We start from the raw sequence: 56,532 nt of genomic DNA, 5'->3' as shown, positions 1-56,532 counted from the left end.
GGGACACGGTTTCAGGGCGATGGCACGCACAATCTTGGACGAAGTGCTGCACCTGCCTGCGGCGATCATCGAGGCGCAGCTCGCGCACGCCGTGAAGGACCCGCTCGGGCGCGCATACAACCGCACTGCCCACCTTCCCAAACGTCGCGAAATGATGCAGCGCTGGGCCGACTACCTTGACCGGCTCAAGGCAGGAGCGAACGTCATCGAGATCAACTCGGCCCGCGCGTAGCATCGGGTTATCCACAAGGGACTGCCCTCTTCGCAAGCCAGCGTTGTGGCGCGCCGCGACAAAAATTGGGCCCAATTTTTTGGTCCCGAGTGTAGCAATTTGCTATAGTTCGTTCACTGCGCTGGTCAAGCGGATCTCTCTGCTGAATTTTTCGAGGCGCGGATATCACCTGTGGATAACTGCCTTCGGCAGTTTTTTTCACGTCCAAATTTTGCCGTTCGCGCCTCCGCATAGCTTCGTAAGCAGGTTATCCACAGGTGCGATCGTGCCAAGGAACGAACTATGAAGGTTGTTGCCAGCAAAACAGATGGCAAGCTGCTCGCCCGACTTGCGGCAGCGGCAAAGAAGCCATTGACTCCGGCGGACATTGAACAGCAGCGCGTGTCGTTCGTCTACAGCGTCATGGGGCAGCGCGAAGGTATGACTCGCGAGAAGGTTGAGCATTTGCTGAAGCAGCACGCTGCTGTCTGAAAGTATGATCCTCTGGGAACTGGCTCAGAACGAGAGGAACGAGCATTACACGCAGCTAGAAGTTGCCAACACCGCCCGCCAATTCTCCTTCCTGCTCTCTTTGATAGAGGTCGCGACGGCCACCCAGCAACAATGGCTCTCTGAAAGAGTCATCAAGGCACTGAACTACCATGCTATCGCCTGCCTGCATGACTATGCGGGGGAGTACAGGCCATGCGTGGTCGAGTTGGGGAAGGATGAGGGCGACCATCATCCTCCGATGCCTCATTCGGTGCCGGCGCAGATGGAACACTTCGTCCACTATGTCAACTCAAGGTGGACCAAATTTGATGCGCCCAAGCTTGCCGCCTTTGTTCTATGGCGCCTTAATCATATTCACCCATTCGTAAATGGGAACGGGCGGACTGCGCGCGCCGCTGCATACTTCGTAGCCTGTTTGAAGCTCGGCGGAGCGTTGCCAGGCAAGAAGACACTCCCTGAGCTGCTGTGCGACAACAGGGACGATTACGTAGCTGCATTAAAGGTAGCAGATCGCTCTCAAGCCAAGGGCGCACGCCCCGACATTGGGCCGCTTACAACGCTCATCAGTCGATTGCTCGAAGAGCAGATTGAGACCGTAAATAGCTGACGCAACGTCGTTCGCGATCATGCGCTGTGGACGGCCGCGCGCCTCAGCTTCTGGCGGGCAGCCACGTCCAGGTTGGACGGCGGCATCGCGGAAGCACGCTCCCTGACTGTGACTCATGCCTTAGAGGGGCGCCGGTCATCTATGTCCCTCGAAGCCCCGCCCTTGCAGGCGGGGGCTTGGTTACAAAATCTGTCACCAGGCCGATGTGGGCCAGATGAGCAGGGCTAAGATTGCGAGCCAGATGGCCCACTTCCACAACCGACTCATGCTTGCGTCTCCAACGTGCCCGGCCTGATAGGCCGGCGCCACATGTCAGGCGTTCAAAACCAGACATGCCGCGGAGAAATGCCGAAGGGAAAGTGGAATGGCGCAGCGCGCACCGTGCGGCAACCGTAGCGCAAAGTTCGATGTCAACATTTATCACCCGCCGGTTACCTTGCTGATTTGCTGTTCGCATGTTCAAACCCGATACCCGATCGGATCCGCCAACCAGAGATGCACCTCCTCGTTCCGCCAGACGGAACAGACTTTGGTCAGTTGAATTAGCTGCGGCGCGCGGCTCGCACCCGTGCGCCCGGCGTAAGGTGGCCACTGACGAAAATTGCGCCAACATCCGGGCAGCGGCTTGGATCTGTGGGGCGACGTGGGCAACCTTACGTGATATAGCACTGGGAACAGCACGATAGCGGTTGCCCTATCAATGCATCTACGCTGACTAGCGTGTTACGGCCCGCTTTGCCAGCTGACTTCGATGTCAGTCGTCGCGCGCGGATACATCACCCGTCTGCGCAATCTTCGTCAGGACACGCTTCTGGTAGGCATACCAAGACGCAAGGCACTCCTTGTCGTGGCAGTTCTTCTCGCGGAAGTTCCATTGTTTACGAACCCGCTCGGTGAACGCGGCCTTGTCCACAACCGCATCCTTCGCCTGCTGATACGCTACGGCCAGATCACGATCAGAGGCAGCAAGGTCCGGATCGTGGCAAATGAGGTACTCAGGGATGGACTTCGCCTTACCGCAGTCGAAACTCGTTTGTTGTAATGCACCCGCTCCCGCGGGTGATGTCGACGCTGATACTTGAACGGGCGCAGCTTGCGGTGCGGTATCTGGCGACGGCGCAGCAGACGGAACATTAGCCGGTTCCGTATTGTTCGCATACTGCGACATGGTCGGCAACTGCTGCCCATACGGAGACAACTGGCCGGCCATGGCATCTTCCAGCATCGCGCCAATCATCGAGTTCGGCACGACTCGAAGCGTTTCCGTTTTCACCACCGAGTCACCCGCCATGATTTCTGATTTCGCGAAGTTACACGGCGCCTGGCATGTGATGCGGCTTGTCACGTTCGGATTATCGTCGTTCAGAACCAGCAGAACGTACGTTCCGTTGCGAAGCCCTACGTAGCGCATCATCACAAGGGATTTGACGGCCTTGCCACTCCGAATGTCATCCTCACTCAACGCAGGCTCATACCCATAGGTGCCATCTTGGTTGAGCGCGTAGTTGTGCCTCGGCGGAGCAGGAACCGTTTGCACTGCCGGTGCAGTAGAAGTTGGCGAAACACTTGGGGCGGAGCTAGCTTGAGGTGGTGACGGATTTGAACTAGCCACCGCCCCTCCAGAACCCTTGTCGCAGGCAGAAAGGAGGGCCGCAGCCATTGCAGCAACCCCTGCCGCAAGAACGATCTTCTTCATTGGTCTCTCGCTACTTGTGGGAATCGAATTTTTCTAATGAGGCCGCGATCTAGCTCGTCCGAATTCTGATCGCCGGTATATCGCCATCATACCCAAGGGCCGGTGTCGACAGGAGCGATCGACGTTTCCAGTTGCGCATGATCGAGAACAACGGGCTCCAAAATCTCCGTTTGGCCCCCGACCGCTATCACACTCACGCCCCGCCTTCGACCTGCGTTACGGCAGGCGCGCCCGTCACGTAAATGACTGTAACAACCAACGTGTCGGAATGCGCGCTGGCCCACTATGCTGATTCTGATGGCGGACGTCTCGCTCGCCGCCTTCCACTTCCACCGCACCGCTCGAATCCCGTAAGGAGCCCGTCGATGCGATTGCCTGAATGGGTGCTGTTCCTGCGTACCTGGCTGCGCAACCCGCGTCGGGTCGGCGCACTCGCGCCGTCGAGCCCGGCGCTCGCCGCACTGATCACCGCGCAGATCCCGCATGACAACGCGTCCGTGATCGAGCTTGGCGCAGGCACCGGCGTGTTCACCCGCGCGCTGCTGGCACGCGGCGTGAACAGCGACCGGCTGGTGCTGGTCGAGGCCGATCCTGCGTTCGCCGCCGCGCTGCGGCGCCAGTTCCCCGCGCTGCGCGTGATGCAGATGGACGCAACCCGGCTCGCGATGACGGACGGCTTCTTCGGCACCGAGCGAGCCCACGCGATCGTCAGCGGATTGCCGCTCGTCGCGATGCCTGTCGAACAGGCGGTCGCGATCGTGCAAGGCGCATTCGCGCACCATTTGGCCGCCAGCGGCGCGTTCTATCAATTCACGTATGCGCCGCGCTGCCCGATCCACGCGCGACATCTCGAAGCGATCGGGATCCGTGCCGCACGGGTCGGCATCGCATGGATGAACTTTCCACCTGCCGTCGTGTACCGCTTCGAACGCCGGATCGACGGGGCCGTCCATTCGCGGCCAGGCGCATGGCAACCGACCGCCTCCTCGCAAGGAGGCCCGCTGTCCGCCGGCACAGCGCGTGTCCGTGCGGAACGGCGCGAATTGCCCGCCGCGCAAACGGCGGACGGCGCCACGGCGGCCCGGGGCCGCTGACGCCTTGTCCTGCCGGAACCTGCGTATGGGGCGAGAATTCGCAATCGCGGCGCCGGCTACTCGCGATCGTCGATTCGGCGCGAGGCGCGACTGATCGTCGCAGCTGCCGCACCGCCGGCCGCTTAGCTATCGCTTGACCGCCGCTTAGGTGCCGCTCGACTGCCTTCGCTGCCCTTCGTTGCTCTTAGCTGCCGCGATACAGCGACTTCATTTCCTCGGCAGTTGCCGGGCGCACGCCGGCCGCACGCAAACCGGAAGCCGATGCACCTTGCGCTTGCGCGCCATAGCCGCTGACGTCGACACCTTGTGCCTGCGTGACGGCGTTTTGCTGCTGTTCGGCGATACGCGCAGTCGCGGCCTGGATCGCCGCCGGATAATGCGGATCTTCACCGCGTGCGGTGTTGTAGCCTGCCTGCTGGAGCTGAACCAGTTCGGCACGCACTTGCGCACGAGTGATCTGCGAACCCGACTGCGCGAACGACGCGACCGGGGCAACGAGTGCGGCTGCAACGACAACGGCTTGAACGAGCGACTTCATGATGACCTACCTCCAGATTTGTCCGTTTTCGCGATGAACGCCTCGTTCATCGCTGACACCTGAAGTTTATGTAGGCAGTTGCTTAAGAATAAGGCAGGTTTCGGGAACACATACTTCCTGGACACGGGTTAACCACTAGATCACGCCAATCCGATCGAAATCGTCGCCCGAAATGCGCAAGCCCCACGAAGCGGCATGCTTCGCGGGGCTTGCAATCGATGCTCTCTTGTACAGTCAGTCCGTCCGGCAAGCTGCGCAACACCCCGGTCAGGTTCCGTCATGCCTGCGCGGCGCCGCGCACATCCTGACGCGTTACCCGTATTACCCGTGCATTACTCGCCATCCATCGGACATTTCAGGTTGCAGCCGTTCGGATCGCCCAAGTCGCCCTTGCGGCGCAGCGCGGACTTCTTGCTCGTCTGGTATTTCTTCGACGGCGCCGACGCCGCGAACGGCATTTGCGGATGCTCGTTCAGGCGAAACTGGTCGCTCAGGATCCCGCCGGGCACACCCGGCGAATTCTGTGCGAACGCGAACGGCGAAACGGCGACGAGCAGGCCCGCGGTCAACGCTGCCGCGGCGAGGGGAACGGAAAATTTCATGGCGGGACGACGCCTGAGCGGCGTGCTTGTTGGAACGTTGATCAAGCGGCAAGCGTAGCGCAAATCCCCCGCCGCTGCAGCGCGGTTCGATCGCGCACCCGTTACCTTGCGTTGCCGTCGCGCGCGGCACCGGCGTCATCGCCGGCGAGCCCCGCCGCGACGCTCGTCAGCGTGCCGCACGCGGCCGGATCGTAGCCGTCGAGACGGGCGACCCGCTCGATGAAGCGCGCGTCGCGCAGCAATGCGAGCACGCCCGCGAGCGGCCGTTCGTCGAGCCGCGCGCGCTCGCACGCGAAGTAGTAATCCTCGTCGACGACCGGGATGAAATCGAGCCCGAAATGATGCGCGGCCGGCTCGACGCCGAAGCCGAGATCGGCCATCCCGCTCGCGACGAACGCTGCGATCGCCGAATGGGTCAGCTCCGCCGACGCATAGCCGTTGATGCGCTCCGGATCGACGCCGATGTCGCGCAGCGCGAGATCGAGCAGCATGCGCGTGCCCGAGCCCGGCTGCCGGTTGACGAACCGGATGTCGTCGCGCGCGAGGTCGGACAGCCCGCTGACCCGTTTCGGGTTGCCGCGCGGCAAGAACAAGCCTTGCTGGCGACGCGTCAGGTGAATCAGCACGTGACGCGTATCGTCGAGCCACGGCTGGTAGATCTGTGCGCACTGTCCACGAAACGCGCCGCGCGGCAGATGAAACCCTGCCAGTTCGCACTCGCCGCGCGCAAGCGCCTGCACGGCCTCGACGCTCTCGCGATACTTGATGTCGACCGACGCGTGCGCTTCGACGAGCGCCGACACGAGCGCCGCGACCGCGTAGCCGTGCGACGCATGGATGCGCACCGCGCCATCTCGCTGCGCGAGCCGCCGGTTCAGGTCGCTCGCGACTTCCGCCGCCAGTGCGCGCAGGTTCCCGTCGAGACGGCTGCGCGCGAGGCGCTGCGCATCGACGACTGCCTGCCCGAGTTCTGACAGCGTCGAGCCCTTGCCCCGGGCGGTCTCGATCAGCGCACCGCCGACGCAGGCCTCCAGCGCGCGCAGCAGCCCCCACGCATGCCGGTAAGACAGTCCCTTCACCTGCGCGGCCTGCGCGATGCTGCCCGTCCGCGCGACGAGTTCGAGCAGCGGCGCCACGTCCGACAGGCTCGCCGTCACGCCGTTGCTGTCGCGTACGAGCAGATACGCGTCGCATTCGACCCGAATCATTTATGCACTCCGTTTTCCTATTGCGACCATCCTGCGTTCCGCTTATCGTTGGCCAAAATCCATCAAAACGAAGTCGGGATGCGCGAAATATGAAACATCAGCGCATATGAGACTTTGGAGGAGCATAGCAGATGTCCCCTAATTCCGAAGCGCCTGATGCGCTCGTCGAGCGGCACGCGCACGCCGGCCGGTCGCTCGTCGCGATCCTGCACGCGATCCAGGACGATGCCGGCTACGTGCCGCCGGGCTGCGTGGCGCCGCTCGCGAAGGCGTTGAATCTGTCGCGCGCCGAGGTGCACGGCGTGCTCACCTATTACCACCACTTCCGCACCGCGCCGCCCGCGCGCGTGACGATCCAGATGTGCCGCGCGGAAGCATGCCGCAGCATGGGCTGCGAGTCGCTCGCGGCCCACGCGGAAGCACGCACCGGCTGCCGGTTCGACGACGCGCACGGTGCTGCAGTGCACACGGGTGCAACGGATCGTGTGCCGCCGGGCGACGTCGCGCTCGAATCGGTCTACTGCCTCGGGCTCTGCGCGCAGTCGCCATCGCTGACGATCAATGGCGTGCTGCACGCGAAGGTCACGGCGGAGAAATTCGACGCGCTGCTTGCCGACGCGGTCGTCCACGCGAAGGAGACAGCAGCATGAACAGCCCCCAAGCTCACATCCGTTCGCAGCCTCACGCGGCGGAAGCTGCCCCCGGTGGAGCGGCCCGGCGGGAGGCCGCGCCGACCCGCATCTACGTCCCGCGCGACTCATCCGCGCTGGCGCTCGGCGCCGACGCGCTCGCTGCCGCGATCGTCGCCGAGGCCGAACGGCGCGGCGTTGCGATCGAGCTCGTCCGCAACGGCTCGCGCGGCCTGCTGTGGCTCGAGCCGCTCGTCGAGGTCGGCACCGCTGCGGGCCGCGTCGGCTATGCGAATCTGTCGGCCACCGACGTGCCCGCGCTGTTCGACGCCGGCTGGCTCGACGGCGGCGCGCACCCGAGCAGCGTCGGACTCGTCGACGCGTTGCCGTATCTCGCGCGCCAGCAGCGGCTCACGTTCGCGCGCATCGGCCTGACCGACCCGCTGTCGATCGACGACTACCTGCTGCACGACGGCCTCGCCGGCCTGAAGAACGCGCTCGCGCTCGACGGCGATGCCGCGTGCGAAGCGCTGATCGAATCGGGCCTGCGCGGCCGCGGCGGCGCGGCATTTCCGGCCGGCATCAAATGGCGCACGGTCCGGCACGCGCGCGCGAAGCAGAAGTACATCGTCTGCAATGCAGACGAAGGCGACTCGGGTACGTTCTCCGATCGGCTGATCATGGAAAGCGACCCGTACTGCCTGATCGAAGGGATGATCATCGCCGGCATCGTGACCGGCGCGACGATCGGCTACATCTACGTACGCAGCGAATATCCGCACGCGATCGCGACGCTCGAGGCGGCGATCGCGCGGGCGCGCGATGCCGGCTGGCTCGGCGCGAGCGTGCTCGGTTCCGCGCACGCGTTCGAGCTGCATGTCGCAAAAGGCGCGGGCTCGTACGTATGCGGCGAGGAAACCGCGCTGCTCGAATCGCTCGAAGGCAAGCGCGGCGTCGTGCGCGCGAAGCCGCCGCTGCCCGCGCTTGCGGGCCTGTACGGCCAGCCGACGGTCATCAACAACGTGATCACGCTGGCGACCGCGCCGGTGATCTTCTCGCGCGGCGCCGCGTTCTATCGCGATTTCGGGATGGGCCGCTCGCGCGGCACGCTGCCATTCCAGCTCGCCGGCAACATCCGGCACGGCGGCCTCGTCGAGCTCGCGTTCGGCGTCACGCTGCGCGAACTGCTGTTCGACTTCGGCGGCGGCACCGCGAGCGGCCGGCCCGCACGCGCGGCGCAGGTCGGCGGCCCGCTCGGCACCTACCTGCCCGAACATCAGTGGGACGTGCCGCTCGATTACGAGGCCTACACGGCGATCGGCGCGGTGGTCGGCCACGGCGGGATCGTGCTGCACGACGACACGTCGAACCTCGCCGAGCTCGCCGAATACGCAATGAAGTTCTGCGCGATCGAATCGTGCGGCAAATGCACGCCGTGCCGGATCGGCTCGACGCGCGGCGTCGAGACGATCGCGCGGATCCGCCAGGGCGACACGTCGGAACGCCAGGTCACGCTGCTGCGCGACCTGTGCGACACGATGCTCGCCGGCTCGCTGTGCGCGATGGGCGGGATGACGCCATACCCGGTGCTGTCCGCGCTCGATCACTTCCCCGAAGATTTCGGACTCGCCGCCGGCCAGGATGCCGCGCCGGGTCCGGCCCAGGCCGCGGCCTGACCACGAAGGAGCCTCGCATGTCCCTCGACACGACCAACGCCCGCCAGGGCGGCTGCGGCTCAGGCCAGTGCGCGTGCAAGAGCGCCGCGCAGGCGCGCGCACGCGACCCGTTCGACGACACCGACTACGGCACGCCGCTGCGCCACGCCGACACCGACGTCACGCTCGAGATCGACGGCCAGCCGGTGACGGTGCCGGCCGGCACGTCGGTGATGCGTGCCGCAATCGAAGCCGGCGTCAACGTCCCGAAACTGTGCGCGACCGATTCGCTCGAGCCGTTCGGCTCGTGCCGCCTGTGCCTCGTCGAGATCGAAGGCCGGCGCGGCTATCCCGCGTCGTGCACGACGCCCGCCGAAGCGGGCATGAAGGTGCGCACGCAATCCGACCGGCTGCAGGCGCTGCGCCGCAACGTGATGGAGCTGTACATCTCCGACCACCCGCTCGACTGCCTGACCTGCCCCGCCAACGGCGACTGCGAGCTGCAGGACATGGCCGGCGTCGTCGGGCTGCGCGAGGTGCGCTACGGCTTCGAAGGCGCGAACCATCTGCATGACCGGAAGGACGAGTCGAATCCGTACTTCACGTACGACCCGTCGAAGTGCATCGTCTGCAACCGCTGCGTGCGCGCGTGCGAGGAAACGCAAGGCACGTTCGCGCTGACGATCGCCGCGCGGGGCTTCGAATCGCGCGTCGCGGCCGGCGAAAGCGAATCGTTCATGGCATCCGAGTGCGTGTCGTGCGGCGCATGCGTCGCTGCATGCCCGACCGCGACGCTGCAGGAAAAGTCGGTCGTGCAGCTCGGCCAGGCGGAGCACGCTGTCGTGACGACCTGCGCATACTGCGGCGTCGGCTGCTCGTTCAAGGCGGAAATGAAGGGCACGCAGGTCGTGCGCATGACACCGCACAAAAACGGGCAGGCAAACGAAGGCCACGCGTGCGTGAAGGGCCGCTTCGCGTGGGGCTATGCGACGCACAAGGACCGCATCACGAAGCCGATGATCCGCGAAAGGATCACCGATCCGTGGCGCGAAGTGAGCTGGGAAGAAGCGCTCACGTATGCGGCAACGCAGTTCCGCCGGCTGCAGGCGACGTACGGCCGCGACTCGATCGGCGGCATCACGTCGTCGCGCTGCACGAACGAGGAAACTTATCTCGTCCAGAAGCTCGTGCGCGCGGCGTTCGGCAACAACAACGTCGACACCTGCGCGCGCGTGTGCCACTCGCCGACCGGCTATGGCCTGAAGACGACGCTCGGCGAATCGGCCGGCACGCAGACTTTCGCGTCGGTCGGCAAGGCCGACGTGATCGTCGTGATCGGCGCGAACCCGACCGACGGCCACCCCGTGTTCGGCTCGCGGCTGAAGCGCCGCGTGCGCGAAGGCGCGAAGCTGATCGTCGTCGATCCGCGCCGCATCGACGTGGTCGACGGTCCGCACGTGAAGGCGTCGCATCACCTGCAGCTGCGCCCCGGCACCAACGTCGCGATCGTCAATGCGCTCGCGCACGTAATCGTCACCGAAGGGCTCGTCAACGACGCGTTCGTCGCCGAGCGCTGCGAAACGCGTGCGTTCGAGCAGTGGCGCGAGTTCGTCGCGCGCGACGAGAATTCGCCGGAAGCGACTGCGGACGTGACCGGCGTACCGGCCGAACAGGTGCGCGCCGCCGCACGGCTGTACGCAACGGGCGGCAATGCGGCGATCTACTACGGGCTCGGGGTGACCGAGCATGCGCAAGGCTCGACGATGGTGATGGGCATCGCGAACCTCGCGATGGCGACCGGCAACATCGGCCGCGAAGGCGTCGGCGTCAATCCGCTGCGCGGCCAGAACAACGTGCAGGGCTCGTGCGACATGGGTTCGTTCCCGCACGAGCTGCCCGGCTACCGCCACATCGGCGACACGAGCGTGCGCACGCAGTTCGAGCAAGCGTGGTCGGCGACGCTGCAGCCGGAACCGGGCCTGCGCATTCCGAACATGTTCGATGCGGCGCTCGACGGCAGCTTCAAGGGGCTGTACTGCCAGGGCGAGGACATCGTGCAGTCGGACCCGAACACGCAGCACGTCGCGGCCGCGCTGTCGTCGATGGAATGCATCGTCGTGCAGGACATCTTCCTGAACGAGACGGCGAAGTACGCACACGTGTTCCTGCCCGGCTCGTCGTTCCTCGAGAAGGACGGCACGTTCACGAACGCGGAGCGCCGCATCTCGCGCGTGCGCAAGGTGATGCCGCCGCTCGCCGGCTACGCGGACTGGGAAGTGACGCTGATGCTGTCCCGCGCACTCGGCTACGAGATGGATTACGCGCATCCGTCGGAGATCATGGACGAGATCGCGCGGCTCACGCCGACCTTCACGGGCGTGTCGTATGCGAAGCTCGACGCGCTCGGCAGCATCCAGTGGCCGTGCAACGAGGAGGCGCCGGAGGGTACGCCAACGATGCACATCGATGCGTTCGTACGCGGCAAGGGCCGGTTCGTGATCACGCAGTTCATTCCGACGCCGGAAAAGGTCACGCAACGCTATCCGCTGATCCTGACGACGGGCCGCATCCTGTCGCAATACAACGTCGGCGCGCAGACGCGCCGCACCGACAACGTGCAGTGGCACGAGGAGGATCGGCTCGAGATCCATCCGCACGATGCGCAGGACCGCGGGATCCGCAGCGGCGACTGGGTCGGCATCGAATCCCGTGCCGGCCAGACCGTGCTGCGCGCGCTCGTGACCGAACGGATGCAGCCGGGCGTCGTGTATACGACATTCCACTTCCCCGAATCAGGCGCGAACGTGATCACGACCGACAGCTCGGACTGGGCGACGAACTGCCCCGAGTACAAGGTGACGGCGGTGCAGGTGATGCCGGTCGCGCAACCGTCCGACTGGCAGCGCGCGTACGCGCGCTTCAACGCCGAGCAGCTCGACCTGCTCGAACGCCGAGCGGCCAGATCGGCTGCGCCCTCGGCCGTGACGACAGGCAAGTGAGGACTCGATGGACACCGGACACCTTATCCACATGGCCAACCGGATCGGCGAGTTCTTCGCGTCGATGCCCGATCGCGACGAGGCGCTGGCCGGCATCGCCGACCATATCCGGCGCTTCTGGGAACCGCGGATGCGCCGCGCGCTGCTAGCGGCGTTCGACGACCCGGCCGGCGCTGCCGCACAGGACGCCGCGCCGATCGTGCGGGACGCGATCGCCGCCTATCGCGACACCCTTGCGCCCGCCGCCGCGCCGGCCTGATCGCCGCCTGGCGCCTGTTCACGCTAATAACGGGCCCTAGGCAGACCGCGACACGCCAGCGAACCAGCTTTCGCAGTGCCGCAGCAACGCGTTCGCGTCGGATGCCGGGCGCCCGCGCGCCGCGATATAGCCGTCGGGCCGCAGCAGATAGAAAGCCGGCCGCGACCGGCCGTAGGCTTCCGCGAGCCCCGCCGCGCCGTCGCCTTCGGTATCGGTGACACGCCAGACGCGCACCGCGCCCGGCATGATCCGCTCGATCGATTGCACGAGCGCCTGCACTTCGGCCGCGGCGGGCGGCGGCGTCTCGCCCGCGTCGTCGGGCGGCGGATCCTCGAGCAGCAGCAGCGTAAAGCCGGCCGGCTCGTGCAGGTCGAAGAGCCTCGCGATACCCGGCGCCTGCCCGAGCGGCCCGTCGACCACATGCACGAGCGCATCGGGCGCCCGCTCGCCCGCGCGCGGGCCGCCGTCGAGCACGCGCTCGAGCGTGAGCGGGCTCTTCCGGTATTGCACCCCCAGTTCGCTGACCGTTCGCCGCACCGCGTCGCGCATCGGCCCGAACGACGACAGCAGCGGCACGACGTGATCGCGCAGCAGCTTCATCGGCCCGCGATCGGCCTCGACGATTTGCGTCAGGAAGCTCGTCTGCCGGAGCACATCGCGCTCGATCGGATGACGTTCCGCGTGATACGTGTCGAGCAAGCGCTCGGGCGCGCCCGCGCCCAGCACCCGTGCGAGCTTCCAGCCGAGATTGAAGGCTTCCTGGATGCCGGTGTTCATCCCCTGCGCACCCGCCGGGCTGTGCACGTGCGCGGCGTCGCCCGCGAAGAACACGCGGCCGAGCCGCAACCGCTCGACCATCCGGCTGTGCAGCCGGAAGTAGGACGACCACGTGAGATCGCTCAGCACGATCGACGTTCCGACGCGCGCGCGCACAAGCTCCTGGCATTGCGCCAGCGACGGACCACGCTCGTCGGGTGGCGCCCCGCTCTCGGGCGGCCGGTCCGCCACCAGCCGGAAGCGCCCGTCGCCCATCGGGAACAGGCCCGCAATCCCGTCCGCCTTCGTGAACAGATGAATCTCGTCGTCCGGCCAGTCGGGAATTGCGGCAAGATCCGCGAGCAGGAACGTCTGCTCGAACGGCCGGCCGACGAAGCCGACGCCGAGCAGGTGGCGCACCGTGCTGTGCGCGCCGTCCGCGGCGATCAGGTACGACGGCGCGAACCGCTCGTCGTTGCCCCGTGCGTCGCGGATCGTGACGTCGAGCGACGTGCCGCCCGTGTTGTCCGTGCCGCCCGTGTTGCATGCGGTCAGCGTCCGGCCGCGCTCGACCGTCACGCCGAGGCCGGCGAGATGTTCGGCGAGCAGCCGCTCGGTGACGCTCTGGTCGAGAAACAGCAGATACGGATAGCGCGTCTGCAGCGGATCGAAATCGAGCCGGGCGATCACGCGGCCTTCCGCGTGCAACGCCGCCGCGTGCGCGCGATGGCCGCTTGCGAGGAACGGTTCGACCGCGCGATGCTGCTCCAGCAATTCGAGCGTACGCGCCTGGATGCCGATCGCGCGCGAATACGGCGCAGGCGCCTCGGCCTTGTCGATGATGCGCACCGGCACACGCGCCCGCGCAAGGCTCATCGCGGCGGCAAGGCCGGTCGGCCCCGCTCCGACGATCAGCACAGGCGGGATATCGAGCAGTTCGTCGACCATGAGAACCTCGATGACTTGCGACCCTGCCAAGTCTACGCCGCTCCGCCTGACGGGACCATATGCCGGACGGCCGACTGGGGTCGCGGCCGCGGGTATGGGAAAATGCGCGTTTTCCGCTAGTTTTCGCGTCATGGATTCCGCCTTCGACCGAGCGTACGCCGCGCACCGCGCGGGCCGGCTCGCCGACGCCGAGCACGGCTATCGCGCCGCGCTCGCCGCCAATCCCGCCGACGCCGACGCGCTGCATCTGTTCGGCGTGTTGCGGCATCAGCAGGGCCAACACGCCGAAGCAGCCGATCTCGTCGGCCGCGCGGTCGCGTTGCGTCCGGGCGATGCCGCGCTGCAGCTCAATCTCGGCAATGCGCTGAAGGCGCTCGGCCGCATGGACGAAGCGATCGACCGCTTCCGCAATGCGCTGACGCTCGCGCCCGAATTTCCGCTCGCACACTACAACCTCGGCAACGCGTATGCGGCACTGCAGCGTCACGAGGATGCGATCGATGCATTCGAGCGCGCGCTGCGGCTCACGCCGGACGACGCGTCGATCCACAACAATCTCGGCAATGCGCTGAACGCGCTCGGCCGCCACGACGACGCGCTCGCCGCGTTCCATCGCGCGCTCGAACTGCGTCCCGGCCACCCGGGCGCACACAACAACCTCGCGATGGCGCTGTCCGCGATGGACCGCGCCGACGACGCGATCACGCATTTCCGCGCGGCCATCGACGCGCAGCCGCGCTTCGTCGCCGCGCATTTCAACCTCGGCAACACGCTCGACGCGGTCGGCCGCCACGCGGAAGCCGCCGCCGCGTTCGAGGCCGCACTCGCGATGCATCCGCCGTTCCCGCTCGCGCTGTACGGCCTCGCGAACGCACTGTGCGCGCAGGCACGGCATCGCGATGCGCTGCCCTACTACGAGCGCGCGGTCGGCCTCGATCCGTCGTTCAGCCTCGCGTGGCTGAACCTCGGCAACGCCCATCACGCGCTCGGCGCACACGAGATGGCATTGCGCGCGTTCGACCAGGCGCTGCGCGTCACGCCCGATCTCACGCTCGCGCAATTGCATCGTGCGGTCACGCTGCTGACGCTCGGCGATTTCACGCGCGGCCTGCCCGCCTACGAAGCGCGCCACGACACGCCCGGCGCAACGCCGCTCGGCGCGCTGCCGCGCTGGCAAGGCGAGCCGATCGCGTCGCGCACGCTGCTGATCCGCGCGGAACAGGGGTTCGGCGACACGCTGCAGTTCGTCCGTTTCGTGCCGCTCGCCCGCACGCGCTGCGCGCACGTCGTGCTCGAGGTGCAGCCGGAGCTCGTCACGCTGCTCGCGCCAATCGCCGCACACTGGCGCGTGACGCTCGTCGCGCAAGGCGCCGCGAAGGCGCCCGCAGCGGACGTCGCATGCACGCTGCTGAGCCTGCCGTTCGCGCTCGGGCTACAGCCTGCCGACATCCTGTCGGGAACGCGCTATCTCGGCGCACCGGACCTCGCCCGCCGGCGCTTCCGCGGCTCGCTAGGCGGACAGTCGAAGCGCAAGTTCGGGATCGCATGGTCGGGGCGCCGGCTGGCGCAGGACAACCGCTCGATAACGCTCGCCGCGCTCGAGCCGCTGTTCGCGCTGCCGGACATCGACTGGATCGTGCTGCAGCCTGCGGTGGACGACGCCGAGCGCGCCTGCATCGATGCGCATCCGCGTATCCATCACCTCGGCGGCCGGCTGACCGACTTCGCCGAAACGGCGGCGGTAATCGAACGGCTCGATGGCGTCGTCTCGATCGATACCTCGGTCGCACACCTCACCGGCGCGCTCGGCAAGCCGCTGTGGCTGATGCTGCCGTTCGCGGCGGACTGGCGCTGGTTCACCAGTGCCGACTGTCCGTGGTATCCCCAGGCGCGGCTCGTGCGGCAGCCGGCCACCGGACAATGGGACGCCGTCGTGCGCGTCGTGGCCGACGCACTGCGCGACGCCTGACCATCCGATACAAAAGGGAGCGGCATCCGCGTCGTGCCGCACGCCGCGGATCGCGGCACGACCGTCTCGGCGTTAAAAAATAGCAGTCAAAAATCGGACTTATCTGATCGACGGTCAGCCCACGAGTGACCACAATACTGAGTTTTGTGTCGACGTCCGCTCCGCATCCGGCTTTCCGCCCGTGCGGCGCGGCGCCCCTCTGCCATGAACCGATCGCCACTCGTTTCCGTCGAAGGCGAACTCGCCAAGCCTCGTTCCGCGCCGCTCGACGGCGTGCCGCCATTCGGTCGCGAGTGGGCGATCCGAAGCTCATTCGACAAGCAGCCCGGCCGCGCGGTCACCACGACGTCGTGTATCGACGTCACGGCGCCCCATCGCGGCTGTCACTGGCAGCCGTCGATTTCGGCCGTGCCGCAGCCGATCATCGTCGCGTTGCGGCCGGTCGCCGGCGCGGCCCGCGCACGCGACCGGCGCGCGATGTTCGCGACCTGCTGGAGCATTGGGGCGCTCGGTCTCATCGGCTGGCTGATCGCCGCGCACGAGCCGCCACCCGGTATCGGATCGTCGACGCAATCCGTGCACACGGGCTCCATCGCGATCCCGCACGAAAGCCGTCCACCGGATTCGTCATTCGCCCGCACGAGCCCGGTAGCCAGCCCCGCAGCCAGCCCGGCAGTCAACCCGACAATCCGCCCCACAGTCAGCCCCACAGTCAGCCCGGCCGATACCCGCGATGCAGCCACCGCCCGGCAATCGATCGCAACACGCGCGCAATCGCCAACCGTCGCGGCCCAGCGCCCCCGTACAACAGCCGACGCAGAACGGCTCGCGGCCGCGCCGTCGCCAGCGCCGTCGCCAGCGCCCAAGCCAGCGCCCAAGCCAGCGCCCAAGCCAGCGCGCACGGCCGGCGCTCGCCCGACGCTTGCCCCGCATACCGCCGCGCCGGTCGTGCAAAGTGTCGCCAACCGCATCCAGCCAGCACCGCAGCCGACACGCGCCGTGCATCGACGCGCCCCGTCGTCGACCGAGCCGCCGCTCGACGCGCTCGACGATCCGCGCACGCTGGCCGCGATGGCTAACGCGCTGCGCGCAGCCCAACCTGCGGCGGCTCCAGCGGCGCGCACGCCAGAGCCCGGTTTCGACTGGACCGCCCGGCTGTCCCATCGGCGCGTGACCGACGCACCTGACGCATTCACGCGCTGACCGGCACCGGCAAGCCGCAGCAAAAAAGAAAGCCCGGCGAAGGGTCGCTTCGCCGGGCTTCGTGTTGCGTCGATCCGAAGATCGTACGCGCGTTATTTGTGCACCGGCAATCCCGACTCGGTCTGGCGCTCGAGCTGCTGCACCTGCTGCTGCAGTTCACGCAACTGCACCTGCGCCGCACGCTTCTCGACCTGCAGTGCACGCGCCTGTTCTTCCGTCGTCTTCTGCCGCTGCGCAACCTCGGCCTGCTGGCTGCGCGCGACATTCAGGTCGGCCTGCAACTGCTGCGCACGATTCGTCGACAGCGCGATCACGCGCTCGAGAAACACCTTCTGCGCCTGCAGTTCCGTCCGGCGGATCTCGACGTCCGACAAGTGCACGGTCTGCTGGACGAAGTTCGCATACACCATCTCCGCACGGATCTTCTCCTGCGACCTGATCACGCGCCACAGATGCTTGTCCTGGAACAGCGCGACGTAGTACGTCATTTCCTGCGGATCGAACATCAGGCTGGCGCCGTAGCTGCCGTTGTACGTCGTGCGCATTTCGACGATCCTGCCGTCACGCAGCATCTGCGTCAGCTCGGCGACATTGCCTTGTGCGGCGCCGTTCGCGGCAGGCGCCGAGTCGCCGCTCAGGCTCGTCACGGCCGGGCGGGTGCCGGCAACGGGTGCCGACGCATCGTCGGACCATGCCGCGCCCGCATGCGCGCACAAGGCGATCGCAACGGTCCACGCTGCGGGTCGTGCAGGGAAGAAATTTCGGAAGGCCAACTTCAGACTCCGGCGAACGAATCGGGAACGCGTGATTATCGTTGAAATCGCCGGAGCCGCATCTCGAAATAATCCGGGATGCGGCACGTGATCACAAAGTCCGACAGTTTTACAGTCGCGTCTCGCGCGCGGCGCGCAGGAACGAGTCGAGTAGCGGCGTGCAGTCGAGCAGTTCGGCCCCTCCCGCGCGGTGGAACTCGGGGTGCCATTGCACGCCGACGACGAACGGCGCGCGCCGGTAGCGGATACCCTCGATGATCCCGTCGCCGGCCGACACGGCCTCGATGTTCAGGTCGCGGCCGAGATCGCGGATCGCCTGATGGTGGATCGAGTTGACGATCGCCTCGCGGCGACCCGGGAACATGCTCGCGAGCGTCGAGCTGTCGGGGAACCGGATCGCATGGCGGTGCTGGTCGTAATGCTCGCTCACGTGCGGGTTCGCGGTCGGCACGTCGGTCGCGATGTCCTGGTAGAGCGACCCGCCGAACGCGACGTTGATCAGCTGGCAGCCGCGACACACGCCGAGCACCGGCTTGCCGGACTCGACGAATTCGTGCAGCAGCTCAAGCTCGTACATGTCGCGCACACGGTCGCCCGGCCATTCGGGACGCGCGTCCGACGCCGCATAAGTCTGCGGCGACACGTCGGCGCCGCCTTGCAGCAGCAGGCCGTCGAGACACTTCGCGTAGTCGCGCAGTCGGATGTTGCTCGGATGCAGCATCCCCTGATGACCAACGGTAGGAATCATGAAGACCAGCACGTCGCGCGACATCACCCAGTGCGCGATCGACTCTTCGAGATACTGCAGCGTCTTGCCGCGCAGGCCCTTCGCGCCGGGTTCCGGGTGGAAGATGCGCGCGGACACGCCGATCCGCAGCGTGCGCTGCGTGATGCGCTGCCCGGCGCGGTCGAACAGCCGGCGCGCACGCGCCGCGATGATCCGGCCGAACACCGACCACGGCGTGTCGCTTTGCCTCAGGTAGGCAGGCGGCGCTGGCGTGCTTGCGGGCGGCGGCCGCGGCGTGTCGAAGTCGGGCTGCGCGCCGAAGCCCGGCGGCGGCGCGCCCGGCTTGCGTTCGCTCGCAGCCGCGCCGGCCGAAGCACCCGCGCTGCTGCCGGTTGCGGCACCGGAGGACGTGCCGGACGTGCCGGGCGCGCCCGGCTCCGATACCCCGGTGACGGGCGAAGCACCCGCGCCCGCGACGTCATCGGCGACGCCGTGTGCGGCAGACGCCTGCGCGGGCCGTCCGGCAGGCGCGCCGCCGGACACCGCATGCGCCGGATTCGGGCGGGTGGAGTCGAAAGAAGAAGAAGAAGAAGACGTGCCGGCCGAACCGGCAACAGAAGGCGTGTTTTCGCTCATGACGGTGGTCTGGTGCGTCGCTCACGCGTGTGGATTGACGAGGAATCATTATGCTTCAGTGCCCGATCGTGCGGTGAGCCGACAACATCTTGTCATCAATGTTGCAAGGGTCGGGTCAGTTTCCGCACGGGAATCGTCCCCGCCCGCACGGTCAGTTCGCTCCGCTGGACATCAGTGATATATCACAATAATATCGACGCATTGCTTACGCTCCTGAACTGCCCGAGCATGCGCTCGCCCCGTCCTGCCGCCGCGCCCCAGCCCGCATGAACATCCTGACCGACGCCCCGCCCACCCGCCCGCCCGACGTCTCGGCCGCCAGCCTCGCCGATCGCGCGTACGCGCTGATCCAGCGCGACATCATCACGATGCGCCTGAAACCCGGCGCCGCGCTCAACGAGGCCGATCTCGTCGCGCGAACCGGGATCGGCCGCACGCCGGTCCATCAGGCCGTGCATCGCCTCGTGCTCGAAGGGCTGCTGTCCGTGATGCCGCGCAAGGGCCTGATGGTGCAGCCGCTGTCGCTCGACGACATCGTCGCGGTGATCGACGTGCGTCGCATCAACGAGGCGCACTGCGCCGCGCTCGCCGCCCGTCACGCATCGCCCGACGATCTCGCGCGGATGGCCGCGCTGCTCGACGACGGACAGGCCTGCGCCGACCGGCACGACGTCGAAAGCATGATGGACCTCGACCGCGCGTTCCATCAGGCGATCGGCGCAGCCGCGCGCAACCCGGTGCTCGCCGACATCCTGCGCGGGCTGCATGAGCGGTCGCTGCGCTTCTGGTTCGTCACGCTGTCCGAACCACATCACCTCGCCGACGTGCAGCGCGAACACCGCGAGCTGTTCGAACGGCTCGCCGCGCGCGACGCCGACGGTGCGCGCGCGGCCATCGAACGCCATATCGATTCGTTCCGCGTCACCCTTCTTCAACATCTTCGCCCCTGAGCCGTCCATGACCACTTTCACGCCCTTCCCCCCGCTTGCCCAGCTTGCCGCGGACCTCGCCGCCGGCCGCACGACGAGCCGCGCGCTCGTCGACACCGCGCTCGAACGGATCGCCGATCCGGCCGGCCAGGGTGCCGTCGTGTTCACCGAGGTCGATGCCGACAACGCGCGCGCGGCGGCCGACGCGCACGACCGCCTGCGCGCCGCCGGCACCGTGCTGTCGCCGCTCGCGGGCATCCCGGTGTCGGTCAAGGACCTGTTCGACGTCGCCGGCCAGGTGACGCGCGCCGGCTCACGCGTGCTCGACGGCGCGCCGCCCGCGACGGCCGATGCGGTGGCCGTCGCGCGCCTGAAGCGCGCGGGCGCGGTGGTGGTCGGCCGCACCAACATGAGCGAGTTCGCATTCTCGGGGCTCGGCCTGAATCCGCATTTCGGCACCCCGCGCTCGCCGTACCGGCGCGACGTGCCGGGCGACGCACGGATCGCCGGCGGCTCGTCGTCGGGCGCTGCCGCGTCCGTCGCCGACGGGATGGCGGCCGTCGCGCTCGGCACCGACACCGGCGGCTCGATCCGGATCCCGGCCGCGCTGTGCGGGCTGACGGGCTTCAAGCCGACCGCGAGCCGCATTCCGAAGCAAGGCGGCGTGCCGCTGTCGACGACGCTCGATTCGTTCGGCCCGATCGGCCTGACGGTCGCATGCTGTGCGCTCGTCGACCGGATGCTCGCGGGCCTCGAGCCGCACGTGCCCGCCGCGCGGCCGCTCGAGGGCGTACGGCTCGGCGTGCTGACGAACTACGTGACGGACGGCGTCGATGCCGATGTAGCCGCCGCACTCGACACCGCGCTCAAGCACCTCGAGGCCGCGGGCGCGATCGTCAGCGAGGTGCGTTTCGCCGCGCTCGACCGGCTGCCGGAAGTCAACCGCTTCGGTTTCTCGCCGATCGAGGCCTATGCGTGGCACCGGCCGCTGCTCGCACGGCATCGCGAGCGCTACGACCCGCGCGTGCTGTCGCGCATCCTGAAAGGCGAGCCGGCCAGCGCGGCCGACTACCTCGACCTGCTCGCCGAGCGCGACGCGATGCTCGACGAAGCCGCGCACACGGTGTGGTCGCGCTTCGACGCGCTCGTCGCGCCGACCGTGCCGGTCGTGCCGCCGCGGATCGCGGAACTGGAAGCGGACGACGACGCGTTCGCACGCACCAACGCGCTGATTCTGCGCAACCCGAGCGCGTTCAATTTCCTCGACGCGTGCGCACTGTCGCTGCCGTGCCATGCGCGCGACGCGGCGCCGGTCGGCCTGATGCTCGCCGCCGCGCCGCATCGCGACGATGCGCTGCTCGCGATCGGCCAGGCGGTGGAAGCGGTGCTGAAAACGATCCGCTGACACGCGGCGGCGGGGTACGGCGGGGTACGGCGGGGTACGGCGGGGTATGACGGGGGGCAGCGGGGTGCCGCAAGCGCGCTGCCAGTTTCGTGCCAGCTCGTTCGCGCTAAAATCGCGCGATTGTTGACCGGACCGACCAACGAGGAACCCCGCCCGATCATGAACGATTACCTGCTTGCGCTACGCCGTGAACACCGCCTGCTGATGCTGCTCGGCTGGGTATGCATTGGCCTCCTTGCCGGTGCGCTTTACCTGCAGTACGTGAAGAACGAGGATCCGTGCCCGCTGTGCATCATCCAGCGCTACTTCTTCGCGGCGATCGGCATCTTCGCGTTCATCGCCGCCGGAATACGGAACTGGCGCGGCCTCTGGCTGCTCGAGCTGCTGATCGCGATCTCCGCGGCGGGCGGCGTCGGCACGGCCGCGCGGCATCTGTCGATCCAGATGAACCCCGGCTTCAGCTGCGGCTTCGATACGCTGCAGCCGATCGTCGACAGCCTGCCGCCCGCGCACTGGTTCCCCGGCATGTTCAAGGTCGCGGGGCTGTGCGAGACGGTCTATCCGCCGATCTTCGGCATCCTGCTGCCCGGCTGGGCGCTGATCGGCTTCGCCGCGATCCTGATCCTGGTCGCTGCGAGCCTCTGGCGCAACCGCCGCAAGCTCGTGGCCTGAACGGCGACGCGCGAAGCAAAGCCGGCCGCGCCCGATCGGGAACCAACCGTCCGGGCGCACCGCACGGGCCGGCCTGTCGAACCGCCGGCATGCAGCCGGCCGCGTATGGCCAGCGACGCATACCCGTCCGCTTTACCGTTCGCTTCTCAGCTCGCTTCTCCGCTCGCTGCTCCGCCCGTTCGCCGGCCCCGTGCGACCATCCGCACGATGCCGGCCGCGTAGTCCGCGCGTAAACCCCGACGCCGCGCGATTCCGCCGTTCCACGCGCCGCGCGCCGCGTCATCTCGCTGCCCGCCGAGCCTCACCGGGACTGCCGGGACTGCATTTTGGCCAGATGCACGGCCATCCGGCCCTCGACGTCGCGCGGCGGGCCTATGATCGACATGATCGCCATCTGATAGCGCGAATCAACGCCGGCCCATATTCCGGCCGCGCGACAGTGCTATCGTGACGTCTGGATGGCGATCTACGTGCGCGAGGCCGGGCGGTCTCGACCTCCTGCGTAACGCGCGCCTGATCCGCAATGTCGACTGGATTCATCATGACAACGCACACCATCCGCATCCGTCACCCTCATGGCGTTCCCGCGTCCCGCTCCGGGACGGCCGCGCTCATGCCGCGCGCCAGCGCCCGGCCCGCCCCGCTCCCGACGACAGTCTCCGCCGCGCCCGCCAGCCTGCGCCGCGCGTCGTGCGCCGATCTTCCGGGAGCGTGCTGATGGAACCCTGGCTCGGCGATCTCCAGCAACTGCTCGCGCACGGCGAAGCGGCCGTGCTCGTGACGGTCGCGCACACCGACGGCTCCGCGCCGCGCGAAGCGGGCACCAAGATGCTCGTGACACGCGACACCGCGCGCTACACGATCGGCGGCGGCCATCTGGAATGGCGCGCGATCGAAATCGCACGGCACCTGCTGAAGGACGGCGCGCATGTGTCCCATGCACGCAAGCTCGAGCGGCTCGCGCTCGGCCCGAGCCTAGGCCAGTGCTGCGGCGGAGCCGTCGTGCTCGCGTTCGAGCGGCTCGACGTCGGCGACCTCGGCTGGATCATGTCGCTCGCGAAACGCGTCGCGGCAGGCGCCGCGACCGTGCGTAGCGTATCATTCGGCCCCTCGCCGGGCGCGCCGCTGCTGAGCGAACCGGAACCGGCCGCCGCACACGCCGACTGCCTGCTGTGGGAAACCAGCGGCGTGGCGCTGATGACGGAGACGATCGCGCCCTACGCGTTCCCGGTCGTGCTGTTCGGCGCCGGGCACGTCAGCACCGCGCTCGTCAAGGTGCTCGCGACGCTGCCTTGCCACGTGCGCTGGGTCGACCGGCGCGACGCGCCGTTCCCGCCGTCGGACACGCTCGCCTGCATCGGCAACCTGACGATCGACGCCAGCGACACGCCGGACGATGCCGTCGACAGCGCGCCGCCGCAGGCCTACTTCATCGTGATGACGCACGACCACGCGCGGGACCTCGTGCTCGCCGAGCGCATCCTGCGGCGCGGCGACTATGCGTATTTCGGGATGATCGGCTCGCACGCGAAGCGCGTGCAGTTCGACCATCGCCTCGCGGCGTTCGGCATCGATCCGGCCCAGCTCGCGCGGATGCGCTGCCCGATCGGCGTCGAAGGCATCGTCGACAAGGCGCCCGAGGTGATCGCGATCTCGGTGGCCGCGCAGTTGCTGCAGGCCGTCGAGGCGAACGCGCCGGCGCATGCTTCCCCTACTTTCTGACCGACCAAGAAGAACGCCATGACCCCGACCTTCAAAGACAAGATTGCCCGCGCACCGAAAGCGGAGCTGCACATCCATATCGAAGGCTCGCTCGAACCCGAGCTGATCTTCGCGCTCGCGAAGCGCAACAACGTGAAGCTCGCGTACGACTCGATCGACGCACTGCGCGCCGCTTATGCGTTCACCGACCTGCAGTCGTTCCTCGACATCTATTACGCGGGCGCGAGCGTGCTGCTCACCGAGCAGGATTTCTACGACATGACGGCTGCGTACTGCGAGCGCGCGCTCGCGGACAACGTCGTCCACACCGAGCTGTTCTTCGACCCGCAAACGCATACCGAGCGCGGCGTGCCGATCGCGACCGTCGTCGCCGGCATCGAACGCGCACTCGCCGACTACGAGCAACGCGGCCTGTCGAGCAGGCTGATCCTGTGCTTCCTGCGCCACCTTTCCGAAGAAGACGCACTCGCGACGTTCGACGCCGCGCTGCCGCTTTTCGAGCAGTACGCGCATCGCCTGATCGGCGTCGGCCTCGACTCGTCCGAGCGCGGCAATCCGCCGTCCAAGTTCGCGCGCGTGTTCGAGAAAGCGCGTTCGCTCGGCCTGAAGCTCGTCGCGCATGCGGGCGAGGAAGGCCCGCCTGCGTATGTGTACGAAGCGCTCGACCTGCTGAAGGTCGACCGCATCGATCACGGCGTGCGCAGCATCGAGGATGAAGCGCTCGTCGAGCGTCTCGCCGCGACGCGCATGCCGCTGACCGTCTGCCCGCTGTCGAACCTGAAGCTGTGCGTGTTCGACGACATGGCGAAGCACACGCTGAAGTCGCTGCTCGAGCGCGGCGTCGCGGTGACGATCAACTCCGACGATCCGGCCTACTTTGGCGGCTACGTCAACGACAACTATTTCGCAACGGTGGAGGGGCTGCGCCTGACGGACGCGGAAGTCCACACCGTGATCCGCAACGGCTTCGAGGCATCGTTCGTCGACGCCGCGCAACGCGACGCGCTGACCGCGCGTCTCGATGCTTACTGGCACGCCGCCTGAGGATGCGGCGATGACGTTCGTTCCGTTGCCGAGATCGATGACAGACCCCTGCTGCACGTTCCGCATGTTCAGCACGTGCGGCTGTATCGCGCACGCGTTGCCCATGCAAGTGCAAGTGCCGAACACGCGCCGCCGCGGCAAGGCGAAGCCGGCAAAGCCGGCGCGGCCGGTCGCCGCAGCACTGCCGGCGCCGCTCGGGCGGCGCTGACCGATTCCTTTCCAACGCAGGACGAACGTTATGACGCAAACCGCTTTCCGTGCCCAGTTGCTGACCTTCACCGGCGACCCCGCACAATCCGGCCAGGCCGCGCACTACGAGGCCGACGGCCTGCTGATCGTCGACGACGGCAAGGTCGTCGCGGCCGGCGCGCATGTGCAGCTCGCGCCGACGCTCGCGCGCGACGCGCTCGTGCACGATCTGCGCGACAAGCTGATCGTGCCCGGCTTCATCGATACGCACATCCACTATCCGCAGACGGACATGATCGCGTCGCCGGCCCCCGGCCTGCTGCCGTGGCTCGACAAGTACACGTTCCCGACCGAGCGGCAGTTCGGCGACGCCGGGCATGCGCGCGAAGTCGCGGAATTCTTCGTCGACGAACTGCTTGCATGCGGGACGACGAGCGCACTCGTCTACTGCACGGTGCACAAGCAGTCGGCGGACGCCCTCTTCGCGGCGAGCGACGCGCGCGACCTGCGGATGATCGCAGGCAAGGTGCTGATGGACCGCAACTGCCCCGAATTCCTGCGCGACACCGCGCAATCGGGCTACGACGACAGCGCCGAGCTGATCGGCCGCTGGCACGGCCACGGCCGCCAGATGTACGCGCTCACGCCGCGCTTCGCGCCGACGTCGACCGAGGCGCAGCTCGAGGCCTGCGGCGAACTCGCGCGCCGCCATCCGGACGTGTTCGTGCAGAGCCACGTCGCCGAGAACGTCGACGAGGTGAAATGGGCGGCCGAGCTGTTCCCCGGCCACCGCAGCTATCTCGACATCTACGATCACTACGGGCTGCTGCGCCGCCGCGCGGTGTACGGCCACTGCATCCATCTCGACGACGAGGACCGCCGCCGGATGGCCGAAACGGGCACCGTGGTCGCGCATTGCCCGACGTCGAACTTCTTCCTCGGCAGCGGCCTGTTCGACTTCGACAAGGCGGGCGAATACGGCGTGCCAGTCGCACTCGCGACCGATGTCGGCGGCGGCACGTCGTTCTCGATGCTGCAGACGATGAACGAGGCACACAAGGTCGCGCGGCTGTCGGGGCATCACCTGAGCGCAACGCGGATGTTCTGGCTCGCGACCGCGGGCGCCGCGCACGCACTCGACCTCGCGGACACGGTCGGCACGCTCGCGCCGCGCACCGAGGCGGACTTCGTCGTGCTCGATCCGCAGGCGACGCCGCTGCTCGCGCGCCGCACGAAGCGCGCGGAATCGCTCGAGGAACTGCTGTTCGCGTTCGCGCTGCTCGGCGACGACCGGGCCGTGTACCGGACCTACGCGGCCGGCCGCTGCGTGCACGAGCGCGGCGCACCGCGCCGCGCGGCCTGACGGCACGCCGGCCCGCGAGCGCCACGCGCCGCGTACCGCGCAGGCCGGGCGGGCCTGACGTTAGGCGGACGGGCGCATCGCGCCCGCCTTTCCACACCGCACGACCGGTGCCCGCATCGCTTTCCCGCGCTGCACGCACCGTGCTAGAATCCGCTCCTCATTGGGGAGTAGCCGCTCCGCTCGATGTCCCGCGCTTTCGGCGCGCATCGTGACGGGGGCGTCCGTCAACAGACTTGGCCATTCGGCCATGGCGGACGCAGCCACCAAAGGCCTGGCGAGACCGATGGTTCACCGCGCGCCGCATCTGGGCCCGGCGCACGGTGGATCGTCGCTCGCACGCACAACAACAGGCCCGCGGAATTCCGTACGTGTCCCAAGCCTTCCTGATCTCCACCGGTGCCGTCGCCCTCGCAGAAATCGGCGACAAGACCCAACTGCTTTCCCTCGTGCTCGCTGCGCGTTACCGCAAGCCCGTGCCGATCATTCTCGGCGTGCTCGTCGCGACGCTCGTCAACCACGGCTGCGCAGGCGCGCTCGGCGAATGGCTCGGCGCGCTCGCCACGCCGTCGATCATGCGCTGGGCGCTCGCGTTCTCGTTCATCGGGATGGGGCTGTGGATCCTCGTGCCGGACAAGCTCGATGCCGACGAGGCCAACGCGAACCGCTCGCGGCTCGGCGTGTTCGGCGCGACCTTCGTCGCGTTCTTCCTCGCCGAAATGGGCGACAAGACCCAGATCGCGACCGTCGCGCTCGCCGCGCGCTTCCAGGATTACGTCGGTGTCGTGGCCGGCACGACGCTCGGGATGATGCTCGCGAACGTGCCGGCAATCCTGCTCGGCGACCGCTTCGCGCACCGCCTGCCGACGAAGGTCGTGCACGGCATCGCGGCCGTGATGTTCGTCGTGCTCGGCGCGCTGGCGCTGTTCGGCGTCGGCGTGTAAGCCGCGCCACGTGCCTCCCGCGGCGGAGGCGCGGCAGGCAGCCGTGGCGGAGGCGCCGCGGTGCCTGACGCTCAATAAAAAGGGCCGGCCTGCCGGCCGGCCCGCTTGCTGCCTGGTCCCGCGTTACTTCGAAGCCGCCGCGCCGGTCGCAGGCGCGGCCGGCACCACGCGCTCGTTGGCGGCCGGCATCGCAGGCCCGCCATGCTTGTCGACCGGCAGCCGCACCGTGCGCACCGCGCCGTTGCCGAGCGGGAAATCGGCGAGCGCGCTGCGCGCGAGGAACGGCATCGCATACAGCAGCGCGCCGTTGTCGCCGGTCGTGCGCGCGGTCACGTTGTACACCTCCTTGCCCGTCGCCCGCTCGGTGATCCGGATGCCGAGCGTGTAGTCGAACACCTGGTACGTCTGGTTCACGTAGCCGGACGGCATCGGACCCCAGGGCCCCCACGGGCCCCACGGCCCGCGCCGCCAGTACGGCCCCGGAAACCACGGGTCGTAATAGACGGGCTGCGGCACCGTCACGAGATCGCTGCCGATGCCGTACGTCAGCCCGACCAGATAGCGGGCGCTCGCCTGCGGCACCTGCCGGAACGCATACGCAGACAGTTCGTTCGCGACGATCGGCTCGTAGGTCGACTGCTCGATGCTGTTCTTCTGCGCGTCGGTGCGCGTGAACGCATAGGTGCGTGTCGCGTCGCTGCCGCTCCAGTCGGAGAAGGCCGTGACCTGCGTCGTCACATAGCTCGTGCAGCCCGCGAGCAGCGCCACGCACAGCGCCGCCGCCCATACTGCACCGCGATAAATCCGTTCGCGTTTCATGATCATCCTCTTCAATCCGTCACCCCGCCGCCGCGTCACGCGCAACGAACGGGATGCCGATAATACGCGGACTGTCCGACCCGGTAAAAAGTTCGCGCGGCACGCGGCGTCAAGCCTTTGTACAATGGGCCGGTTCGCCGGGCCCGCGCCGCGCGCCCTACCCCGATTCCCCCGACCTCGACGACCATGTCCGACAACGCCTCCTCCGCCGTGATCCGCCGCGCCGACTACACGCCGCCGGCCTTCCTCATCGATACCGTCGCGCTCGAATTCGACCTCGCGCCAGCCCGCACGATCGTCAGGAATACGATGCGCGTGCGCCGCAACCCCGACGCCGCCCCGACCCCGCACCTGGAGCTGATGGGCGAAGCGCTCGAATTCGTCGGCGCGCAGCTGAACGGCGCACCGTGCACGGCACGCGCGCACGAACACGGGCTGACCGTCGAGAACGTGCCCGACGCGTTCGAGCTGACGCTCGAAAGCGCGTGCGCGCCCGACCAGAATACGACGCTGTCCGGCCTGTACGTGTCGAGCGGCAACTTCTTTACACAGTGCGAGGCCGAGGGTTTCCGCCGCATCACCTACTTCCTCGACCGCCCCGACGTGATGGCGTCGTACACGGTGACGCTGCGCGCGGACAAGGCCGACTACCCGGTGCTGCTGTCGAACGGCAACCTCGTCGAGGCCGGCGACCTGCCCGACGGCCGCCACTTCGCGAAGTGGGAAGACCCGTTCCGCAAGCCGAGCTACCTGTTCGCGCTCGTCGCGGGCAAGCTCGTCGCGCTCGAGGACAAGATCACGACCGGCTCCGGCAAAGAGAAGCTGCTGCAGGTGTGGGTCGAGGCGCACGACATCGACAAGACCCGCCACGCAATGGATTCGCTGATCCACTCGATCCGCTGGGACGAAAAGCGCTTCGGCCTCGAGCTCGATCTCGACCGCTTCATGATCGTCGCGGTCGGCGACTTCAACATGGGCGCGATGGAGAACAAGGGGCTCAACATCTTCAACACGAAGTACGTGCTCGCGAACCCGGAAACGGCGACCGACACCGATTTCGCGAACATCGAGTCGGTGGTCGGCCACGAATACTTCCACAACTGGACCGGCAACCGCGTGACCTGCCGCGACTGGTTCCAGCTGAGCCTGAAGGAAGGCCTGACGGTTTTCCGCGACCAGGAGTTCTCGGCCGACATGGCGGCCGGCGACGACGCGAACGCGGCGGCGCGCGCGGTCAAGCGTATCGAGGACGTGCGCGTGCTGCGCCAGCTGCAGTTCGCCGAGGACGCGGGCCCGATGGCGCATCCGGTGCGCCCGGAAAGCTACGTCGAGATCAACAACTTCTACACGATGACCGTCTATGAGAAGGGCTCGGAAGTCGTGCGGATGTACCAGACCCTGTTCGGCCGCGACGGCTTCCGCGACGGGATGGACCTGTACTTCAAGCGCCACGACGGCCATGCGGTCACCTGCGACGATTTCCGCCACGCGATGGCGGACGCGAACGGCCGCGACCTCGCGCAGTTCGAGCGCTGGTACAGCCAGGCCGGCACGCCGCGCGTGACGGTGAAGACCGCATACGACGCGGCCGCGCGCCGTTACACGGTCACGCTCGCGCAAGGCTATGGCGACGCGTCGCCCGCCGCGCGCGAAACGCAGACGGGGCCGCTGCTGATTCCGTTCGCGATCGGCCTGATCGGCCGCGACGGCCGCGACCTCCCGCTGCGTCTCGACGGCGAGGCTGCCGCCGCCGGCACGACGCGCGTGCTCGACTTCACCGACGCCGAGCAGACCTTCACGTTCGTCGACGTGCCGGACGAGCCGCTGCCGTCGCTGCTGCGCAACTTCTCCGCGCCGGTGATCGTCGAGTACGACTACAGCGACGACGATCTCGCGTTCCTGCTCGCGCACGACAGCGATCCGTTCAACCGCTGGGAAGCGGGCCAGCGCCTTGCGACGCGCGCGCTGCTGACGCTCGCCGCGCGCGCCGCCGCGAACGAGCCGCTGACGCTCGGCGAGAACTTCGTCGCCGCGTTCCGCCGCGTGCTGACCGACGGCTCACTGTCGCCGGCGTTCCGCGAACTCGCGCTGACGCTGCCGTCCGAAACCTATCTCGCCGACCAGATGGCCGAATCCGATCCGGCCGCCGTGCATCGCGCGCGCCAGTTCGTGCGCCGCCAGCTCGCGACCGCGCTGCGCGCCGACTGGCTCGCCGCGTACGACGGCCACCAGACGCCGGGCGTCTATGAGCCGACGCCGGAAGCGTCCGGCCGCCGCGCACTGAAGAACCTCGCACTCGCGTACCTCGCGGAACTCGAGGATCCGGCCGACGCAGTGCGGCTCGCGAGCGCGCAGTACGACGCCGCGAACAATATGACCGATCGCGCGGCTGCACTCGGCGCGCTGCTGTCGGCCGCCGCCGCTGGCGCGAACGAACCGGCTGACCAGGCGCTCGCCGATTTCTACCAGCGCTTCGAAAAGGAAGCGCTCGTAATCGACAAGTGGTTCGCGATGCAGGCCGCGCAACGCGGCACGCCTGCGCATCCGACGCTCGACAAGGTCCGCAAGCTGCTCGCGCATCCGGCGTTCAATCTGAAGAACCCGAACCGCGCGCGCTCGCTGATCTTCAGCTTTTGCGCGGCGAACCCCGCGCAGTTCCATGCAGCGGACGGCTCGGGCTATGCATTCTGGGCCGAGCAGGTGCTCGCGCTCGACGCAATCAATCCGCAAGTCGCCGCGCGCCTCGCACGCTCGCTCGAACTGTGGCGCCGCTTCACGCCCGCGCTGCGCGACCGGATGAAGGCTGCGCTCGAACGGGTCGCCGCCGGCGCGAAGTCGCGCGACGTGCGCGAAATCGTCGAGAAGGCGCTCGCATAACGCAGTCGTCCGTGCTTCATCATCCGCCGCAAGCGACAAAGCCGGCGCCGCTCGATGCGGCGCCGGCTTTTTTATCCATGTAACCGGACGAAAAAAGCCCGTGGGGCGGCAGGCACGGCGGGTAAAATTGCGATTGCTCAAGGATTCTTTGGCCTTTCGGAGTCTGTCATGTCCATTGCCCGCCGCACCACGCTGTCCAAGTTCCTGATCGAACAGCAGCGTGAAACCAACAACCTCCCCGCCGACCTCCGCCTGCTGATCGAAGTCGTCGCCCGCGCATGCAAGGCGATCAGCTACAACGTGCAGAAAGGCGCGCTCGGCGAAGCGCTCGGCACCGCCGGCAGCGAAAACGTCCAGGGCGAAGTGCAGAAGAAGCTCGACATCCTGTCGAACGAAATCCTGCTCGACGCGAACGAATGGGGCGGTAACCTCGCCGCGATGGCGTCGGAAGAAATGGAAACGTTCTTCCCGATCCCGGCGAATTACCCGCGCGGCGAATACCTGCTGGTGTTCGATCCGCTCGACGGCTCGTCGAACATCGACGTGAATGTGTCGATCGGCACGATCTTCTCGGTGCTGCGCTGCCCGGACGGCAAGCAGGCGACCGAGGAATCGTTCCTGCAGCCGGGCACGCAGCAGGTTGCGGCCGGCTACGCGGTGTACGGCCCGCAAACGGTGTTCGTGCTGACGACCGGCAACGGCGTGAACTGCTTCACGCTCGACCGTGAAGTCGGTTCGTGGGTGCTCACGCAGAGCAACCTGCAGATTCCGGCCGACACGCGCGAATATGCGATCAACGCGTCGAACGCGCGTCACTGGTACGACCCGGTCAAGCGCTATATCGACGAGCTGAACGCCGGCAAGGATGGTCCGCGCGGCGACAACTTCAACATGCGCTGGGTCGCGTCGATGGTTGCCGACGTGCACCGCATCCTGAACCGCGGCGGCATCTTCATGTACCCGGCCGACAAGCGCACCCCCGATCGTCCGGGCAAGCTGCGCCTGATGTACGAAGCGAACCCGATGTCGTTCATCGTCGAACAGGCCGGCGGCGCTGCGACGAACGGCACGCAGCGCATCATGGAAGTGCAGCCGACCGGCCTGCACCAGCGCGTGCCGGTGTTCCTCGGTTCGAAGAACGAAGTCGAACGCGTGACGCGCTACCACACCGAAAACGACTGATTGCACTGCAACACTAGACGGCATCGCGAGACGCCAGTACAATCGCGCCTCGCGATGCAGCTCCACGGGGTCGCATCGCGGTGAAGTGAAAGCGGGAAATCCGCCGGATCGAGAAGTTTCGCGAAACAGCAGCAGCAAGCTGAAAAAATTTCGCAAAACCTCTTGCCAAGGTCTCAGATTTCACCATATAATTTCACTTCTCTGCTGCCGGTGTAGCTCAGTTGGTAGAGCAGCGCATTCGTAATGCGAAGGTCGTAGGTTCGACTCCTATCTCCGGCACCAAGATTCAAAGGGCTGACAAGCAATCGCTTGTCAGCCCTTTATCTTTTCCGGGCCCGAAAATTCACCGCAAGCCCGACGTCGCGCGAAGCCCCCGACCTCCCGCCCCGCTTGCGGGCATCTCCCGACTCTCGTCGCACACGCTGCGGACTACAATCTCCGCACCACCCCGCCCTTCACTTGGCATCATGCGCACCTGGCGCCTCGAGCGACCGAACCTCAGCGGACAGCTGGACGTATCCCGCGTAACCGGACTCGTCAGCGCGATCGGCGCAGGCGACCCGAACGCGTTTGCCGGCGAAGTCCTGAAGCTGTTCGACGATGCGCTGTCGGTCACGCAATGCACGGTCTTCGCATACGAGTTCGGCAATCGCCCGCGCACGATGTCGGTCGCCGATCATCGCGGCGGGCGCTACCTGCGTGACGTCGCCGATACCTACGCACGGCATTTCTACGCGCTCGACGGCAACCAGAAGATCGTGTCGACCGCGAGCCGCGGCCCGCACCGCCACGACCTGATGCTGCATCAGCAGACCGGCGACGAGATCGGCCACGAAGCGTATCGCGCCGCGTGCTATCGCGGCCCCGACGTATCCGACCGCCTGTCGCTGCTGATGCAGCCGAACGACGCGATCTGGCTGTCGATCAACCTGTACCGCGCGCACCGCAGCGGCCATTTCCAGCCACGCGAGATCGCGACGATCGAAGCGCTCGCGCCGCTGATCGCCCAGGCGGCGAAACACCATTACGCGCTCGCTGGCGCGACGCAGATCGGCATCCCCCAGTTGATGCTCGCGCGACTGCGCGGCGCGTGCCCGACGCTGTCGAAACGCGAACTCGACGTGCTGCGCGGCGTGCTCGAAGGCCAGACCGCACAAGAAATCGGCGAGACGATCGGCGTGAAAGCGTCAAGCGTCGTCACCTACCAGAAACGCGCGTATCGCCGCCTCGGCATTTCGAGCCAGCGCCAGCTGTTCGCGCTCTGCCTGCAGCCGTAGCCTTCGCTTTCCTCTGTCGTTTCCGGGTTTGTCCCGGTCCGCGTGCGTATGCGCGCTGTACCCAGGATGGGGACAGCGGCCCACGGGCTCGCCGCGATACTGCCGTCGACACGTCACCCGCCGCGCGCCGTCCGCACCTGGCTCGCCGGCGTACACAAGACGTGCGCGTACCGGGCCGCCCGCCCGGCCGCCCCGACCGGAGACACCCGTATGGACCCCGCCACGCTCGCCGACGCGCCCCTGCCGCACGCCACGCCCACCCCTGACGACACGGCCCGCAGGCTGATCGCGAAGATCTCGCGCCGCCTGCTCGGATTCCTGTTCGTGCTGTTCTTCTTCTCGTTCCTCGACCGGATCAACATCGGCTTCGCCGGTCTGACGATGACCCAGGATCTCGGCCTGTCCGGCATGCAGTTCGGACTCGCGACGACGCTCTTCTACATCGCGTACATCGCGTGTGGCGTGCCGGGCAACGTCGTGCTGTCGCGCATCGGCGCGCGCCGGTGGATCGGCGCGATGATGATCGCGTGGGGCATCGCGTCGTCCGCGACGATGTTCGCGACGAGCCCCGGCACGCTGTACGCGCTGCGCGTGCTGGTCGGCATCACCGAGGCCGGCTTCCTGCCCGGCATCCTGCTGTACCTGACCCACTGGTTCCCGGCGGCGTACCGCGCCCGCGCGAATGCGCTGTTCATGATCGCGATGCCGGTCACGGCCGCGCTCGGCTCGGCGGTGTCCGGCTACCTGCTCGCGCTCGACGGCACGTTCGGCCTGCGCGGCTGGCAGTGGCTGTTCGTGCTCGAAGGGCTCCCGGCCGCGCTGCTCGGCTTCGTCACGCTCGCACGGCTCGATGACCGGCCTGCCGACGCCCGCTGGCTGTCCGCCGACGAGAAGCGCACGCTCGCGCAATTGCTCGCGGCCGATCACGCAACACCCGCCGGCCATTCCGTTGCGCACACAACGACACTTTGGCGCGAGCTGACGTCCGCGCCGGTACTGCTGCTGTCGCTGACCTACTTCTGCCTCGTGAATTCGCTTGCGATGGTCGCCGTGTGGACGCCGCTGATCGTCAAGAGCTTCGACGACCACGCGAGCAATCGCACGGTCGGCCTGCTCGCTGCGGTTCCGCAAGTGTGCACGATCGTCGCGATGATCGTCTGGGGCCGGCGCTCGGATCGCCGCCAGGAACGTCAATGGCATTGCGTGATCCCGATGCTGTTCGCCGCGCTCGGCTGGCTCGCGACCGCGTGGGCGCCGTCTCCCGCATGGCGTCTGCTCGGCGTATGCGCGGCGTCGGCTGGCGCGTACACCGCGATGTCGATCTTCTGGACCACGCCCGACCTCGTGCTGAGCGCATCGGCGCGCGCGATCGGCATTGCGGCCGTCAACGCGATCGGCAACATCGGCTCCGCACTCAATCCGCTCGCGGTCGGCTGGCTGAAGGACGTCACGCACAGCTTCGCGGCCGGCCTGCTGTATGCGGCCGCGCTGCTCGCGATCGGCGCGCTGGTCGCGACGGTGTGGCCCGCCGCACGACGCACGGCATCACAGTCGCATCCGCAATCGTATCCGCATCTGCATTCGTCACAGGAGTAAACGATGGGCATCGCCTTCAAGCCATATCCGTTCGTCGCCGAGCGCCATGCCGCGCACCTGCCGGCATGCGACAACGGGGTCGACACGCGCCGGCATCGCGCTGCGATCGTCGGCGGCGGCCCGGTCGGGCTTGCCGTCGCACTCGGGCTCGCGAACCACGGCATTCGCTGTGTGCTGCTCGAATCGGACGACTCGGTCTGCCACGGCAGCCGCGCGATCTGCATCTCGCGGCGCAGCCTCGAGATCATCGAACGGCTCGGCGCGCTCGACGGCTTCCTGCGTGTCGGCCTGCCTTGGACCGGCGGGCGCAGCTTCTACCGGCACGACGAAGTGCTGCACTTCACGATGCCGCAGGACGAGAACCAGAAGCTGCCGCCGATGGTGAACCTCGCGCAGTATCACATCGAGCAGTTCCTGCTCGACGCGGCCGAGCGGCACGCCGACCTGATCGACATCCGCTGGCAGACGAAGGTCGCCAGCGTCGCGCGGCAGCCGGACGGCGTGCGCCTGAACGTCGGCACGCCGCTCGGCGACTACGCGCTCGACGCCGACTGGGTCATAGCGTGCGACGGCGGGCGCAGCACGATGCGCGAAGCGCTCGGCCTGTCGCTCACGGGCACGAGCTACGAGGGCCGCTACGTGATCGTCGACATCGCGCTCGACAGCGACCGGCCGACCGAACGCCTCGCGTACTTCGATCCGTCGTCGAATCCGGGTTCGACGGTGCTCGTCCACAAGCAGCCCGACAACGTATGGCGCATCGATTACCAGTTGCGCGACGACGAGGATGCCGAAGCGGCGGTGAAGCCGGAGAACGTGATGCCGCGCGTGCAGAGCCTGCTCGACATGATGGGCGAGCGCGGCGCGTGGGCGCCGATCTGGATCACCGTCTACAAGGCCAATGCACTGACGCTCGAACGCTATCGGCACAACCGCGTGCTGTTCTGCGGCGACGCCGCGCATCTCGTGCCGATCTTCGGCGTGCGTGGCGCGAACTCGGGCATCGACGATGCCGACAACCTCGCGTGGAAGCTCGCGCTCGTGATGCGCGGCATCGCGTCGGACACGCTGCTCGACAGCTACTCCGACGAGCGCGTATATGCGACGCGCGAGAACCTGCGCTACGGCACGAAGAGCACCGAGTTCATGGCGCCGCCATCGTTCGCGTTCGCGCTGATGCGCAAGGCCGTGCTGTCGCTCGCTGTTGCACATCCGGCGCTGCGTTCGCTGATCAATCCGCGCCAGACGTCCGCAATCGCATACGTCGAATCGCCGCTGAATGCGGCCGACACCGATTCGTTTGCTGCAGGCCCGGCGCCCGGCAGCGTACTCGCGGAATGTCCGCTGATGCTGTACGGCGCGCGCGGCGACGCTCGCCCGGGCCATCTGACCGACCTCGTCGCGCCGCGCTTCACCGCGCTTTGCTTCGCAGCCGAAGGCAGGCCCGATCCGTCGCTCGTCGACCTCGAACGGCGCATGCAGGACGCCGGCGTTCCTTTCAATCTCGTCGTGCTCGCGCAACGTGCGGGTGCGCAGCATCCGGCGTGCCGCGGCCATGACGCCGACGGGCGCCTCTACGGAATGTACGGCGCCCGCGACGGCACCGTCTATCTGGTGCGTCCGGACGGCCACGTGCTCGGCCGCTGGCATGCCGCCCGCGCCGCCGACGTCGAGGCCGCGCTCGAGCACGCGCTGCATCCGCTCACCCCGTCTACCCCGTCTACCCCGTCTACTCCGTCCACTCCGCAGGAGCACGCATGATCACCGACAGCGAACGCGATGCCGTGTACACCGAGCTTTGCCATACGATGACTCGCATCGGCGAGCCCGATGCGCCGCTGTTCCTCGCTCGCTTCGCATTGCTTGCGATCGAGGCGATCGGCGATGCGTCGGTTGCGGCGCGCCTGATCGTCGATGCGAGCACCGGGCTGCCCGGTGCCGGCACGCTGCGAGCGGCGGACGGGCAATAGCGCCCGCCCCCACGTGCCGAGCGGTCCGCATCCCGTTCGGCATCGACCATGCGACGCCGCAGCGAGCCCGTGCGCTGCCTGGCGTCGCCCTCATCGCTTCCCGCGACGAATATGCGTGACGTCGCTTCGCATTGCGTGCGTTGCGCCAGACGAAGTCGCAATCGGACGCACGTGTCGTGCGATCGGCTTGCCTCCTGAGACAGGCGCCATCAAATCGATAGCAGTACGATGCATCTCGCGTGACGAGAATCGGCTCGCCGCATGCATCGTCTCGCCGCCCATGCTTACATATTCATTTCGACACGCAGCACACAATCGCAGTCGTCGGCCTGGGCAGACAATTTCCTTGGAAATTCCCGTTCCGGGTGCATAACATTACTTAACGATTCCGACCCGTCTATCGCGCTACATTGCGGGGGCGACGACCGGGAATCGGCACGCCGCCCCTGTCGGGGTTGCCGGCCCACCACCCATCGCCCGACGTACGACGCCCGGTCGAGTCAACTCATCAACAGGAGAGAACCAACATGACTCATGGCTTGATAATGTGGCTGATCATCGGCGCGGTCGCCGGCTGGCTTGCTGGCGTGCTCGTCAAGGGCGGCGGCTTCGGGCTCATCGTCGACATCATCGTCGGGATCGTCGGCGCAATCATCGGCGGCTGGCTCGCGGGGCTGCTCGGCATCCACATCGGCAGCGGCTTCATTGGTTCGGTGATCATCGCCGTGATCGGTGCGGTGATCCTGTTGTTCGTGATCCGTCTGTTCAAGCGAGCGACCTGACTTTCGTCGAGGCGCGCGCCTGGACGTGAATTCGGGCGCGCTGCCTCAATCGACGGCGCGCGGCACGGCCGCTGCGCGCCGGCACTTCAACGACGTCGCGTGCCGCGCAGCCACCCGTCGAGCACATCCGTCGTCAGCAGCCCGCTGCGTGCGTCGCGCCCGCCATCGCGTCCGAGCCACAGCGTGCGCGGCATTTCCCCTCGCCATCCCGCATCGAGCGCCGCGCGCAAGCGCTCCGGCATCGCATCGGCATTCGCATATTGCGCGACATGCGGCGGCAGGCTCATCTGCGCGAGCGCCTGCTCGATCGCCGCACCGTTCTCGTCATACGCATCCATCGCGATCATCGCGACCTGCACGTCCGGATGTCGGCGCTGCCACGCGACGAGATGCGCAGCGTTCTCGCGACAGTAGCCACAGTCGAGCGACCAGATTTCGATCGCGAGCGGCCGCTCGCGCGCAGTGTCGAACAGCCGCGCGACGTCGGCCGCGCTCAGTGGCTGCAACGCACCCGCCGATGCGGAAACGCACCAGAACGCGACGCTCGCCAGCAGAATCAGCCGCTTCATTGCCCGCCCTCCACCGCGATCAGCCGATAACCGTCGTTGCGGGTGCGCCACGACAGGTAGATGCGTCCCGCGTCGTCGAGCAGTTGCGGGTTGTCGCTCGCGCCCGACGTCGACGCGATCTCGCGCGGCGCCGACCAGTGCGCGCCGCGATCGTCCGAGCGGCGCAGCTTGATCCGCATCGTGTCGCCGTCGAAGGCCTTCCACGCGAGCCACACGATGTCGCCGCGCGCGGCGAGCGCGGCATGCGACGCCTGCTCGCCGGGTGCGGCCGGATTTGCGCCGAAGCCCCAAGCTGCGCCGAGCGGCTCGCCGTTTGCGCCGATCCGCGAATAGAACACGTCCGCGCGGCCGTCGACGACGCCGAACCACGCGAGGTGGCGCGTGCCGTCGGACGTGATCGCGAGCGCCGGGCCATGATCGGGGCACGCCTCGACGTGCCAGTTCGAAAACGTCGCGCGCAGCGGCGTGACCGGCGTGTCGGCCGACGCGGGCAGCACCGCGAGCGCGTGATCGCGGATCTGTCCGGGAAACACGTTGCGCCACGCAGCCTCGACGCGCCCGGCCGGGTCGACGGTCATCGCGATCCGGCAGCACTCGCACGTGTGATCGGTCACCTTGCGTTCCGGCTCGAACGACGCACCGCCGTCGCGCGACACCGCGTAGTAGACTGCCGCGCCGTCGTAGGGCTGCCCCGCCGCCTTCGCCGCGGTGAGATCGCGCTTGTCGATCCACGCGAGATAGATCCGGCCCGCCGGATCGACCGCCATCATGTCGAAGCGGTGCGTGATCATCTGCCGGTCGCGATGCACGTTGATCGGCACGCTCCACGTCGCGCCGCCATCCAGCGAGCGGGAAAAGCGCACCATCCCCGTATAGGGTGCATCGAGCGGCATCGACCACGATACATAGATCGCGCGGCCGTCCGGACTCGTCGCCACTTTCGGACGGTTCTCCGCGCTGGTGTAGATCGGCTCGGGCATCGCGTTGACGGTGACCGGCGCCGACAGGGTGCGGCCTGTGTCGTCCGAGTGCGCGACGACGACGTGCTCCCCTTCGACCCACGCGACCCACAGCCGATGCTGCGCGTCGAACGCGGCCCCAGTCGCGAGCGGCTGCTTTTGCGGCGCGCTCGCGGCCGGCATTCCCGTGTGCGCGGCATGCGGATCGGCGGGCTGCGCCATTTGATGCGCGCCGGCGGCCGACACGGCCGCGAGCCACAGCGCACATCCAGCCGCGACAGATTTCACAGCGACCATTTCAATTCTCCAAAGAAAGTGCGGCCCGGATACGGGTGGAACACGTAGTAGCGGCGGTCCGTCAGGTTGTCGATGCCGACCGACGCGACCCAGTGCCGATCGAAGCGGTAGCGCGCCTTCAGGTCGACGACCGTATACGAGCTGGTGCCGCCGTAGACGTCCGGATTCACGTCGCTGTTGTCGAGCATGTTGAACTGGCGTCCCGAATAGCGGATGCCGACGCTCGCGAGCCAGTGCTCGTCGAACCGGTACGACGCGAGCAGGTTCGCGCGCATTCGCGGGATGCGCGGAAACCGTGAGCCGACATACGCGGGGTTCGCCGCGTCGGCGAGGATCTGTGCGTTGCTCGCCGTCACGTTCGCATCGACGTCGAGCCCCTTCACCCCGACGTTCTGACCGCTGAACGCGAGCTCGACGCCGCGCACGCGAACGCGGTCGACGTTCGAGATGTTCGTGATCGTCGACGCACCCGACACCGTCGTCTGGCTGTAGATCGAATCGCGCAGGTCGCTCTGGAACACGCTCGCACGCACGACGCCGACCCCGACGTCGCGCTCGGCCGTGAAGTCCCAGTCGATCGCCTTTTCGGGCCTCAGGCCCGGGTTGTTGTTGACGATCGCGTTGTTCGAGATCGTGCCCTGGAACAATTCGCCGACCGTCGGAAAGCGCGTGCCCGTCGCGAACGACAGGCGGAAGCGCCAGACGTCCGTTGCATCCCACTGCAGTGCGACCTTCGGCGACAGCGCGTTAGCGCCACGATCCGCATAGCCAAGCGTGCCGTTCGCGTTGCCGAGCGTGCCGCCGTACGCATCCCAGCGCTCGTAGCGCAGGCCGAGCGTCGCGAGCCAGCCCGGCGCGAAGCGCCACGCGTCCTGCGCGAACAGCGCCTGTGTGCGTGTGTCGCCGCGGTAGATGCTCGCGAGCGACGTCGTCGGCCCGGCCAGCCAGTCGGCCGTGTTGTACGTGACGTTACGAAGGAAGTAGTTGTCGTAGTGGTAGCCGAACGTGAACGTGTGCCCCTTCACGTCGGGCGCCTCCGCCTTCAGGTCGAGCGTGCGCCAGCCGGTGCCGTCGCCCTGGAACAGCGTGCCCGCGCCGCCCTGCGCGGTCGACGCCGCGCGCTGCACGTCGCGCGAGACGTCGTACGCGGACACGACGCCCGACAGCCGCCAGCCGGAAGCGAGCCGCGCGTTCAGCCCGAGCGCGTACAGCCAGTTCTCCTGGTCGCCGCGCTGCGGCGCAAACGCATTCGGCGCGACCGTCATGTTCTGCCCGCCGATCGACACGTTGCCGCCGTACACGGGATTGCCCGCCGCGTCGCGCAGGAACGTCTCGCCGTGCTGCCGGTAATGGTTCTCCCAGTGGCCGAGCGTGAGCGTCGCGTCGACGTGGTCGGTGAACGCGTACCCCATCCGCACGGTCTCGTTGATCTGCTCGGTGCGTTCGAGCGACTGCGCGCCAACGATCGTGCGCGGCTTGCCGTTCGGCCCGATGTCGGTCGCGGCACCCGTCACCGGCACCGCCGCGCCGAGCTTCGGGTTGTACGCCGCAGCAGGGCTCGCGTACTGCATCGGCTGCCCGTTGTTCTCGAGCCGGTCGAGCGACAGCGCGAACCAGAAGCGGCCGACACGGTTCGCGATCCGCGCGGTCTGGTGGTTGCCGCCGAAGCTGTCGGCGAACCCGTAGCCGTCGTGATAGCGCTGCGTGAAGAACTGCGTCGACAGCGACGCTTCGAGCTTTTCGGGCCGGCGCGTCGTAAGCAGCACGGTCGAGCCGATCGCGTTGCCGGGATACAGCGCGGAAAACGGGCCGTACAGCACGTCGACGCGCGCGATGTCGTCCGGCGGGATCAGCGACCAGCGCGGCGGATACGCGTAGCTCGAACCGAGCAGGTTCGACAGCAGCAGGCCGTCGGCGTAGACGAGCCCGCGTGCGCTCTGCAGCTCGTTGAAGTCGCGGCCCGCGAACACCGCGTTGCGATCGCCGATATAGCGCTTGCGCACCATCAGGTTCGGCGCGTACTTCAGCGCATCCTCGGTGTTGACGTTGGTGTGTGCGTCGATGCGCTCGCGCGTGATCGACTCGACGACGGCCGGCGTGTCGGGATCGACCGGTTGCCGTTGCGCGGTCACGCTGACGGCGCTCAGCATATCGCCGGCCGCTGCCGGCTCGGCCGTCGTGACGGCAGGCGCCGCAGCCGATGCGCGACGCGCGCCGGTGGCGGGTTCCCGTGCGGGATCGACGCGGGTGGCGTCCGGTTGTGCCGCATACGCGGCAGGCCATGCGAATGCGGTCGCGCAGGCAAGCGCGAGCGGGCCGCGCGACGATCGCGCGGCAAGGGTGAACGACATGGTTGATTTCCTGAAAACGTGATCGAACGCCGCCCGCTGCAAGTCGGCACGGCGCGCCGACGCGGGCGCGCCGCGCGCAGCCGGCAGCGCGGGCGGATGCGCGCCGTCAGGCGCGCGCGAAATCAGATCGAGACGGTTTCAGGCGGGGCGCGCGGCTGGGCAAGACGAATGCCATTGCGCACGAAGACAGGAACGGACGGTGCCGGGGTGCGGATTGCGAAGGTCCGCACGAAGCCCGGCATCGCAGGCAGGCTCGCGCCGAGCGCGACGTTCGCCGCGAAGCTGGGACAGTACACGCAGTGCGGCACACCCGCGTGATCGAACGACGATGTGTCGTGATCGCCGGCGGCCTGCGCGGGCACGACATGACGTGCGCCCGCTGCACTGCACAACTCGAGCGTGAGTTCCCCTGAACCGGTCGACGCAAGACGCGCATAGCCGATGACGGGCGACAGTACGTTCAGTACCAGCGCCAGCCACACCAGGCCGATCCATCGCGTCGTTCGTTTCATCGCGGTCCAGGAAAAAGTGCGCGCAAGTATAACAAGGGCCGGGATTGTTGCCGATTCTGCAGATGGTAATGACCGGGATCACATTGCGTGCCCGAACGCATGTGCCGTTAATACAACAGAGACAAAATCTAACGATTCGTTGCTGGCATAAATCCGAGCGCGAGGCTGATAATTATTCGACCCGCTGGAGAAACGATCATGGACGAAAAGCCGCTTCGCATGCCGCCCCCGGACCAAGTGATGAGCCCGGATCCGGAACCCGTCGGCGTGGAATTCCTCGCCGAATTGCCCGACCACGTGCGGGCGTTCTTCGACGAACAGCACAAGCTGTACTCGCCGAAGTGAACGGGCATTCCGCTCTGTAACCGCCGCGTGTCGACGCTCGAAACCGTGCGGTACATCGCTGCGCATTTGCCGCAGTTCGCCTCGCACCCGGGTCGCAATGGCCTGACGGTACCGGATCGGCTCGTCCGCTGATTCTCCTGTCGCGTCGCCACGCCGCGCGACTGTCTTCGTCTATTCTTCTGTTTTTCCACTTTCGGCCCGTCCGGCTCCCGATCGTTCCGATGAAGCATTCCATTCGCGCCGGCCTTGCGGCAGTGGCGTTCGGCATCGCCCTCTTCTCCGCACCACTGGTCGTCCATGCCGATGGCGACGATACGGCCCTGACCAACCTCGTCGCGCTCGCATCGCAGCGGCTCGCGCTCGCCGAACCGGTGGCGCGGTGGAAATGGGCGAACCACAAGCCAATCGAGGATCCCGCGCGCGAAGCGGAACTGCTCGCGTCGGTCGAGAAGCGCGCGGCGCGGGCCGGCGTCGATCCGGCATTCGCGCGGACCTTCTTCGAGGATCAGATCGCGGCAAGCAAGGACGTGCAGAACACGCTGTTCGCGACGTGGCGCGCGACCCGACCACCGGAAGGCTCGCCGCCCGATCTCGCGACGAGCACTCGCCCGAAGCTCGACCGGCTGACGCAGGCGATGCTCGCGGGCCTTGCGCAGGTCGAACCGCTGCGCGCGGCCCCCGACTGCCAGGCGCGGCTTGCGCGCAGCATCGCGAACTGGAAATCGCTGACGCGCTATGACGCAGGCCAGGCCCAGGCGCTCGGCACCGCGTTGTCGCACGTGTGCGTGGCAGGTGGCGCGAGCGCGATCGGCTGACGCTGATTTGCGCCGGTGAGCCGCTCAGCCGCTCAGCCGGCAGGCGCGAGCACGGCGAGCGGGATCAGTTGCAGCCCGCGCGACAGGTGCGTCTGCAGCAGACGATAGGTGAACGGCTCGAACTCGCCTGCCGCTTCGCCGGCAGCGAGCCGCGCGGCGGCCTCGAGCGACTCCGTCACGCCGAGATAGCGCCAGCCGTCGATCACATGGAACAGCGCCCGCTCGCCGTGCGCTTCGAACGCCACCGCGCCGTCGAACGGCCACGACGCCTGGGCGCCAGCGCGCGCCGCTTCCGCCGCCGGACGACGATTGAATGCGGGCCGCAGCCGCGCAATCCACTGCGCTTCGGCAAGCATCGCGCCGAGCTCGTTGCCGGTCTCCCGCCATTCGATGCGCCGCACCTGCTGCGCGAGACGCATCTCCTTCGACGATCGCCGCTCGCCGGTCAGCAGCGCGCGCAACCGTTGCCGCACGCGTACGCTGCGCGCGACATACAGCGGCGCATCGTCCTCACCGAACAGCGCATACGCACCGCATCCCGCCGGCGCGGTGTCGAGCCACGCCTCGGTGATCCCGCCGGCGAGGCGGAAATGCCGCGTCGTGCGCGCGATCTGGTCGCGCAAGCGCTCGAGCGGCACGATTTCATGCAACTGGCGCCAGAACTGCCAGAGCAGGTCGGCGTCCGCGAGCGCGCGATGCCGTGCGGACGGCACGAGGCCATGCCGCTCGACCAGCGCGTCGAGCCCGTGACGCGACTCGCGCGGGAACAGCGCGCGCGACAGCCGCACGGTGCACAACACGTCGGGATTGAAGGCGAAACCCGCGCGCTCGAATTCGGCGCGCAGGAAGCCACGGTCGAAGCTCGCGTTGTGCGCGACGAACAGCTTGCCTTCGAGCCGCTCGAACAGCGCGGGCGCAAGCGACGCAAACGACGGTGCATCGCGCACCATCGCATCGGAGATGCCCGTCAGTTGCTGAATGAATGGCGGAATCGGCTGACCGGGATTGACGAGCGAGGTCCATGTCGACACGCCATGCGGGCCGATCTCGACCACGCCGATTTCAGTGATGCGATGCTCGGCGGACGAGCCGCCAGTGGTCTCGAGGTCGACGAAAACGAGCGGAAGGTCGCGGGCAGGATCAGACGTGCGGGAATCGGACATGAAGGGACTGGAAAACGGCGCTTCCGTGAGTATGCACCGACATGCGCGTCGACGGCCAGCACGAACCGGTCGCCGGTGGATCTGCCGTTGAAAGCAAAAAGCCCCCGCATCGCGGGGGCTCGGACGCGATCGGCAACGGAGCGCGCGTCAGACCGACTGGATATTTGCCGCCTGCTTTCCTTTCGGCCCGATTTTCACGTCGAACGAAACCCGCTGGTTTTCCTTCAGCGTCTTGAAGCCGTCCATCTTGATTTCGGAAAAGTGCGCAAACAAATCCTCACCGCCATTGTCCGACGTAATGAAACCGAAACCTTTAGCATCGTTAAACCATTTCACGATACCGGTATCCATACCTTCGTTCCCCACTCGATTTGATCAAAAAAGCTATTTTTTATAGCCGTTTCCCGAAATCCCGAAGCATCGCGCCGGAGCATGCCAGAGGCGCACCGCCCGAGGACTGAGTGCTGACTTTATAAATTGGACAATCCGAGCGCGTCAAGAAGATTTTTGGTGAATGCTTTATCAAAAAAGCGCCAATGTCACTGGAATCGGTCCCCGATCCGTATCAATTAATCAATTTCCGCCAAAAACCTGTCATTATTACCGGGGTCGCCACCGAAATAATCCGGACCGCGAAAAACCTACCGGAATCGCATCGCATCGAAAAAATCCTCAGTATTTTTCCGAGTTGCGGAATTCGCACACCATTGCGATCCTGAATCCATACGCACGGTGAGGGAGGGAGCCATGTGGCTGGACGGTATCAAGCGCTTCGCGAGCCGGCTCGGGCGCGTGCACCGCAAGTCCCGCGCACTTGCCGACGCTGCCCGTGAAACTCCCTGCGATGCCGAATTCGATACGACCTGGCATGGCGACCACTGGCAGAACCTGCTGTCGTCGCCACTCGACGCACGCCATTACGTGATGGAAGACTGGTCGTGCGCGCCGCCGCCCGCCGAGACCAAGGAAGCGTTGCCGCCGGCCAAGCGCCGGCGCCGCTGGTACGAGCAATAGGAAGCGAAAACGCGGCGCAAAAAAAAAAGCGCGACTGGAAGGTCGCGCCGACAAAGGTTTGGAGATCTTTTCCGTCAACGAAAAAGTCTGCTTCGGAAAGCAGAGACTGCAGTATAGCGACATAACATCCTTTCATTATTCATGCTCCACACAAACCTCTATTGCCGCCGTGGCAATAATCGCGTTGGTGCGCCCGGAGCCAGCCGATAGCCGCCTGTCGCGATCGCGCAACGCCCGACGCGCGCGCCGGATCGCCCGAGCGTTCGCGGCATCACCACAAGCCCTTGACCGACAGGGCTTCCCGGCCGCCCGCCAATCGTTGCGGCATGCAAAATAGACTATTGTTTAAATTGGCTTTCTTGCCGCTCCGAGCCGCTCCCTACACTGCGGATTAGCCTCGAAGAAACGCGGGCGTCCGCCCGGCCAGCGCCAGCGCAATCACCGCGCGCATTCGTCGGTGCCAGCAGCAGGTTCGATTTCCAACATCCTGTTTGGAGACAGATCAATGAAACGGACACTGATCGCCGCGGCATTGTCGGGCGTGTTCGCAACCGCCGCGCATGCACAGAGCAGCGTCACGCTGTACGGCCTGATCGACGCCGGCATCACCTACACGAACAACCAGGGCGGCCACAGCGCGTGGCAGGAAACGAGCGGCTCGATCAACGGCAGCCGTTGGGGCCTGCGCGGTGCCGAGGATCTCGGCGGCGGCCTGAAAGCGATCTTCGTTCTCGAAAACGGCTTCGGCATCAATAACGGCACGCTGAAGCAGAACGGCCGGGAATTCGGCCGCCAGGCCTTCGTCGGCCTCGCCCACGACACCTACGGTTCGCTCACGCTCGGCCGCCAATACGACAGCGTCGTCGACTATCTCGGCCCGCTGTCGCTGACCGGCACGCAGTACGGCGGCACCCAGTTCGCGCACCCGTTCGACAACGACAATCTGAACAACTCGTTCCGGATCAATAACTCGGTCAAGTACCAGAGCGCGAATTACGGCGGCCTGAAGTTCGGTGCGCTGTACGGCTTCTCGAACTCGACCGACTTCTCGAACAACCGCGCGTACAGCGTCGGCGTGTCGTACAGCTACATGGGCTTCAACTTTGCGGCCGCGTACCTGCAGTTGAACAACAACGTGAACGCTCTGTCGCAGGCGGTCGCCGACCCCGGCGCGGTCACGGGCGACTGGACCTTCGCGGCCAGCCGTCAGCGCACGTGGGGAGCCGGCCTGAACTACACGTTCGGCCCCGCGACGGCCGGCTTCGTGTTCACGCAGACGCGCCTGACCGACAGCCGCGCGATCAGTGCCGGGGCCTCAGGCGTGACGGGCGGCATTACCGGCCTGTCGGGCAGCACCCGCTTCAACAACTACGAACTCAACGGCCGCTACGCGCTGACGCCGTCGCTGTCGCTCGCCGGTTCGTATACGTACACGGACGGCCGCATCGTCGGCCAGACGCCGAGCTGGCACCAGTTCAACCTGCAGGCAGACTACTCGTTGTCGAAGCGCACCGACGTGTATTTGCAGGGCGAATTCCAGAAGGTCAACGCGGACGGCCTGAACGTGAACGCGAACATCAACGGCCTCGGCACCGCGTCGTCGACCAACAAGCAGCTCGCGGTGACGGCAGGCCTGCGCCATCGCTTCTGAACCTCGCGCGCTCGCGCCTGCAATACGACAGCGCCCCGCATGGGGCGCTTTTTTGATGGCACGAATGCGCGCGCGCGGCCGCGCTCAGACCTTGCCGGGCTCCGGATAGTGGACGTCGAGCACGTCGATCGGCTGCGGGCCGACAGGCGTCATCAGTGTGACGGTGTCGCCGATCTTCGCCTTCAGCAGCGCACGCGCCACCGGCGAGATCCAGCTCACATGGCCGCGGTCGAGATCGACCTCGTCGATGCCGACGATCGTGATCGTATGCTCGTCGCCGTCCGGCGTCGCATAGTCGACCGTCGCACCAAAGAACACCTGATCGGTGTTCTCCTGCCGGCTCGCGTCGACCACCTCGGCGATATCGAGCCGCTTGGTCAGGAAGCGGATGCGGCGGTCGATCTCGCGCAGCCGCCGCTTGCCGTAGATGTAGTCGCCGTTTTCGGAACGGTCGCCGTTCGACGCGGCCCACGACACGAGTCGCACGACCTCGGGACGCTCGACGTCGATCAGGCTCAGCAGCTCGTCCCTGAGCCGCTTGTGCCCCGCCGGCGTGATGTAGTTCTTCGACCCGGCCGGAATCGCAGCCTGGGCCTGCTCGAGATCGTCGTCGTCGCCGTCCGACTCTTTGACAAACGCCTTGTTCATGATGCACATTCAAACATGGATTGCGGATACTTCAAGGGTACACGATGGGCCGCCCCGGCAACGGCGGGCCGTATATTTTGCGAATAAGGCTTCCCTTTTTTCACAACCTTGCTATAATCCCTCTTCTGCGTGCGGCTGTAGCTCAGTTGGATAGAGTACTTGGCTACGAACCAAGGGGTCGTGGGTTCGAATCCTGCCAGCCGCGCCACTTTTTTTAAGGGCCTTCCGAACCGAAGGCCCTTTCAGTTCGATGTAGTACCGTTTTGCGTGCGGCTGTAGCTCAGTTGGATAGAGTACTTGGCTACGAACCAAGGGGTCGTGGGTTCGAATCCTGCCAGCCGCGCCAATTTTTGAGGGCCTTCCCACCGAAGAAGGTCCTGTCAGTTTGAAGCAGTACCGTTTTGCGTGCGGCTGTAGCTCAGTTGGATAGAGTACTTGGCTACGAACCAAGGGGTCGTGGGTTCGAATCCTGCCAGCCGCGCCACTTCTGAAGGGCCTTCCTCCGGGAAGGCCCTTTTTCTTTGCGCCCTTCCGCTTGCGTCCTTCCGTTTGCGCGCATTCTTTTGCACCCTCCCCGTTCGCGCCTTCCCCGTTCGATCCCGGCGCCATTGCGCGCGCGGGGCAAGCACCAACGAAAACGGCGGCCCAGGGCCGCCGTCACATCGTTCGAAGGACACGAGCGTCAGTAATCCTGCCGCTCGCGTTCGATGCGCATCCCGCCGTCGTGACGCGCATGCGTGCCGTCGTCGGTCGAACGTTCGCGCATGATCCGCATCACATCCGGGTTGGTCCGCACGCGCCGCATCACGTTCGCCAGATGGACGCGGTCACTGACCTGGATCACGAAGCGCAGCACCGTCGATTCGTGCGTGAGATCCTCGTCCATCGCGATGTGCACGATGTTCGCGTCGGCCGACGTGATATCCGCCGCCACCCGTGCGAAGATCCCCTTCGTATTCTTCACGAGCGCCTTCACCGCGACATCGAACAACCGGCCCGGCTGAGGCGCCCACTCGACGTCGATCCAGCGGCCCGGGTCGCGACGATGGATACGTTGCGCGACTCGGCAATCGGTCGTATGAATCGCCATCCCCAGCCCGATGCCGATATAGCCCATGATCGCGTCACCCGGAATCGGCCGGCAGCATGCGGACAGCTGCACCGACATCCCTTCGGTGCCCGTGATCACGACCGGTGGCGCATGATGCGCGGCATGGCGCTCGGCCTTCGGCAGGTCGTCGTCCGCATCGCGGCCGCTCATCAGTACCTCGATGCGCTTCGCCATCACCGCCGCGACGCGGCGGCCGAGGCCGATGTCCGCGAAGATTTCCTGGCGGCTCTTGTTGCCCGTCCACTGCACGAGCTTTTCCCAAACTTCCGGCGTGACGTCGGCAAGCGCAAGCCCGTAACCCTTCAGGCTCTGATCGACGAGCCGCTCGCCGAGCTGCACTGATTCGTTCAGGCGCATCGTCTTCAGATAGTGACGGATCGCCGAGCGTGCCTTACCGGTGCGCACGAAGCCGAGCCACGCAGGGTTCGGCTTCGAATACGGAGCCGTGATCACTTCGACGATGTCGCCGCTCTTCAGCTCGGTGCGCAACGGCAGCAGCTCGTTGTTGATCTTCACGGCGACGCACTGATTGCCGAGATCGCTGTGGATCGAATACGCGAAGTCGAGCGCGGTCGCGCCGCGCGGCAGCGCCATGATCTTCGACTTCGGCGTAAACACGTAGACCGCATCCGGGAACAGGTCGATCTTCACGTGCTCGAGGAATTCGCTCGAATCGCCGGCTTCGCTCTGGATATCGAGCAGCGACTTCAGCCACTGGTGCGCGCGCTTCTGCACGTCGCTGAGATCCGCGCTGCCGTTCTTGTACAGCCAGTGCGCGGCGACCCCCGCCTCGGCGATCTCGTGCATCTTGCGCGTGCGCACCTGGAACTCGATCGGCGCGCCGAACGGGCCGACGAGCGTCGTGTGCAGCGACTGATAGCCGTTGATCTTCGGGATCGCGATGTAGTCCTTGAACTTGCCGGGCACCGGCTTGTAGAGCGCATGCAGCGCGCCGATGCACGTGTAGCAGTCGAGCGGATTCTCGACGACGACGCGAAAGCCGTACACGTCGAGCACCTGCGAGAACGACAGCTGCTTGTCGCGCATCTTCCGGTAGACGCTGTAGATGGTCTTTTCGCGGCCGGTGATCTCGGCTTCGATCTTCGCGTCGACCATCGCGCGCTGCGCGGCTTCGAGGATCTTGCTGATCACCTCGCGGCGATTGCCTCGCGCGGCCTTCACGGCCTTCTCGAGCGTCGCGTAGCGATGCGGGTTGAAGTTCGCGAAGCTCATGTCCTGCAGCTCGCGATACGTATTGTTCAGACCCAGGCGGTGCGCGATCGGTGCATAGATGTCGAGCGTCTCGCGCGCGACGCGGCGGCGCTTTTCCATCGGCACCGCGCCGAGCGTGCGCATGTTGTGCAGGCGATCGGCGAGCTTGACGAGGATGACCCGCACGTCGCGTGCCATCGCGAGCAGCATCTTGCGGAAATTTTCCGCTTGCGCTTCCTCGCGGCTGCGGAATTCCATCTTGTCGAGCTTGGACAGGCCGTCGACCAGTTCCGCGACCTTCGGCCCGAACCGCTCGGCCAGCTCGCTCTTGGTCACGCCCTGGTCCTCCATCACGTCGTGCAGCAGCGCGGCCATTACGGCCTGCGCGTCGAGCTTCCAGCCGGCGCAGATTTCCGCGACGGCGACGGGATGGGTGATGTAGGGTTCGCCGCTCTGGCGATATTGACCGAGGTGGGCTTCGTCGCTGAAGTGGAACGCCGCCTTGACCTCTTTGATCTCCTCCGGAGCGAGATACTCGGCGAGCGTGCCGGTCAGTTTCGCGATCGAAACGACGCCGTGCTTGCGCGGTTGCTCCGGAGTGGCGGTCGGCCCGAACAGATGCCGGAACGACTGTTCGAGGACCGCGTTGATGTACTGGCGCGCAGGCGATTGTGCCGTGGCTTCGGTGGTCGGATCCGCGGAGGCGGACGATGGGGTGGTGCTCATATTCGCCTCCTCGGTCAGCAATCGTTGCGCGCGTGGACTACATGGCTGGAGTGATGCGGTGCGGTTAGACCGGCACCTTCTTCAGCATCTCGACGCCGACCTGGCCGGCCGCGATCTCGCGCAGCGCAACGACGGTCGGCTTGTCGCGGCTTTCGATCTTCGGCGTATGGCCTTGCGCGAGCTGCCGCGCGCGATAGGTGGCGGCGAGCGCCAGTTCGAAGCGGTTCGGGATCTGCTTCAGGCAGTCTTCGACGGTAATGCGAGCCATGTTGGGTAATTCCTTCTGAATATAGTGCTTATTCTACCTTATGTCCCTCGTGCCTCGTGTCATTCCGCGTGCGGCAGGTGGATGCCGAGCTCGATGAACAGCTCCGCATGTCGCGCGTACTGCGAAGCAAAGCGCAGGCGCGTCGCGGCGACGATGCATTCCAGCTCGGCGAGCGCGCGCTCGAAGTTCTCGTTGATCACGACGTACTCGGCTTCCGACGCGTGTGCGATCTCGCTGCCGGCCGCGAGCAAACGGCGCGTGATCACGTTCGGCTCGTCCTGGCCGCGCTTCTTCAGACGCTCCTCGAGCGCGTCGAGCGACGGCGGCAGGATGAAGATGCCGACCGCGTTGCGGAACTGCTTCTTGACCTGCAGCGCGCCCTGCCAGTCGATCTCGAGCAGCACGTCGTGGCCGTTCTTCATCTGCTCTTCGATCCAGACGCGCGACGTGCCGTAGTAGTTGCCGTGCACTTCCGCGCTCTCGAGGAATTCGTGCGCCGCGTGGCGCGCGCGGAAATCGTCGACCGTCGTGAAGTGGTAGTGCTGGCCGTCCTGTTCGCCGGGCCGCGGCTTGCGCGTCGTATACGAGATCGACAGGCAGATCTCGCTGTCCTTCGACAGCAGCGCGTTCACGAGCGTGGACTTGCCGGCGCCCGACGGCGCGACGACCATGAACAGGTTGCCCGGATAGACGCCGCCGTGCAGCGAATGCGCGTCGTGGATGGGTTGGGTCATGTTGCGTTACTCCAGGTTTTGCACTTGCTCACGCATCTGCTCGATCAGCAGCTTGAGCGCCATCGACGCGTCGGCCAGTTCCTTGGCTGCCGCTTTCGAGCCGAGCGTGTTCGCTTCGCGATTCAGTTCCTGCATCATGAAGTCGAGGCGCTTGCCGACGCGGCCGCCCTTCTCGATCACATGACGCGTTTCGTTCAGGTGCGCGGTGAGCCGCGACAGCTCCTCCGCGATATCGATCCGGATCCCGTACATCGTCACTTCCTGACGGATGCGTTCCGCGGCTTCCTCGCGCGACACGATCGGCGCGCTGCCTTCCGGTGCCGCGATGCCGAGCGCTTCCTGCAGCCGCTCGACGATCTTCTGCTGATGCTTCGCGATCAGCTCCGGCACGAGCGGCGTGATGCGCGCGACGATCGCTTCCATCTCGGCGACGTTCGACAGCAGCATCGTCGCAAGCTGCGCGCCTTCGCGCGAACGCACGACCACCAACTCGTTGATCGCTTCCTTGCCGCACGCGAGCACCGCGTCGCGGATCGCGTCGGCCGACACGCCGCTCTCCGCGAGCACGCCCGGCCAGCGCAGGATCTCGCCCGAGCGCAGGCGGCCGACGCCCGGGAACGACTCGAGCACCGCACGTTCGAGCTCGGCAAGCTGGCCGAGCGCCGCCTGGTTCAGCGCGCCCGCGCCGATGCTCTGCTCGCCACGCTGCAGGTTGATGCGCACGTCCACCTTGCCGCGCGACAGCTTGTTCATCAGCATTTCGCGCAGCGCGGGTTCACATGCGCGCACATCGTCGGGCATGCGGAAATTCAGGTCGAGGAAGCGCGAGTTCACGGTACGCAATTCGACCGACACGCTGGTGCCGCCGTTGCCCGTCGCCGCTGCGAGTTCGCGCGTCGCGCTCGCGTAGCCCGTCATGCTGTAGATCATGGTTCGTCTCGCCGTCTGGATGCCCTTGCGGGCCGGGAATCAATCGAGGCGCCCGGCGCGTCCGAAGCGCGGGGCGGGAAACGCGCATTATCCCATTTTTGGCGCCGCCCCCGCCGGGCACGCGGGCCGTTCGGCGCTAAAATCGGGGTTTCCTCTCCCACACTCTTTCTCGCCCATGACGCAATCCTTTTCCCGTCCGAGCGGCCGCAGCGCCGACGCGCTGCGCAAGGTCGCCATCACGCGCCACTACACGAAGCATGCGGAAGGCTCCGTGCTGGTCGAGTTCGGCGACACCAAGGTGATCTGCACGGCGAGCGTCGCCGAGCGCGTGCCGGAGTTCCTGCGCGATCGCGGGCAAGGCTGGCTGACGGCCGAATACGGGATGCTGCCGCGCGCGACGCACACGCGCAGCGATCGCGAAGCCGCGCGCGGCAAGCAGACGGGCCGCACGCAGGAAATTCAGCGCCTGATCGGCCGCGCGCTGCGCGCGGTGTTCGACCTCGAGGCGCTCGGCCCGCGCACGATCCACATCGACTGCGACGTAATCCAGGCCGATGGCGGCACGCGCACGGCGAGCATCACCGGCGCATTCGTCGCCGCGCATGACGCGGTGTCGAAGCTGATCGCCGCCGGCAAGCTCGCGCGTTCGCCGATCACCGACTACGTGGCCGCAATCTCGGTCGGCGTGTTCGAAGGCACCCCGGTGCTCGATCTCGATTACGCGGAGGATTCGCGCTGCGACACCGACATGAACGTCGTGATGACGGGCGCGGGCGGCTTCGTGGAAGTCCAGGGCACCGCCGAGGGCGTGCCGTTCTCGCGCGACGAGATGAACGCGTTGCTCGACCTCGCGCAGAGCGGGATCGGTGCGCTCGTGCAAATGCAGAAGGACGCGCTGGGTACGAGCCATGCCTGACGATCGCTCCACGCCGCCGCTGTCGCGCATCGTGCTCGCGTCGAACAACGCGGGCAAGCTGCGCGAATTCACGGCGATGTTCTCGACCGTCGGCATCGACGTGATTCCGCAAGGCGACCTCGCGGTGCCGGAAGCGGACGAACCGTTCCGCACGTTCATCGAGAATGCGCTGACGAAAGCGCGCCACGCAGCGCAGCTCACCGGGCTGCCGGCAATCGCCGACGATTCCGGCCTGTGCGTGCGCGCGCTGCGCGGCGCGCCCGGCGTCTACTCGGCGCGCTACGCGCAGCGCGCGGGGCTCGAAAAAGGCGACGCGGCGAACAACGCGCATCTCGTCGACCAGTTGCGCGACGTTGCGGACCGTCGCGCGTATTACTGCTGCGTGCTCGCGCTCGTGCGTCACGCCGACGATCCGGAACCGCTGTTTGCCGAAGGCCGCTGGCACGGCGAGATCGTCGACACGCCACGCGGCGCGCACGGATTCGGCTACGACCCGTATTTCTACCTGCCGGCGCTCGGCGCGACGGCGGCCGAGCTCGAACCGCCCGTGAAGAACGCGCTCAGCCATCGCGCGCTCGCACTCAAGGCGCTGCTCGCGCGGCTTGCGGAGGGGGAATGACCAGGCGCCCCCACGCTCACCTTCGTTCGTTGCAGGAGGCAGCATGAGCCAGGCTGCAGAAACCGGTGCGCGCGTCGTCGCGACGTTCACGTCGCCCGGCCAGGTGCGGCTGACGTCGCTGCCGCCGCTCGCGCTGTACGTGCATTTCCCGTGGTGCGTGCGCAAGTGCCCGTACTGCGATTTCAACTCGCACGAGTGGAAGGGCGAGCGGTTTCCGGAAACCGAGTATCTCGATGCGCTGCGCGCCGATCTCGAGCATGCGCTGCCGCTCGTCTGGGGGCGCCAGGTGCATACGGTGTTCATCGGCGGCGGCACCCCGAGCCTGCTGTCGGCAGCGGGCCTCGACCGCTTGCTGTCCGACGTGCGCGCGCTGCTGCCGCTCGACGCGGATGCGGAGATCACGCTCGAGGCGAATCCGGGCACGTTCGAGGCGGCGAAATTCGCGCAATTCCGCGCGAGCGGCGTGAACCGCCTGTCGGTCGGCATCCAGAGCTTCAACGAGACGCACCTGAAGGCGCTCGGCCGCATCCACGACGCTGCGCAGGCGCGCGCGGCCGTCGAGGTCGCCGCGAAGACGTTCGACAACTTCAATCTCGACCTGATGTTCGCGCTGCCGAACCAGACGCTCGACGAATGCCGCACGGACATCGAGACCGCGCTGTCGTTCGCGCCGCCGCATCTGTCGCTGTATCACCTGACGCTCGAGCCGAATACGCTGTTCGCGAAGTTTCCGCCCGTCGTGCCCGACGACGACGCGTCGGCCGACATGCAGGAGTGGATCCACGCGCGCACGGCCGAAGCCGGCTACGAGCGCTACGAGGTGTCCGCGTATGCGAAGCCGCACCACCAGTGCAAGCACAACCTGAACTACTGGCGCTTCGGCGACTATCTCGGCATCGGCGCGGGCGCACACACGAAGCTGTCGTTCCCGAACCGCATCCTGCGGCAGGCGCGCTACAAGCACCCGGCCACCTTCATCGAAGAGGCGCTGGCCGGCACGCCGGTGCAGGAAGAACGCGAAGTCGGCGCACGCGACCTGCCGTTCGAGTTCATGCTGAACACGCTGCGGCTCGTCGAGGGCTTCCCGGTACACAGCTTCGCCGAGCGCACGGGCCTGCCGATGAGCACGATCGAACCGGCGCTCAGGGAAGCGGAACGGCGCGCGCTGATCACCCGCGATTTCACGCAGATCGCGCCGACGCCGCTCGGCCAGCGCTTTCTCAACGACCTGCAGGAACTGTTCCTGCGTGACGACTGACAATGACCGCCGGGCATGGGACCGGAGTAAGCGATGAAGTGCTCACTCCGGTCGACAAGGGCGACATTTCGGTTACAATGCCGCCTCGTGGAAGCGTGGCCGAGCGGTTTAAGGCACCGGTCTTGAAAACCGGCGACGGGCGACTGTCCGTGAGTTCGAATCTCACCGCTTCCGCCAGCATCATCCGACAAACCCCGTCAATTCGATGAATGGCGGGGTTTTTGTTTGCCCGCTCGCCGCCTTCGCATCGGCGGACACGGCACCGCAACCGCCTACGCGTTCCACCATTCGAATGGGTTTTGCGGGATCCCGTTACAATCCCGCGCTCGGATTCGCAACACGGGAGCACATGCCATGAAGCACCTGATCGCTTCGTCGCTCGTCGCAGCGCTGGCCGCCATGAGCGCGCATGCGGCGGCCGACACCTCGACCGGCAACGACACGCCGGCGCAATCGTGCGCGATCGCTTACGTCACGGGCGTCGGCGGATCGGCGCAGAGCCTGCGCGAATATCTCGCGAGCGCGAATCAGTATCGCTATCTGGCCGACAACGAGATTCACTGCCAGATTTCCGGTGAAGGCCGCGCGACCGGCTGCGTCGGCGTCACGAACCTGCGGCACGAGCGGGTCAGCGTGTACGACG

Annotated in this window: 51 protein-coding genes, 5 tRNA genes and 1 riboswitch (2 of these 57 only partly in view); of the genes, 37 read left to right on the top strand and 19 right to left on the bottom strand. The window is 66.8% G+C overall.

Going from position 1 to position 56,532, the window contains the following annotated elements; genetic code table 11:
- From DID96_RS16755 to DID96_RS16745, 3 genes are all read left to right on the top strand, one after another.
- Positions 1-232: the 3' portion of a phage integrase central domain-containing protein gene (locus tag DID96_RS16755; RefSeq protein WP_124600401.1), read on the top strand. Its footprint begins 1,010 nt before the window's first position; the window shows 232 of its 1,242 coding nt (coding positions 1,011-1,242); the start codon falls outside the window, past its left edge; the stop codon is at positions 230-232.
- A 282-nt stretch (positions 233-514) separates the two neighbouring features.
- On the top strand, positions 515-703 hold the full coding sequence (locus tag DID96_RS16750; protein ID WP_124600400.1) for a hypothetical protein: 189 nt from the start codon (positions 515-517) through the stop codon (positions 701-703).
- A 4-nt stretch (positions 704-707) separates the two neighbouring features.
- Positions 708-1,331, top strand: coding sequence for a Fic family protein (locus DID96_RS16745; RefSeq protein ID WP_124600399.1), 624 nt, complete (start codon positions 708-710; stop codon positions 1,329-1,331).
- Positions 1,332-2,085: 754 nt separating this feature from the next.
- Here the strand turns inward: DID96_RS16745 and DID96_RS16735 are convergent.
- Positions 2,086-2,991 (bottom strand): lysozyme inhibitor LprI family protein, encoded by a 906-nt coding sequence (locus tag DID96_RS16735; protein WP_409333782.1) that lies wholly within the window; start codon positions 2,989-2,991, stop codon positions 2,086-2,088.
- A 401-nt stretch (positions 2,992-3,392) separates the two neighbouring features.
- Between DID96_RS16735 and DID96_RS16730 the strand changes: the two genes are divergently transcribed.
- A complete protein-coding gene (locus DID96_RS16730) occupies positions 3,393-4,121 on the top strand; it encodes a class I SAM-dependent methyltransferase (protein ID WP_124600398.1) in 729 nt (242 codons plus the stop codon).
- 184 nt (positions 4,122-4,305) lie between these two features.
- On the opposite strand, the gene DID96_RS16725 is transcribed toward DID96_RS16730, so the two are convergent.
- From DID96_RS16725 to DID96_RS16715, 3 genes are all read right to left on the bottom strand, one after another.
- On the bottom strand, positions 4,306-4,659 hold the full coding sequence (locus DID96_RS16725; protein WP_124600397.1) for a DUF4148 domain-containing protein: 354 nt from the start codon (positions 4,657-4,659) through the stop codon (positions 4,306-4,308).
- A 332-nt stretch (positions 4,660-4,991) separates the two neighbouring features.
- Complete coding sequence (locus DID96_RS16720; RefSeq protein WP_124600396.1) at positions 4,992-5,261, bottom strand: hypothetical protein; 270 nt, start codon at positions 5,259-5,261, stop codon at positions 4,992-4,994.
- Between the two features lie 101 nt (positions 5,262-5,362).
- Positions 5,363-6,469, bottom strand: coding sequence for a substrate-binding domain-containing protein (locus DID96_RS16715; RefSeq protein ID WP_124600395.1), 1,107 nt, complete (start codon positions 6,467-6,469; stop codon positions 5,363-5,365).
- Between the two features lie 131 nt (positions 6,470-6,600).
- On the opposite strand from DID96_RS16715, the gene DID96_RS16710 reads away from it, so the two are divergent.
- From DID96_RS16710 to DID96_RS16695, 4 genes are read left to right on the top strand one after another with little or no spacing between them, the layout of a single operon-like run.
- Complete coding sequence (locus DID96_RS16710) at positions 6,601-7,119, top strand: NAD(P)H-dependent oxidoreductase subunit E (RefSeq protein WP_124600394.1); 519 nt, start codon at positions 6,601-6,603, stop codon at positions 7,117-7,119.
- Positions 7,116-8,774, top strand: coding sequence for an NADH-quinone oxidoreductase subunit NuoF (locus tag DID96_RS16705; RefSeq protein WP_260463918.1), 1,659 nt, complete (start codon positions 7,116-7,118; stop codon positions 8,772-8,774). Before DID96_RS16710 ends, DID96_RS16705 begins: the two co-directional genes overlap by 4 nt.
- A gap of 17 nt (positions 8,775-8,791) precedes the next feature.
- Complete coding sequence (gene fdhF, locus DID96_RS16700) at positions 8,792-11,752, top strand: formate dehydrogenase subunit alpha (protein ID WP_124600393.1); 2,961 nt, start codon at positions 8,792-8,794, stop codon at positions 11,750-11,752.
- A 7-nt stretch (positions 11,753-11,759) separates the two neighbouring features.
- Positions 11,760-12,011, top strand: a complete 252-nt coding sequence (locus DID96_RS16695) for a formate dehydrogenase subunit delta (protein WP_124600392.1) — start codon at positions 11,760-11,762, stop codon at positions 12,009-12,011.
- A gap of 36 nt (positions 12,012-12,047) precedes the next feature.
- Here the strand turns inward: DID96_RS16695 and DID96_RS16690 are convergent, their stop codons facing one another.
- Entirely contained in the window at positions 12,048-13,715 is a 1,668-nt protein-coding gene (locus DID96_RS16690; protein ID WP_124600391.1) for an FAD-dependent monooxygenase, read from the bottom strand.
- A gap of 130 nt (positions 13,716-13,845) precedes the next feature.
- Between DID96_RS16690 and DID96_RS16685 the strand changes: the two genes are divergently transcribed.
- Complete coding sequence (locus tag DID96_RS16685) at positions 13,846-15,684, top strand: tetratricopeptide repeat protein (RefSeq protein WP_124600390.1); 1,839 nt, start codon at positions 13,846-13,848, stop codon at positions 15,682-15,684.
- A gap of 204 nt (positions 15,685-15,888) precedes the next feature.
- Entirely contained in the window at positions 15,889-16,887 is a 999-nt protein-coding gene (locus DID96_RS16680) for a hypothetical protein (RefSeq protein WP_185732277.1), read from the top strand.
- Between the two features lie 92 nt (positions 16,888-16,979).
- Here DID96_RS16680 and DID96_RS16675 read toward each other — a convergent pair whose 3' ends face one another.
- Positions 16,980-17,660 carry a DUF2968 domain-containing protein gene (locus tag DID96_RS16675; protein ID WP_124600388.1) on the bottom strand — a complete coding sequence of 227 codons (681 nt, stop codon included), beginning with the start codon at positions 17,658-17,660 and terminating at the stop codon, positions 16,980-16,982.
- Between the two features lie 109 nt (positions 17,661-17,769).
- Positions 17,770-19,023 (bottom strand): gamma-glutamyl-gamma-aminobutyrate hydrolase family protein, encoded by a 1,254-nt coding sequence (locus DID96_RS16670; RefSeq protein ID WP_124600387.1) that lies wholly within the window; start codon positions 19,021-19,023, stop codon positions 17,770-17,772.
- Between the two features lie 266 nt (positions 19,024-19,289).
- Between DID96_RS16670 and DID96_RS16660 the strand changes: the two genes are divergently transcribed.
- From DID96_RS16660 to DID96_RS16625, 7 genes are all read left to right on the top strand, one after another.
- Positions 19,290-19,973 carry a GntR family transcriptional regulator gene (locus tag DID96_RS16660; RefSeq protein WP_124600386.1) on the top strand — a complete coding sequence of 228 codons (684 nt, stop codon included), beginning with the start codon at positions 19,290-19,292 and terminating at the stop codon, positions 19,971-19,973.
- A 7-nt stretch (positions 19,974-19,980) separates the two neighbouring features.
- On the top strand, positions 19,981-21,357 hold the full coding sequence (locus DID96_RS16655) for an amidase (RefSeq protein ID WP_124600385.1): 1,377 nt from the start codon (positions 19,981-19,983) through the stop codon (positions 21,355-21,357).
- A 159-nt stretch (positions 21,358-21,516) separates the two neighbouring features.
- Complete coding sequence (locus tag DID96_RS16650; RefSeq protein ID WP_124600384.1) at positions 21,517-22,029, top strand: disulfide bond formation protein B; 513 nt, start codon at positions 21,517-21,519, stop codon at positions 22,027-22,029.
- Between the two features lie 717 nt (positions 22,030-22,746).
- Positions 22,747-23,751, top strand: a complete 1,005-nt coding sequence (xdhC, locus tag DID96_RS16645; RefSeq protein ID WP_124600383.1) for a xanthine dehydrogenase accessory protein XdhC — start codon at positions 22,747-22,749, stop codon at positions 23,749-23,751.
- A gap of 18 nt (positions 23,752-23,769) precedes the next feature.
- The gene (locus DID96_RS16640) at positions 23,770-24,795 is read left to right on the top strand and encodes an adenosine deaminase (RefSeq protein ID WP_124600382.1); all 1,026 of its coding nucleotides are present in this window, start codon (positions 23,770-23,772) and stop codon (positions 24,793-24,795) included.
- A 238-nt stretch (positions 24,796-25,033) separates the two neighbouring features.
- Entirely contained in the window at positions 25,034-26,347 is a 1,314-nt protein-coding gene (gene guaD, locus DID96_RS16635) for a guanine deaminase (RefSeq protein ID WP_124600381.1), read from the top strand.
- A 150-nt stretch (positions 26,348-26,497) separates the two neighbouring features.
- A riboswitch (yybP-ykoY riboswitch) is annotated at positions 26,498-26,673 on the top strand.
- Between the two features lie 42 nt (positions 26,674-26,715).
- Positions 26,716-27,288, top strand: a complete 573-nt coding sequence (locus DID96_RS16625) for a TMEM165/GDT1 family protein (RefSeq protein ID WP_124600380.1) — start codon at positions 26,716-26,718, stop codon at positions 27,286-27,288.
- 123 nt (positions 27,289-27,411) lie between these two features.
- Here DID96_RS16625 and DID96_RS16620 read toward each other — a convergent pair whose 3' ends face one another.
- Positions 27,412-28,107 carry a DUF4136 domain-containing protein gene (locus tag DID96_RS16620; protein ID WP_124600379.1) on the bottom strand — a complete coding sequence of 232 codons (696 nt, stop codon included), beginning with the start codon at positions 28,105-28,107 and terminating at the stop codon, positions 27,412-27,414.
- A gap of 186 nt (positions 28,108-28,293) precedes the next feature.
- Here DID96_RS16620 and pepN point away from each other — a divergent pair, with 186 nt between their 5' ends.
- From pepN to DID96_RS16580, 8 genes are all read left to right on the top strand, one after another.
- Positions 28,294-30,984, top strand: a complete 2,691-nt coding sequence (gene pepN, locus DID96_RS16615) for an aminopeptidase N (protein ID WP_124600378.1) — start codon at positions 28,294-28,296, stop codon at positions 30,982-30,984.
- A 168-nt stretch (positions 30,985-31,152) separates the two neighbouring features.
- Positions 31,153-32,166, top strand: coding sequence for a class 1 fructose-bisphosphatase (locus tag DID96_RS16610; protein ID WP_124600377.1), 1,014 nt, complete (start codon positions 31,153-31,155; stop codon positions 32,164-32,166).
- 206 nt (positions 32,167-32,372) lie between these two features.
- Positions 32,373-32,448 (top strand) — tRNA-Thr (locus tag DID96_RS16605).
- A gap of 185 nt (positions 32,449-32,633) precedes the next feature.
- Positions 32,634-33,443 carry a LuxR C-terminal-related transcriptional regulator gene (locus DID96_RS16600; RefSeq protein ID WP_124600376.1) on the top strand — a complete coding sequence of 270 codons (810 nt, stop codon included), beginning with the start codon at positions 32,634-32,636 and terminating at the stop codon, positions 33,441-33,443.
- A gap of 210 nt (positions 33,444-33,653) precedes the next feature.
- On the top strand, positions 33,654-35,039 hold the full coding sequence (locus DID96_RS16595) for an MFS transporter (protein WP_124600375.1): 1,386 nt from the start codon (positions 33,654-33,656) through the stop codon (positions 35,037-35,039).
- Between the two features lie 3 nt (positions 35,040-35,042).
- Positions 35,043-36,800, top strand: coding sequence for an FAD-dependent oxidoreductase (locus DID96_RS16590; protein WP_124600374.1), 1,758 nt, complete (start codon positions 35,043-35,045; stop codon positions 36,798-36,800).
- Positions 36,797-37,009: a hypothetical protein gene (locus tag DID96_RS16585; RefSeq protein ID WP_124600373.1), complete on the top strand. Its 213-nt coding sequence runs from the start codon at positions 36,797-36,799 to the stop codon at positions 37,007-37,009. Before DID96_RS16590 ends, DID96_RS16585 begins: the two co-directional genes overlap by 4 nt.
- A 527-nt stretch (positions 37,010-37,536) precedes the next feature.
- The gene (locus DID96_RS16580) at positions 37,537-37,791 is read left to right on the top strand and encodes a GlsB/YeaQ/YmgE family stress response membrane protein (RefSeq protein WP_124600372.1); all 255 of its coding nucleotides are present in this window, start codon (positions 37,537-37,539) and stop codon (positions 37,789-37,791) included.
- Positions 37,792-37,877: 86 nt separating this feature from the next.
- On the opposite strand, the gene DID96_RS16575 is transcribed toward DID96_RS16580, so the two are convergent.
- The 4 genes from DID96_RS16575 to DID96_RS16560 form a co-directional block, all read right to left on the bottom strand.
- Positions 37,878-38,360 (bottom strand): TlpA family protein disulfide reductase, encoded by a 483-nt coding sequence (locus DID96_RS16575; protein WP_124600371.1) that lies wholly within the window; start codon positions 38,358-38,360, stop codon positions 37,878-37,880.
- Positions 38,357-39,616: a sialidase family protein gene (locus DID96_RS16570; protein ID WP_124600370.1), complete on the bottom strand. Its 1,260-nt coding sequence runs from the start codon at positions 39,614-39,616 to the stop codon at positions 38,357-38,359. Before DID96_RS16570 ends, DID96_RS16575 begins: the two co-directional genes overlap by 4 nt.
- Entirely contained in the window at positions 39,604-41,967 is a 2,364-nt protein-coding gene (locus DID96_RS16565; RefSeq protein WP_124600369.1) for a TonB-dependent receptor, read from the bottom strand. The genes DID96_RS16570 and DID96_RS16565 overlap by 13 nt, the downstream gene beginning before the upstream one ends.
- Before the next feature lie 122 nt (positions 41,968-42,089).
- The gene (locus DID96_RS16560) at positions 42,090-42,479 is read right to left on the bottom strand and encodes a DUF2946 domain-containing protein (protein ID WP_124600368.1); all 390 of its coding nucleotides are present in this window, start codon (positions 42,477-42,479) and stop codon (positions 42,090-42,092) included.
- A gap of 198 nt (positions 42,480-42,677) precedes the next feature.
- Between DID96_RS16560 and DID96_RS38320 the strand changes: the two genes are divergently transcribed.
- Entirely contained in the window at positions 42,678-42,824 is a 147-nt protein-coding gene (locus DID96_RS38320) for a hypothetical protein (protein ID WP_185732276.1), read from the top strand.
- Between the two features lie 221 nt (positions 42,825-43,045).
- A complete protein-coding gene (locus DID96_RS16555) occupies positions 43,046-43,639 on the top strand; it encodes a chorismate mutase (protein ID WP_124600367.1) in 594 nt (197 codons plus the stop codon).
- Positions 43,640-43,671: 32 nt separating this feature from the next.
- Here DID96_RS16555 and DID96_RS16550 read toward each other — a convergent pair whose 3' ends face one another.
- Together DID96_RS16550 and DID96_RS16545 are read right to left on the bottom strand one after the other, a co-directional pair.
- Positions 43,672-44,802, bottom strand: a complete 1,131-nt coding sequence (locus tag DID96_RS16550; RefSeq protein WP_124600366.1) for an exonuclease domain-containing protein — start codon at positions 44,800-44,802, stop codon at positions 43,672-43,674.
- A 147-nt stretch (positions 44,803-44,949) separates the two neighbouring features.
- Positions 44,950-45,153 carry a cold-shock protein gene (locus DID96_RS16545; RefSeq protein WP_124600365.1) on the bottom strand — a complete coding sequence of 68 codons (204 nt, stop codon included), beginning with the start codon at positions 45,151-45,153 and terminating at the stop codon, positions 44,950-44,952.
- Between the two features lie 396 nt (positions 45,154-45,549).
- Here DID96_RS16545 and DID96_RS16540 point away from each other — a divergent pair, with 396 nt between their 5' ends.
- Together DID96_RS16540 and DID96_RS16535 are read left to right on the top strand one after the other, a co-directional pair.
- Positions 45,550-45,816 carry a hypothetical protein gene (locus tag DID96_RS16540; RefSeq protein WP_124600364.1) on the top strand — a complete coding sequence of 89 codons (267 nt, stop codon included), beginning with the start codon at positions 45,550-45,552 and terminating at the stop codon, positions 45,814-45,816.
- A gap of 505 nt (positions 45,817-46,321) precedes the next feature.
- Complete coding sequence (locus DID96_RS16535; protein WP_124600363.1) at positions 46,322-47,467, top strand: porin; 1,146 nt, start codon at positions 46,322-46,324, stop codon at positions 47,465-47,467.
- Positions 47,468-47,551: 84 nt separating this feature from the next.
- Here DID96_RS16535 and greB read toward each other — a convergent pair whose 3' ends face one another.
- Complete coding sequence (gene greB / locus DID96_RS16530; protein ID WP_124600362.1) at positions 47,552-48,115, bottom strand: transcription elongation factor GreB; 564 nt, start codon at positions 48,113-48,115, stop codon at positions 47,552-47,554.
- Positions 48,116-48,246: 131 nt separating this feature from the next.
- Here greB and DID96_RS16525 point away from each other — a divergent pair.
- The 3 genes from DID96_RS16525 (at position 48,247) to DID96_RS16515 (ending at position 48,599) form a co-directional block, all read left to right on the top strand.
- Positions 48,247-48,323, top strand: a tRNA-Arg gene (locus DID96_RS16525).
- Between the two features lie 61 nt (positions 48,324-48,384).
- A tRNA-Arg gene (locus DID96_RS16520) sits at positions 48,385-48,461 on the top strand.
- A 61-nt stretch (positions 48,462-48,522) separates the two neighbouring features.
- Positions 48,523-48,599, top strand: a tRNA-Arg gene (locus DID96_RS16515).
- 198 nt (positions 48,600-48,797) lie between these two features.
- On the opposite strand, the gene DID96_RS16510 is transcribed toward DID96_RS16515, so the two are convergent.
- The 4 genes from DID96_RS16510 to DID96_RS16495 form a co-directional block, all read right to left on the bottom strand.
- Complete coding sequence (locus tag DID96_RS16510; RefSeq protein ID WP_124600361.1) at positions 48,798-51,164, bottom strand: bifunctional (p)ppGpp synthetase/guanosine-3',5'-bis(diphosphate) 3'-pyrophosphohydrolase; 2,367 nt, start codon at positions 51,162-51,164, stop codon at positions 48,798-48,800.
- 64 nt (positions 51,165-51,228) lie between these two features.
- Complete coding sequence (gene rpoZ / locus DID96_RS16505; RefSeq protein WP_006025620.1) at positions 51,229-51,432, bottom strand: DNA-directed RNA polymerase subunit omega; 204 nt, start codon at positions 51,430-51,432, stop codon at positions 51,229-51,231.
- Between the two features lie 59 nt (positions 51,433-51,491).
- Complete coding sequence (gene gmk, locus DID96_RS16500) at positions 51,492-52,166, bottom strand: guanylate kinase (protein ID WP_124600360.1); 675 nt, start codon at positions 52,164-52,166, stop codon at positions 51,492-51,494.
- A gap of 6 nt (positions 52,167-52,172) precedes the next feature.
- A complete protein-coding gene (locus DID96_RS16495) occupies positions 52,173-53,096 on the bottom strand; it encodes a YicC/YloC family endoribonuclease (protein ID WP_124600359.1) in 924 nt (307 codons plus the stop codon).
- 175 nt (positions 53,097-53,271) lie between these two features.
- On the opposite strand from DID96_RS16495, the gene rph reads away from it, so the two are divergent.
- From rph to DID96_RS16470, 5 genes are all read left to right on the top strand, one after another.
- Complete coding sequence (rph, locus tag DID96_RS16490) at positions 53,272-54,012, top strand: ribonuclease PH (protein WP_124600358.1); 741 nt, start codon at positions 53,272-53,274, stop codon at positions 54,010-54,012.
- Positions 54,005-54,631 carry an RdgB/HAM1 family non-canonical purine NTP pyrophosphatase gene (gene rdgB, locus DID96_RS16485; RefSeq protein WP_124600357.1) on the top strand — a complete coding sequence of 209 codons (627 nt, stop codon included), beginning with the start codon at positions 54,005-54,007 and terminating at the stop codon, positions 54,629-54,631. The genes rph and rdgB overlap by 8 nt, the downstream gene beginning before the upstream one ends.
- A gap of 43 nt (positions 54,632-54,674) precedes the next feature.
- Entirely contained in the window at positions 54,675-55,889 is a 1,215-nt protein-coding gene (gene hemW / locus DID96_RS16480; protein ID WP_124600356.1) for a radical SAM family heme chaperone HemW, read from the top strand.
- An 89-nt stretch (positions 55,890-55,978) separates the two neighbouring features.
- A tRNA-Ser gene (locus DID96_RS16475) sits at positions 55,979-56,066 on the top strand.
- Between the two features lie 177 nt (positions 56,067-56,243).
- Positions 56,244-56,532, top strand: partial view of a hypothetical protein gene (locus DID96_RS16470; RefSeq protein ID WP_124600355.1) — the 5' portion only. It continues 107 nt past the right edge of the window; 289 of the gene's 396 nt are visible here — the first part of the coding sequence; the start codon lies at positions 56,244-56,246; the stop codon falls past the right edge of the window.

Source organism: Burkholderia sp. Bp8963 (genome assembly GCF_003854275.1).
GTDB lineage: Bacteria > Pseudomonadota > Gammaproteobacteria > Burkholderiales > Burkholderiaceae > Burkholderia.
The sequence above is the reverse complement of the archived record's forward strand: the minus strand, read 5'-3'. Positions and strand labels throughout refer to the sequence as shown.

Coding starts and splice junctions, on each gene's coding strand:
- DID96_RS16610 (WP_124600377.1), top strand. CDS start 31,153: ATGTCCATTGCCCGCCGCACCACGCTGTCCAAGTTCCTGATCGAACAG.
- DID96_RS16695 (WP_124600392.1), top strand. CDS start 11,760: ATGGACACCGGACACCTTATCCACATGGCCAACCGGATCGGCGAGTTC.
- DID96_RS16595 (WP_124600375.1), top strand. CDS start 33,654: ATGGACCCCGCCACGCTCGCCGACGCGCCCCTGCCGCACGCCACGCCC.
- gmk (WP_124600360.1), bottom strand. CDS start 52,166: ATGACCCAACCCATCCACGACGCGCATTCGCTGCACGGCGGCGTCTAT.
- DID96_RS16535 (WP_124600363.1), top strand. CDS start 46,322: ATGAAACGGACACTGATCGCCGCGGCATTGTCGGGCGTGTTCGCAACC.
- DID96_RS16690 (WP_124600391.1), bottom strand. CDS start 13,715: ATGGTCGACGAACTGCTCGATATCCCGCCTGTGCTGATCGTCGGAGCG.
- rpoZ (WP_006025620.1), bottom strand. CDS start 51,432: ATGGCTCGCATTACCGTCGAAGACTGCCTGAAGCAGATCCCGAACCGC.
- DID96_RS16590 (WP_124600374.1), top strand. CDS start 35,043: ATGGGCATCGCCTTCAAGCCATATCCGTTCGTCGCCGAGCGCCATGCC.
- DID96_RS16640 (WP_124600382.1), top strand. CDS start 23,770: ATGACCCCGACCTTCAAAGACAAGATTGCCCGCGCACCGAAAGCGGAG.
- DID96_RS16580 (WP_124600372.1), top strand. CDS start 37,537: ATGACTCATGGCTTGATAATGTGGCTGATCATCGGCGCGGTCGCCGGC.
- DID96_RS16495 (WP_124600359.1), bottom strand. CDS start 53,096: ATGATCTACAGCATGACGGGCTACGCGAGCGCGACGCGCGAACTCGCA.
- DID96_RS16570 (WP_124600370.1), bottom strand. CDS start 39,616: ATGGTCGCTGTGAAATCTGTCGCGGCTGGATGTGCGCTGTGGCTCGCG.
- pepN (WP_124600378.1), top strand. CDS start 28,294: ATGTCCGACAACGCCTCCTCCGCCGTGATCCGCCGCGCCGACTACACG.
- DID96_RS38320 (WP_185732276.1), top strand. CDS start 42,678: ATGGACGAAAAGCCGCTTCGCATGCCGCCCCCGGACCAAGTGATGAGC.
- DID96_RS16670 (WP_124600387.1), bottom strand. CDS start 19,023: ATGAGCGAAAACACGCCTTCTGTTGCCGGTTCGGCCGGCACGTCTTCT.
- DID96_RS16550 (WP_124600366.1), bottom strand. CDS start 44,802: ATGTCCGATTCCCGCACGTCTGATCCTGCCCGCGACCTTCCGCTCGTT.
- DID96_RS16715 (WP_124600395.1), bottom strand. CDS start 6,469: ATGATTCGGGTCGAATGCGACGCGTATCTGCTCGTACGCGACAGCAAC.
- DID96_RS16585 (WP_124600373.1), top strand. CDS start 36,797: ATGATCACCGACAGCGAACGCGATGCCGTGTACACCGAGCTTTGCCAT.
- DID96_RS16575 (WP_124600371.1), bottom strand. CDS start 38,360: ATGAAGCGGCTGATTCTGCTGGCGAGCGTCGCGTTCTGGTGCGTTTCC.
- DID96_RS16565 (WP_124600369.1), bottom strand. CDS start 41,967: ATGTCGTTCACCCTTGCCGCGCGATCGTCGCGCGGCCCGCTCGCGCTT.
- DID96_RS16655 (WP_124600385.1), top strand. CDS start 19,981: ATGACCACTTTCACGCCCTTCCCCCCGCTTGCCCAGCTTGCCGCGGAC.
- guaD (WP_124600381.1), top strand. CDS start 25,034: ATGACGCAAACCGCTTTCCGTGCCCAGTTGCTGACCTTCACCGGCGAC.
- DID96_RS16730 (WP_124600398.1), top strand. CDS start 3,393: ATGCGATTGCCTGAATGGGTGCTGTTCCTGCGTACCTGGCTGCGCAAC.
- DID96_RS16720 (WP_124600396.1), bottom strand. CDS start 5,261: ATGAAATTTTCCGTTCCCCTCGCCGCGGCAGCGTTGACCGCGGGCCTG.
- DID96_RS16745 (WP_124600399.1), top strand. CDS start 708: ATGATCCTCTGGGAACTGGCTCAGAACGAGAGGAACGAGCATTACACG.
- DID96_RS16685 (WP_124600390.1), top strand. CDS start 13,846: ATGGATTCCGCCTTCGACCGAGCGTACGCCGCGCACCGCGCGGGCCGG.
- rdgB (WP_124600357.1), top strand. CDS start 54,005: ATGCCTGACGATCGCTCCACGCCGCCGCTGTCGCGCATCGTGCTCGCG.
- DID96_RS16750 (WP_124600400.1), top strand. CDS start 515: ATGAAGGTTGTTGCCAGCAAAACAGATGGCAAGCTGCTCGCCCGACTT.
- DID96_RS16540 (WP_124600364.1), top strand. CDS start 45,550: ATGTGGCTGGACGGTATCAAGCGCTTCGCGAGCCGGCTCGGGCGCGTG.
- DID96_RS16545 (WP_124600365.1), bottom strand. CDS start 45,153: ATGGATACCGGTATCGTGAAATGGTTTAACGATGCTAAAGGTTTCGGT.
- DID96_RS16560 (WP_124600368.1), bottom strand. CDS start 42,479: ATGAAACGAACGACGCGATGGATCGGCCTGGTGTGGCTGGCGCTGGTA.
- hemW (WP_124600356.1), top strand. CDS start 54,675: ATGAGCCAGGCTGCAGAAACCGGTGCGCGCGTCGTCGCGACGTTCACG.
- rph (WP_124600358.1), top strand. CDS start 53,272: ATGACGCAATCCTTTTCCCGTCCGAGCGGCCGCAGCGCCGACGCGCTG.
- greB (WP_124600362.1), bottom strand. CDS start 48,115: ATGAACAAGGCGTTTGTCAAAGAGTCGGACGGCGACGACGACGATCTC.
- DID96_RS16710 (WP_124600394.1), top strand. CDS start 6,601: ATGTCCCCTAATTCCGAAGCGCCTGATGCGCTCGTCGAGCGGCACGCG.
- DID96_RS16735 (WP_409333782.1), bottom strand. CDS start 2,991: ATGGCTGCGGCCCTCCTTTCTGCCTGCGACAAGGGTTCTGGAGGGGCG.
- DID96_RS16600 (WP_124600376.1), top strand. CDS start 32,634: ATGCGCACCTGGCGCCTCGAGCGACCGAACCTCAGCGGACAGCTGGAC.
- DID96_RS16705 (WP_260463918.1), top strand. CDS start 7,116: ATGAACAGCCCCCAAGCTCACATCCGTTCGCAGCCTCACGCGGCGGAA.
- DID96_RS16650 (WP_124600384.1), top strand. CDS start 21,517: ATGAACGATTACCTGCTTGCGCTACGCCGTGAACACCGCCTGCTGATG.
- DID96_RS16510 (WP_124600361.1), bottom strand. CDS start 51,164: ATGAGCACCACCCCATCGTCCGCCTCCGCGGATCCGACCACCGAAGCC.
- DID96_RS16620 (WP_124600379.1), bottom strand. CDS start 28,107: ATGAAACGCGAACGGATTTATCGCGGTGCAGTATGGGCGGCGGCGCTG.
- DID96_RS16660 (WP_124600386.1), top strand. CDS start 19,290: ATGAACATCCTGACCGACGCCCCGCCCACCCGCCCGCCCGACGTCTCG.
- DID96_RS16680 (WP_185732277.1), top strand. CDS start 15,889: ATGAACCGATCGCCACTCGTTTCCGTCGAAGGCGAACTCGCCAAGCCT.
- DID96_RS16725 (WP_124600397.1), bottom strand. CDS start 4,659: ATGAAGTCGCTCGTTCAAGCCGTTGTCGTTGCAGCCGCACTCGTTGCC.
- xdhC (WP_124600383.1), top strand. CDS start 22,747: ATGGAACCCTGGCTCGGCGATCTCCAGCAACTGCTCGCGCACGGCGAA.
- fdhF (WP_124600393.1), top strand. CDS start 8,792: ATGTCCCTCGACACGACCAACGCCCGCCAGGGCGGCTGCGGCTCAGGC.
- DID96_RS16555 (WP_124600367.1), top strand. CDS start 43,046: ATGAAGCATTCCATTCGCGCCGGCCTTGCGGCAGTGGCGTTCGGCATC.